This window comes from Brevibacillus borstelensis, assembly GCF_003710865.1.
Classification (GTDB): Bacteria; Bacillota; Bacilli; order Brevibacillales; family Brevibacillaceae; genus Brevibacillus; species Brevibacillus borstelensis.
Map to the genome: position 1 here is coordinate 1 of NZ_RHHO01000015.1, position 55796 is coordinate 55796.

Genomic DNA, 55796 nt, shown 5'->3' on the forward strand with positions numbered 1-55796 from the left:
CAAAAATCTTGACAGACCCAAGTGATCCAGGACAAGAAAGTGACGATCTTCGTGTACACGATGAATACGTTCTTGATCATTTTATTTTATATGCTTTTGCTGGATAGCGCGGAGTATGTATATCCGATCCTGTTGAGCAGTACTCTGCTCATTCTTTATGTAGGCTACGAAGTATACAAATATCATCAATTTGTAAGCGAGATCGAGGACGGAGGGAAGAGTCCGGACTACGCCAAGCATGTCTCGAATCACAAAGACAAGCTTGTTTTTCAGACGCTCTCCAAACTCCATCGTCACTATAACGCAAGGCTTTATGATAACAAAGTCAAACAGAACAATAAAAATGCCTTGTTTTCACAATGGATCCACAACATGAAAACATCGGTTTCCGTCATCCACCTGGCTTGTGAAATCGGACTTGCGGAAAGAGAAAATGATGAGTATTTGGAAGACATCAAGGAAGAGAATGAAGGATTGAAAAAGAACCTGGAGGAAGCTCTGAACTTGCTTAGAATCGAAGAGTTTTCCAGGGATTTTATCGCTCAGCGCATGCCGTTGAAGCAACTCGTCTATCAAGCCTTGAACGAAAGAAGAAGAGAAATCAGGTATAAAGGAATCGAACCGATTGTGGATATACCGGAAGAATTTGAAATCTTGACCGATAAAAAATGGGCACAGTATATGCTTGAGCAAGTCCTGTCAAACGCCATCAAGTATTCCATAGCAGAGCGGAGCGAATCAATCATGATTCGCGCAAGAAAAGAACGGGACAAGGTGATTCTATCGATTATTGATGAGGGGATTGGGATTGACGAAAAGGATCTCCATCGCGTATTTGATCCATTTTTTACGGGAGATGGCGGGAGACGGGACAGAAATGCCACAGGAATCGGGCTTTATATGGTCAAGCTTATTTCGGATCGATTGGGACATCACATTCACATTCAATCACAAAAGAATAAAGGAACGACGGTCGACATCGGTTTTCTTTCAAAACTGTAAGACTTTGAGAGCAAAATCGATATTTTGTTATCCATTCCTCCTATAAACTTCTGCTTAGAACAGAACAAACGTTGCGTATTGGAGGTTTTCTTTCTGATGGAAGTATTAAAAGTAAATGACCTGTCAAAAGTGTACAACTCGTTTAAAGGAGCCAAAGAAGTTACGGCTTTGCATGGAATAAACCTCAGTGTGAGGAGAGGCGATTTTGTTGGCATTATGGGGCCGAGCGGTAGCGGCAAAACCACTTTGCTGAATTTGCTGTCTGGTATCGATCAATGCACGTCGGGAGAAATCTTTATCGAGGACAAAAACATCACAAACCTGTCGAAGGAGGAAATGGCGCTTTTTCGGAGGCACAGTGTAGGCTACGTATTTCAGGACTTTAACTTGCTGGACAGCCTGACGATCTCGGAAAACATCTCCCTTCCCTTGATACTGGACAAGATCGACCCGGCAACAATTAACGGAAAAGTTCAGGAGCTTGCAGCATTTTTCGAAATCGAGCATATCCAAAATAATTATCCTTATCATATATCGGGTGGACAAAAGCAAAGAGCAGCTGTAGCCAGAGCGTTGATCAATGACCCCGCCATCGTATTCGCCGATGAACCGACGGGAAATCTCGATTCAAAATCCTCCAAAAATATTATGAATACGCTGAAAAAGATCAATGAAGAAAGAAACAGCACGGTTTTCATGGTCAGTCATGACCCCTTTGCTGCGTCTTTTTGCAAAAGAATCATTTTTATCAAAGATGGAGCGATCAAGATGGAAATCGCATCGAGTGGCGACAGAAAGGAATTTTTTGACCGCATCCTGGAAGCTGAAAGCATGATTGGGGGAGAGCTCCAATGACGTTTTCCGCGATTGTATATAAAAATTTGAAGTACAACCTCGCCCGTTATATCTCCTTTTATCTCGTAAACAGTTTTATTGTCGCTGTTCTATTTATGTATGGAACCTTGTTTTTTAACGACAGCATCCCGGACAACACGAAAAGTGTGTTCAATTTTTCGTTTGTGGCGATCGTGCTGTTCTGTATCGTTTTTATCTCCTACACGCAAACGTATTTTGTAAAATTCCGAGGAAAAGAATTTGGCGTCTATTTGACATTGGGGATGACTGCCAGAGACCTCAAAAAGATGACGCGACGAGAAAATATCATCATTATCTCCATCTCATTGCTAACCGGAATTACGGCAGGATTGCTTTTTTCGAGGATGTTTTACCTGATTCTGGGCAAATTGCTGAAAACTATCGAATACAGCATCGGCTTTGATTCTTTTTTGCTGACGATCGGTGTCTTTTTGCCGATTTATATCATCAGCACATTTTTTACAGAGAGATATTTGACCAAACTGTCCATCATTGAAGTCATTCAATCCAGCTCGAAAAAAGAAGTAGCCACTGCCAATCCCTTCGTCGGCTTGGTATCTATCCTGTTATTTGGACTAGCCTTGTACCTATTGCCGAAAATTTACACGGATGAAATCTTTGATGGTAGCAAGGCGATGCTTGCGCTTTGTGCAATAGTGGTATTAGCTAGTCCATTCTTCATTTTCGGTACATTGATCAGCACATGCCAATTGTTCATTCGTAAATTTCCGAGGGTGTACAATAACAACTTGCTGGTTCTGTCTAATCTTGCACACCGTTTTTTATCCTACCGGACGATTCTTTACGTGGTTTCCCTCATGGTGTCACTGGGTGTTTTTCTGATCGGAGTCGGTTACACGATCCATAAAAATACCGTTACATTCAATGATTTGGAGAGACCGTATGACTTCATGTTCGTTGAAGATGGTATATACAATCATGTTTCGCCAGATGAGATGCGGGAAGTCATTGAAGATAGCGGCGGAAAGATCGAGAAATATGCGGTCTTGGAGTATCTTTCCTTACCGATTTACAAAATGAAGGATGGCAAAGTGAAAACGGGTGAGCGTACGTATTTCAACGGTGTCCTTGTTAGCGAAAGGAATTACAACAAGCATATGGCTGCAAACAAGGACGTAAAACAAGGCAGCATGCTGGATGTATTTCTTGATGGCGGAGAGATTCAAACGAAACCTGCTGAAGATGTCATGTTTTTGATGAATAAAAAAAGCGTGCAAAGCCCAGGCACATCATTCGATGAGGCGAATATAACAATGAGCTCTTCAGACTTCTTTCGTCAGGTCGACCCTGCCGATGTATTTACCGTCTCGAAAGATCGGATTCAAAGTGATATGGCTCAGTTTGCAAATTTAGAGTATACCAATGCGTATTCAACGTATCACATCTATGTAGTCGATGATGCAGACTATGAAATGATCCGCAGAAAGAGCGGCTATCCCGATACTTCCAAGTATCATTTGATCAACCTCGCCAGCGGTGATAAAAACAAGATATTTGCTGAGATGCTCCGCACTTTGCGGGAAGCGAATCACGCTGATGAGTCCATCTGGAAGGACAAAACCTTTTTGGGTGGACCGAAAAACGAAAGGACCTTGCTGGAAGCATATCGCCCTTTCTCCAAGGCCGAGAAAGTAGAAATAGATGTACAAATAAATGGCGTCTTTTACTTCTCCATGGCGTTTTTGGGAGCGTTGCTCCTGATCTCCTCAAGTATTGTGCTGTTCTATAAAATTGTTACAGATATTGCGGAAGAAACGCAGAGAATCACGATACTGAGAAAAATCGGGATCACCAACCGCGAGATGACGCAAAATCTGACGAAACAGTTGAAATTGATCTTTTCGGTACCAGCCATCTTTGGTGTTGCTATGGCTTTGTACTATATCGCATTGGTGAATACCAACTACTCAAAAATCCATTATACGATGCTGCAGGCGTTGTATGTGGTGGCCGTGTACCTTTTCTTGCAGGTTCTTTTTTACTTCGGGTTAAAGAGAAAGTATCTTTCCAGTCTAAACGACTAGTCAAATTCTGCCGTTCTGGCTGCCTGAAGAAGGCTCTTTCAACTTTCCAGCGTGAATGAAAGTTGAAAGAGTCTCTTGCTTATCTGCACTCTTCCTGTTCCCAAATAGCCAAGAGGGGTTCCTTACATCACCATGATTTGGTATGGGACTGCCTTTTTCCTATAGACAAGTGGAAACGAGAATGGTAGAAAAGAGAGAATAAGCAAGTCCTTTCGTTCAACGGGAGAGGGAAAGAGAAATAAATCCTGAGAAATTATCATAAGATGCAAGATGGCGTGAGCTTGAAGCCGGTTCCTCCTGTAGGGTCATTTACTCGGTCAAGTAGTCCGAATATTCAATTTTGCAGAAAGAAGGTGAAGCTTATGGATACACACGTGATGCCCGTCTTCGGACAATGGATGGCATTCGCACAATCTCCCCCTTATGCGTCCTGAAGAGGACAACCGAAAATAGGGGCTGACCACCCCAACACAACAGGGGGAACCAATCATGATAAAGAAGTTTTTTTCAAGCCCGGTAACGGTTCAGTATGCCGTTTTCATGCTGGGCCTGGCTGTGATGGGCTTTGGAATCGGGATGATGATCGAAGCGAAACTCGGTGTGGCTCCGTGGGATACATTGCACATTGGATTGCAAAAGACATTTGGACTGACCATCGGCAGTTGGTCGCAAATCGTTGGAGCGCTCATCATACTCGCGTCTTACGTAATCGGAAAGATCAGGCCAAACGTGGGCATGTTTTTAAACATGTTTTTCTTCGGGCTGTTCATTGACTTATTCTTGTGGCTGGAATGGATTCCTACCGGAGAAACCTTGACGGAGCGCGTCGTCTTGTTCGCGGGCGGGCTTCTGATCTATACGTTCGGAACAGGGATGTACATTTCGCCGCGAATCGGGGCCGGACCCCGCGACAGCTTTATGCTGGCGCTGCATGAACGAATGGGCTGGGGGATCGGCAAAGTCAGGGTCGGGATCGAATGTACAGTTGCGCTCGTGGGCTTTCTCTTGGGAGGGCCGGTTTCGATCGGTACACTGGTGACGGCAGTAGCGATCGGGCCGTTGATCAAGCAGTTTATCCCGATGTGGGAGCGAATGATGGCCGTCCCGTACGGAAGAGCGCCAAAGAAAACAGCGGTTTAACCTGGCACAAAGCAAAACCACCACGCAAGCATTTCGTTTCCGTGGTGGTTTTTTTAAAAATACGGTTTGATGGTCGAAAGGAGAGATGTACGATGAAAGTGGCAGCACTTTATGACATCCATGGCAATTTGCCAGCCCTACACGCTGTGTTGGATGAGCTTGAAGACGTGAAACCGGACTTGCTTGTCATTGGGGGAGATATCGTCTCTGGGCCAATGCCTGCACAGACGCTCGAGCGTCTTTTCCGGCTGGAAACAAAGGTCCGCTTCATACGTGGCAACTGTGATCGCGAAGTCGTCATGGCTTTTGACGGTGAGCCGCTTCGTCCCGGAATGTCAGCGAAGGGGCGTGAAAAGACGGAATGGGTCGCCAAACAGTTGACACGCGCTCAGCGCGATTTTTTGTCGCAGATGCCGCAACTGTTTGTCCAATATATCGAAGGGATTGGGGAGGTATTGTTCTGTCATGCGACCCCGCATAGCGACGAGGTGATTTTTACACCGCTCACGCAGCAGGAAAGGCTGGACGCTATCTTTCAGGGAGTTGAGCAAGGAACGGTTGTTTGCGGGCACACGCATATTCAGTTTGAACTGCTTGCCGGAAAAACTCGCGTCATCAATGCAGGAAGCGTGGGTATGCCCTATGCCGACCAGCCCGGTGCCTATTGGCTGCTGCTTGGCCCGAACGGATGCGAGTTTCGGCGGACGGCTTACGACGTAGAAGCGGCCGCAAGCGAAATTAGAAGAAGTGACGATCCACAAGCCCATGAGTTCGCAGAGGAGAATGTCGTCCAGGTCCCCACGGCTGCTCAAGCAATGGAAGTGTTTGAGCGTATGTCTGGATAGCCGCTTTTTTAGCGAGGCATGAAAGCGCAAAGGGGTGTGTCCGGCGCTGCACATTGAGCATTTTTTCGATAAGGCATTGATATCGGAATGGGAAGGGCTGCAAAAGCCAGACCCGGCGATTTTTCTTCGGGCGCTTGCAAAGCTTGGCGTTCCGGCAGAAGATGCTCTATTTGTAGGGGATCATCCGGAGAACGATGTCAGAGCCAGCCGGGCTGTCGGAATGAAGGCGGTTTGGAAGAGAAATGAACAGTTTGAAACTGTAGCAGAGGCGGATGCTGTCATTGACGATTTGGGGGAGCTAATCCATATTGTATGGCACGATCATGTTCACCCCTTATTTCCGTATAGATGATCACAAACGCCCAACCCTGCATTTGACATGCTGCCCCCTCCCATCAGGGGAAACCTATTCTTCCTGACGAGGGGGCTGGAGCATGCTTTGCAGCGCTTTTCCAAATAAATCGGGAGGAGCGGCGTTTTCCACAATAGAAGAAAAGATAGCCATGCCATTTTCCAGCGACAATAGAGTCCACGCCATTTCTTCCGCAGATAAAGACGCCTCGCAATGCTCCTTTGCCATCATTTCCTCGATTGTCTTTGAGAGTTGTTCTGCCGATTCCAAGATCATGCTCGACCACTTCTGGCGAACCGATTCCTCTCGCATCGCATATAAAAGAAATTCCATGTTCAGCATGCTCCAGGTCCGGGTTTGCTGTCTGGCTGAATGGAAATAGCGGTTCATCGTCTCATGAAAATGCTCAAGTGAAGGCTGTTGGCTAATAATTTTATGGATAGTGTGCACATGCAATTTCATTTGCTGTTCCAATATAGCAAGAAACAGCTCTTCCTTGGACTGAAAATGGGCGTAAACGGCTCCTTTGCTAAACCCGGCAAACTCCGCGATTTTATCGACAGAGGCCCCGTGAAAACCGAGCTGGGCAAAAGTCTTCGCTGCCGATTCCAGAAGCAATTGCCGTGTTTCCTGCTTGCGCTCCTCTTGGGTCAATCGTCGTCTCGTCACCGCTCGTCCTTCCTTTCTTGACTGCCGTCCCATATACTATTAATATACCGATTAGTATGTAAATTCCAATGAGTATATAAGGAAACATCTGTATTTTTCTACTTTAAATCGTTATTTGCAGCGTCTTTCGGGATAGTCATTTCCCATTTGGCAGGTACTGGTGTGTGCCAATTGTTTGAACTCGCAACATAATGAATGATAAATTGATATACTAGGTAGGAGTAAAAAGAGCTGGTCACATTTCGGGTAGATTAGAAAAGGAAGATAGGGAAAATGCAAAAGGACGAAAAAATCGATACGAACATACAACAAGCCCTCTCAACGGCTCCGAAACAGACATTGTCAAAGATTTTGGCGCAAACCGTGAAGACGGGGATTATCAAGTCGAATTTGATTCCGATGTTTGCGGGATTGACATTGGCCTTATATACGTACAAGATCAGCCCGTTTGAAAAGCTTCCGGAAATCATCTTGGCTTTCGTCGGTTCGAGTCTGGTAATGGGGGCGGCGGGGGCTTTTAATAACCTGTATGACCGCGACATTGACTCTGTGATGGAGAGGACCAAAAACAGACCTACTGTAACAGGGGAAATAGAGCCGAAGACGGTATTGTGGCTGGGGATTGTCATGACGATCCTGGGACTGGCGGCTCTCGCATGGACTACTCCGCTTGCGGCATTGCTGGGGTTTTTGGGACTGTTTTTTTATGTCGTCCCTTATACGATGTGGACGAAACGAAGGACGATCTACAATACAGAGGTGGGAAGCATCTCTGGAGCAGCTCCTCCGCTCATCGGGTGGGCAGCGATTCATCCGGATATCACGCATCCGGCGATCCTGGGCCTCTTTGTGATCATGGTAATTTGGCAAATGCCCCATTTCTATGCAATCGCGATCCGCAAGCACGATGAGTACAAGGCAGCGAAGGTTCCCATGCTGCCTGTAGTCAAGGGCGTCCGCAGAACCTATATCCAAACGAATGTGTATTTGGTCGTATTGATCGCGACCAGCTTTCTGCTTGGCTCGCTTAGCCTCGGACTGATGCTGGTGGCTCTTTTGTTGAGTGTCGCATGGCTGATTTTAAGTGTGTATGGCTATAAAAAAATGGACCCGGAGAAGTGGGCAAAATCGCTGTTCCTGTTTTCACTGCTGCACATGACCGTCTTGTTTTCTACCGTGATTCTCTATTCGCTGGTGGGCGTCTTTCTGGAATTGTAAGCATACCAGTCCGACAAATTCATATGTTGGCGGGTATTCGCAATGGCAAAGGCAGGCTCTGAAAAGGGGCTGTCTTTTTCTATTCCCGGATAAAAATTGAGCTGCCCGATATAAAGAGAAGGACTTAGGCAGCAGAATGGACAAATAGTAAGTATTCCCTGGCGGACTGCAACTATGGAAGGCAGCGGCTGCGCGAGCAACATGCCAGAGGGGATGCAAAAGAGTGGCTGATTCCCCCAGGCCAAATCCGCGCCCTTGATGGTTCGGCACAAGCCGTCGTACCAAAGCTGGGCGGCTTGTGCCTGTAGCCTTTCGTACAAGAGGCTGGATCGCCTATTTCGGCGCTTCTTTTCCCGCATCCTCGGATTCTTTGTCCAGATTGGTCCGAATGCCAATGATTGGACCTTGGGGAGGCGGGGCGATCACGCGGTCGGTCAACTGTTTAAAATCGGGCAAATGGTCCTCGCGGTGTGTGTCGATGGGGAACAATCCTCCTTTCATGTATGGACAATGAATTTGGACTTAGTATATCCAAAGCAAGGCTGTCCATTTAGAACAAAGGGAGAGTAGCTGGATTGTCGGTCTTCTTGTGGGGGCCAGTTAAGTACGGGAGGAAGACAATGAATATAAAAATAGCGGAACTGAAGGACGCTCACGGAGATTACCGCGTGGATAGCATCGATGGCAGCTTCCTCGTTGATTCCGAGCTTGTCCTATCCGTAACCGATGGGCGAATCGGGTATACAGTCAGAGAAGTGCCTGCTTATCAGAAAAGCTATTTGGAAGAGGAAGACGTGGACTATTCCGAATACATCGGCAATCCCGATCAAATCATCTATGTCGCACTGGCAGACGATAAAGTCGCGGGCCTGATTGTGTTGAAGCGGAATTGGAACCATTTCGCTTATATAGAAGACATCAAAGTAGACAAAAGCTGCAGAAGGTTTGGTATCGGCCGCAAATTAATCGAGCAGGCCGTGCTTTGGGCGAAGGCGGGCGGAATGGCCGGCATCATGCTGGAGACGCAAAGCAACAATGTAAACGCATGCAAATTTTACGAGAGCTGCGGCTTTGTCATAGGCGGCTTTGATTTTTTTGTGTATAAAGGCATTCCCGAAAGCAGCGGCGAGACTGCGCTGTACTGGTACCTTCATTTTGATCGGGAGCGAACAAATCGCCATGGAAAGGAATGAGAATATGGCTGTAGTGCCTTATTTTTCGCAATGGGAATCTCGGGAGCTGGTGCCGGATTTTTTGTCCGGGCGCATGCTTCCTGCCGATGACCCCCTGTGGCATCTGTCCGGCGCCTCCAACCGGGAGGAATATGCGACCTGGAGCGCTCACATCTGCGGCATGGCCTGCCTGAAAATGCTGCTCGCCCATCGGCAAAAGCAAATCATTCCAACCATCGAGTTAATGAAACAATGCCGGGAATACGGAGGGTATGTCGAGAACGGGGACGGGACGATCAAAGGCTTGTTCTACCGTCCCTTTGTTTCCTTTGTCGCGGACAAATTCGGGCTTGCAGCCGAGGTCAAGGAGCATACACCGATTGAAGAGATCGGCGAATTGCTCGATCAAGGCCAAGTCTTCTTTGCTTCTGTCCACCCGAGTATCCGCACGCCTGAGGTGACGCCGCCCCGGCAAGGCGGGCATCTGGTGTATGTATTTGGCGGCAATGCTCAAACCCGGGAGGTCGTTTTTCACAATCCATCCGGGGACACGCCCGCCAGTCAGGAAAATGTCCGGTTAAGCCTCGAGGTCTTCGCCCGTTTTTACGCCGGGCGGGGGGTATTGATCAAGCCTTCGCAATAAAGGTAATAGAAATGGATAGAGCTTCAGTTGATGCCTGAAACTCTATCCATTTTTTGTTTGTTTCAGCTAAACTTGTTTACTGCAAAATTCATACGGAGGGACAGTCCGGGATTTGCTCTCCGGCGCCAATGCGTCGGTCGCCTGCGTTTTTATTTCGCCAATTCCAGAGCTATGGCCGCGGAATCCGCTTCGGAGTACACATAGTCTGCGGCGGTCTGGCACTCGGTACCGTCCCAGCCTTTCTCCACAGCGATCCGGTAATAATGCTTGGCGCGCTCCTTCTCGCCGATCCGGTAGAACAGGCAGGCCGCATTCCAATACAGCGAGGCCATGCCGTCCCAGTCCCAGCCTTTGTCAAGGGCCTGGGCGTAGCTCCATGCGGCGCGGGCATAATCCTTTTGAGTGCCCACAGTCCCGTCTCCTTGCATGTAATAATTGCCGTTTACGAGAAAATTGTTCAGCGGATTCGTCCACCCGAACAGGACCGGGTATTCGGCAAGCGGCTTGAATCCGACAGAAAGGGCCGTTCGTCGAGAGGCTGCATTGCTGGACCAGCACTGCCAGCCTGCTCGTGTGAGGCCCCGTTTCCGGGCCAGTGCGAGAGCGCCTGCGGCTGTCTTTTTGGCCCAGCCTTTTTCCCGGTAGCCTTCTGCGGTTTCAACGCCCAGCTCGCACTCGCTGCCGACCACCCAATCTGTCAGGCACCAGCTGACAATGACCGGTCCTCGCTCTGTTTCCTCAATGCCGACGCATCCGAAACCTTTGTCTAGAAATGCCTCCAGCGAAGGCCATTGGTTCGAGATTTCCTCCAAAACGTCGTCCACACCGATGCAATCCTCGCGTGCCAGCAGCTTTTGATCCACAGGGATGACACCGTCGGCAAGCGGTGCATCCGTGTTGCCCAGATCGTGAGAAAAGGTCATTCTGCCGCTTTTCATCGCGTACAGATCTTTCATCACGATATCCATTTTCGCTTCCCACAGCGGGCTTTGCGGGTAATAGACGACATAGTCCAGCACATCGTCGGTGTCAAGCTTGGGAAAAATCTCATGGCGTAACAGGCTGTTCATCTCCCGTAAAAACAGATCATTATCGGGATTGCCGCCCAGATATATTCCTTCTGTGCTTGCCACCATGGCCGTAGCAGAATCATCCGCCATAAAAATTCGGCCGGGTATGAGGCCACGGATCACTCCGTGAATACACAAGTGGTTCTTGCAATCCTGAAAAATGTCCAGGGCCTTTGTATAGTTTTTGCTTTGCAGCTCCATGAAGCAAAACCTCCTTTTGTTTGGGAAAAGCATAAAATCGCATAACGGCTAAAACGCTGTTCCATGACGGCAACTGCCTTGCTTGCGCATCGCCCGGATTTTGATAAAATCGCGGCCTTTTCGTTCCGTAATCTCTGCGTACGCCTGTTTTTGGGCGCAAAAAGACCGCAGACAACGCCTGCGGTCTCTATCGGCCTATTGTTGCCGGGTTTATCTGCAAAGCAAATAAACCCCCTTTTTATAGGAGCCATGAGCAGCGATATCCTTATAAAACTGCAGAGGAAGCACCATCTGCACTATTTAGTTCATCATCATTCCATAAGGAAAATAAGCCCGGCGTTTCATGCCAATCATTCCCTTCAAAAGCGAGATGCCATTAGAATAACGCAAATGGATTGCAGATACAACCTGTATTTTCCAAAAAAGGGTACAGCTTCAGGCTTACAGCAGCAAAGATGGTCTGGAATGAAAATGATCCTTTTTCCCTTGAAGAAAGACAATGCACCGGGCGATTTGTTCGACCCCGCGGCCAATCTGCTCCTCGCTCACCTGGGAGATGCAGAGGCGCAGCATATTTTCCTGGCGATATTCAGGCAAAAACATGCGCACCGCGTCATCGACGTAGACATTTGCCCGGAGCAGCAAATCGGCCATCCGCCCGGCCTTCACATGTTCAGGGAGAGAGACGGCCAGATAAAAACCGGAAGTCGGCCTGGAGATGGAAGCGCCGGGGGGCAAGTGGATGTCGCAGGCTTCTTGAAGCAGCTTCATCTTTCGTTGATAAAGCTTTTTTATTCTTTTGATGTGTCCCTGGAACATGCCGCTCTTCAAATAAATTTCCAAGGCTCCTTGAGAAAGTGCGGAGCTGTTGAAATCTGCACTGAATTTATGGCGCGAAAATGTGTGGATCATGAGCTTGGGCAGGACGACGGCGGCAAGTCTTAGTCCGGGCAGCATGATTTTCGAAAAGCTTTTGAGATAGATCACTCGCCCGGAAGGATCGTAGGAGAACATGGGGTCATGCCTGGGGTTCGGATCAAGATCGCCCAGAAAATCATCCTCAACGATGTACACATCGTATTTTTGCGCCAGCTTCACAATCTGTTTTTTCTCTTCATTTGTATAGCTGTGACCAAGCGGATTGTGAAACCGCGGGACGGTATAAAAAAATTTGATGTCATTGTTTCGGAACATATATTCCAAACGGTCGAGATCAAGTCCTTTCATTGTCCGTTCGATGCCCAATGCCGTGGCGCTCTGAAGCTCCACTGCCTCGATAAACCCGAAGTAGGTTGGCTGTTCCATAAGGATATTCCTTTTGCCGTTGGGAAATGGCATAGACACCAGCAGATGGAGAGCCTGCTGCGCTCCCGACGTGATGAAAAGCCTCTCCGGGTCTGTAAACACCTGCAGATTTTGCAAGTATTTGATGAGCTGGAGGCGCAGGGAATAAAAGCCTTGGCGATCGGAATAACTGAACAGCTCTTCTTTGTAAATGTCGATGGCCTGGTTGATGCAATGCTGAAACTCAATGTAAGGCATCGCTTCCCTGTCCGGACCGGCGGAATAAAAATCAACCTTTTTGTTTGCAAGCTCATCATGCGGCGAGCGGTATTCGTTCACCACATAGTACCCGCTTTTCGGAACGGAATACACCAGATGCTCTTTTTCCAACTCGCTGTAAGCCTGAATGACGGTATTTTTGCTGCAGGAAAATCGGTCGGCCAGCATGCGGACCGAGGGAAGCTTGCTTCCGGGACCGATTGTTCCGTTTGCCACCTGCTGCTTGATTACGCTCATAATCATCTCGTATTTTGCGGCCACAAGGTAAACCTCCCGATTCTGTACCAGGACAGATGAGGAAAAGCGCGATTTCAATCGCTGTCTGTCTCCCCTATAGTGTAATTATTCTGACATGTCTTTGGAAGCAATGTATAAAAATTTGGAGTGGTACAGTTCATTTATTTCGCTTGCAGCTTGGGCAAACGGGGGACAGATGCCTGACCCCCGGCTGCGAGCAAAAAGTGGGGGATTGTCATGCTGGGAGAAAAACAGGAAAAGAAAGAACGGCTAGGGTTGTTGCTCGGTGTAATCGGGGTGTTTTGCTTTAGTTTAACGCTTCCGACCACGCGAATAGCGGTCGAATATTTCGGCCCCACTGTTGTCGGGCTGGGAAGAACGGTGATCGCTTCGGTCCTGGTTGCGATTGTCTTATTGATTCGGAGGGAGAAGCTTCCGTCTGCCAAACAGTTTAAAGGACTGATTGTCGTCGCTCTCGGTGCTGTCCTGGGCTTTCCTTTACTCACATCCTGGGCGATGGAGAGATTGCCTGCTTCTCACGGAGCCGTAGTCGTCGCCTTGTTGCCATTGGCTACTGCAGGCTGCGCCATGCTTCGCGCAAGAGAGCTTCCTTCCTTCAAGTATTGGGTGGCCAGTGTGGTAGGCTTTCTGGCGGTTATCGCGTACGCCTTCCACCTCGGATTCGGCCAATTGCAGTATGCGGATTTCGCGCTGCTTGCGGCAGTCATCCTCCTCGCCTTCAGCTATGCCGAGGGAGGGCTGCTGGCACGGGACTTGGGCGCTTGGCAGGTAATAGCCTGGGCACTAGTCATTGCGGTTCCGTTTATCGTCGTCCCTGTCCTGATGAACGTCACAGGGGAAATACTGCATGCCCCCCTGAAAGCCTGGATCAGTTTTATCTACCTTGCCGTCGTCAGTCAGTTTTTGGCATACGTAGCGTGGTATAGCGGCCTTGCCATGGGGGGAATTTCGCGGGTGAGCCAGATGCAGTATTTGCAGCCCTTTTTGATGATTCTGTTCTCCGCTCTTTTGTTGAACGAATCGATCACGCTTTTCACGATAGCAACCTCTGTCATTGTCGTGCTTTCCGTAATGGTAGGGAAGAATGCGCCCGTGAGAAAGGTTCAGGCCACATCACATTCCAAATCGATGAAATAGTCGGCAGAGGGAGCGGGGCTTGTGCGATTGGTTCAAACAGAAACCGGGCAAAACCCGGGCAAAACCCTGGTAAAACGAAGACCAAATCGCGGAAGCCCCGGTGCATTGCTTGTTATCAGCCGCTTTTTGTGAGCGGCATGATACCTAGCCTATGTGTCTGTTCTATTTTCAGGCCGCGTTTTCTTTTGCTGCAACGGACCTCAGTACACCGCTGCTTGCCCACAAGAGCAGCGAAAGGGCGAAGCATATCGCTGTAAACCTGCTGTGGCAATTCCCATCGCCTTCATGATGTTTTGAGGGGAACAAGCGCGGGGATAGCCGCCCAGACCTGCGGGGTGACGAAAGCGGCAGAAATCCCTGCCAGCGCCCGAAACAGGATCATCGACCAAAAGCCCGTGAATAGGTCAGAAAGGAATAACAATGATGAAGAAACTGTATGTTTACCTTCTTGCATTCGGCGTTTTTTTCACAGCGACTTCTGAACTGGTGGTATCCGGAATCCTGAATGTCATCGCCGAAGAATTGCATATATCCACCGCTCTGGCGGGGCAGCTGATCACCGCTTATTCGCTCGCGTTTGCGATTGGAACCCCGATCATTGTGTCGTTTACGTCCCGTATGGAGCGCAAACAGGTTCTGGTTGGTTCACTTGCTGTGTTTATCCTCGGGTGTCTCGTCTCGTTTGCTAGCGCCCAGTATGCGACCCTGATGGTATCTCGAATGATCCTGGGTGCAAGCTCGGGCGTATATCTTGTCGTCGCACTCGGCTCTGTCGCAAAACTGGTGCCTGCCGATAAAATGGGCGGCGCGATTGGAACGGTCATCCTTGGGTTCAGCAGTGCGATGGTATTGGGAGTGCCGATCGGGATAGCCATTGCCGGCTGGCTTGGCTGGCAAGCCATTTTTCTCATATTGGGCCTCTTCAGTCTGCTTGTCATGGTTGTCATTTTCCGCAGGTTCCCCAAGATTGAGGGAGACGCTCCCGTTTCGTTCAAAGACCAGTTTAAGGTACTGGGGAATCTCGTCATCGTAAGCGGTTTGTTCCTGACTTTTTTCAGGGAATCGGGAAATTCCGTCATGTTTACGTATTTGACGCCGTTTTTGCAGTCCATTTTGCAGATGAAGCTCTCTACGGTCGGTATGCTGATGCTCGTGTTTGGCATATTTGGCGTGATCGGGTCGCAATTGGGCGGATTTGTCGTCGACAAGTGGGGAGTTGTTCGGATGATTTTGATCGGATTGGCTGTTCATGTGGTATCATTGGCGCTCTTGCCTCTGTTTTCCTCATTGCCGGCAATCGGTTGCCTCCTGATAGCCGTCATCGTGCTTGCCATGTTTACGACCGCTCCTGCGATTCAAACGTTCTTTATTCAGCAGGCTCCTCAGTCAGCGAATCTTGTACTTTCCTTGCAAACATCGATCATTCATTTGGGATTGGCGGCTGGAGCGGGAGCAGGGGGAGTCATGGTCAATGCGGCTTCAACCGTCCTTTACAATCCGTGGCTGGCGAGCTTGATTGTAGGGCTCGGATTGGTTGCCGCCCTCGCTTGTGTTTCACTGAGCGGGAGAAATGATGCAAAGCCGGCTCAAAATTAAAAATATAGATGATCAAAACTTCCCTGACCGCCGATGTCAGGGAAGCTGTTTTATGATGGCTACATACTGATGCAGACGATGGGTTTCCGAAAAAGGGAGGAACTATTATGGAAAAGCTTGTATTCAATATGTACGACTACCATGTATGGGCAAATCAAACCATTTTCAATCACTTAAAACAACTGCCCCAAGACGTATACACGATGGAGATGCAAAGCGTCTTTCCTTCCGTTTCAAAAGTAATGTCCCATATTTATATGGTCGATCACTGTTGGTATGACATTCTTTCCGGCAAAAGCATGAATGAAGCGCTGGCATCTGCCAATCAGCTGATAGAACAGGCGGAAGCCAAAAGCATCGAGGAGCTGGACGCGTTGTTTTCAGACTTGTCGGAGCGGTACAAAGCATTTTTCAGCAGGCAGGACAACATGGACCAGACGATCGAGCTTGACAATCCATATGCAGGGTTCCGGAAAACGAGCTATGCCGAAATTGTTTTGCAGGTCGTAAACCATGGCACGTATCATCGCGGCAATATTTCCGCCATGCTGCGGCAAATCGGCCACGCCTCGGTCATGACAGAATTTGCGCTTTTTTGGTACGCGAAGCAGGACGAATAGGTTGATCGAGTTTGGCGGCAGCGTTTAGACGGCTGCGTTTGACTGGTGCATATGACAAGCTCCGGCGTGTTTGCCACTTCCGGCATTTGGGGAGGAAGCGGCCAACAGAAAAATGTAATGCAATTCCTTTGAAGGTCGACCGGATTGTACCGGTTGACCGTTTGCTTTTCTGGAAATGAGCATACAAATTTTGGGTTAGAATATTCTGAATAGTGTGTTGTACGTGCTTTTGAGGAAGCTTATAATAAAATCCTAGCCAACGGAACAAGAACAAATGCTGCTCGATACTGTCGTACAAAAAACGTCGCTATCGATTGATATTCTTCTTTTCCAACTGACAAAAAACTCGCGGAGAGGGGAGGTGCCTGAATGGCAGCAGAGCAGCTACGCAGGCTGGTCGACGAGATTCAGATGGAGGTCATCGAATGGCGCAGGTATTTGCACCGGTATCCAGAGCTGTCCTACCAGGAGGAAAAAACAGCCCAGTTCGTCTGCGACACACTCACCTCATTTGGAGGATTGGAACTGTCCAGGCCGACCCAAACAAGCGTAATGGCCCGTTTGCGCGGAGCACGGCCGGGACCGGTCATCGCCATTCGGGCCGATATGGATGCCCTGCCGATTGCGGAGGAAAACACGTTTGATTTTGTCTCGCAAAATCCTGGCGTCATGCATGCCTGCGGTCATGACGGCCATACGGCAATGCTGCTGGGCACGGCCAAAATACTGTCCGGAAGCAAAAGCTGGCTGAACGGTGAGGTCCGTTTTCTCTTTCAGCACGCGGAAGAGTCGCCGCCGGGCGGGGCAGAAGAGATGGTTCGTGCAGGAGTGCTGGACGGAGTAGACATGATCGTCGGCGCCCATCTATGGTCCCCTTTGGAATACGGCAAAATTGGTATTCTCTACGGTCCGGCTATGGCCGCTGGCGATTCTTTTACGATCAGGATTCATGGAAAAGGCGGCCACGCTGCAATGCCCCATCTGTCCGTTGACAGTATCGCGGTTGCCGCCCAAGTCGTCAGCAACCTCCAGCAGATCGTTTCCCGCAATACCGATCCGTTGGAAACGCTGGTTCTGTCGATTACGAAGTTTCAGGCTGGAACGGCTTTTCATGTCATCCCCGGCACGGTCGAAATTTTGGGGACGGTGCGGTATTTTCAGCCTGAGTTTCGCGAACAAGTCCCTCCGCTGATGGAGCGTATCGTAAAAGGGATCGCGGAAGCCCACGGCGCTTCTTATGAATTCCGCTACGATTTTGGATACCGGGCAGTCATAAACGATGAGGAGGTGACCAGGCAGGCAGAAGCTGCTGTACGAGAGTATTGCGGAGAAAATGCGATCGAACGGATGGCACCGGTTATGGCAGCGGAAGACTTTTCTTCATTCCAGCAGAAAACCCCCGGCTGCTTTCTCTTGATCGGGGCAGGCAACAAAGAGAAGGGCATCACTTTTCCCCATCATCATCCGCGCTTTACGATTGATGAGGATGCCTTGGCCGTAGGGGTCGGCATATTTGCCCGGCTCGTTGAGAGACTGTGCCTTGCTTCCTGACAACTGCCGAATAGGAGGTGGATTCATGCCAATAGTACAGATTCAGGTATTGGAAGGAAGAGACAAACAGCAAATCGCCCGATTGATCGCGAGTGTCACCGAAGCTGTCGTCGAAAGCCTGGAGGTCAGACCTGAACAGGTGCGCGTAATTGTGTCCGAAGTTCCGCCCACGCACTGGGGTGTTGGCGGCGTCACCAAAGAGAAGCAATCTTGAGTTCACATTAGATGCTGCAAACGAAGCATGAAAAGATGAAAGGAGGGCCTTATCGCGAATTCAACGTTACCCGTGACCAAATGCTTTGCCGAAGAGCTCTACGCCCGGAAGATCATGTGCAATGAATTTCGCGAAAAGTTCGGAAATACGTGCAGTGTGGTTGCCTAGCGTTTGGAAAAAGGGGGAGCTGCGATGTCGGAGAAGAACGTTCATTTTCAAGATATTATGGAGCGGGAGAAAGGGCTGCAGCGCGGGTTGACGACCCGCCAGCTCACGATGATTGCCATCGGCGGAGCGATCGGAACCGGGCTCTTTCTCGGAAGCGGGATGGCAATCGGCTTCGCCGGTCCCGGTGTCATCGTCAGCTATCTGATCGGCGCAGTCATTGCTCTGCTATTGATGGGCTGCCTGGCTGAAATGACGGTCGCTCATCCCACCACAGGCTCATTCGGAGCACACGCCGAGCGGTATATCAACCCGTGGGCTGGCTTTACAGTCCGGTATTCGTACTGGTTCAGCCTGGTGTGTGCGGTCGGAACCGAGGTATCAGCGATGTCCGTCTACATGAAATACTGGTTTCCCGCTGTGCCGGGAGTTGTCTGGATTTTGATTTTCTCCGCCGTCCTCATTTATGTAAACGCAACCAGTGTCAATTTGTTCGGTACTGTTGAATACTGGTTCTCTATGATTAAAGTAACGGCTATTATCCTGTTTATCGTATTGGGAGCCTTTGTCGTATTCGGGAGCAGCAGCCATCCGGAAATGGGCATCCAGAATCTCACGGCCAACGGCGGGTTTTTCCCCAATGGATTCTGGGGCATGTGGATTGCCATTTTCATCTCGCTGTTCAGCTACCTCAGCATCGAAATGATCGCGGTCAGCGCCGGGGAAGCAAAGGAACCGGAGAAGGCCGTACCCATCGCATTAAAATCAGCTGTTGTCCGGCTGGTGCTCTTCTACATCCTGACGCTTGCCCTGATGCTGATGATCGTGCCCTGGAACGAGACGGGAAGCGATCGGAGCCCATTTGTAAAGGTGTTCGAGCTCATCCACATTCCGGGCGCAGCAGGAATTATGAACTTCGTCGTCCTGACGGCAGCTCTCTCGGCAATGAACAGCCAGCTGTATATCTCGACCCGGATGGTATTCTCGCTGTCCCGTGGAGGCTTTGCCCCGAAAAAATTGGGCGAACTGAGCAAAAAAGGCGTTCCGGTAAAGGCGCTTGCTTTGTCTACGATCGGGATTGCAATTGCGACGATCGTAGGCATGGTGGTGCCGGACAGCTCCTTTGCCGTCATGATCTCGCTTTCCAGCTTCGGTGCGATGTTCGCCTGGTTCATGGTATTCGTGACGCACCTGTTCTTCCGCCGGAAATGGGAGCAAATGGGGGGGCGAAAGCTGCCCGTGAGGATGATCGGCTATCCGTATTTGAGTGTCCTGGGAGCCGTTTTGCTTGCGTCTGTCGTCTTGTCGACCTGGTTTCAGCCGGAGTTTAAGGACACGCTGAGGCTCGGTTTTCCGTGGCTGATCCTGATCACGATTTGTTACTTTATTTGGAAGAAGGCCAATCCGACAGCCTTTCAGCAACCGACAGATCCAATAGACAAAGAGATCTCGTCGTAGCAGTTGCCCGGATACGCTAGAGCCATCCAGCGCTGCGTGCCATCCAGCGCTGCGTGCCATGAAGGGGGGCGAATCCGCTATGGAGCGTCCTCTTTTTTGGATTGTCTACCTCACAGCAAGCGGCTTTTATATTGCAGAAGGTTCTCTCCAAAGCGAGTGGAATCGTTTCTTCATGGAAATGCTATGACAGATAGTTAGAGTGATCGAATGTGGGGGAGTCGTCATGGAATGGTACGAGCGTTTAAGCGAATATTTTCCTGAGCAGGAGATGAAGGACCCGCGCCAGCTGCAGGCTCTGATCGAGGACAAGGATGTTTACCACAAGGAAGAGACAGAGGACTATCTGCTGTTGTATGCGGAATTTCCGACCTTTCTCTTCATCGATTACCTGCTGATCAACCCGGAGACGAGAGGGAAAGGGATCGGAACCAAGCTGCTCAACCGGCTGAAAGAAAAAGGAAAGACGATCATCCTCGAAGTGGAGCCGATCGACCGGGAAGACGAGGACACGTGGAAACGGGTCAACTTTTATCGGAAAAACGGGTTTGTAAAGGCGGACCGGATCCAGTACCGCCGGGAGGATGACAGCGGCGAGACGTACGAGATGAAGATTTACTACTGGAGTCCGGATCAGGACGAGCCGCAAGAGGTCATTTTGGAAAAAATGGCGAAGGCTTGCCAGGAAATCCACAACTTCCGTGCCAAGCGATATTACGGGCGAGACGTGGCCGATCCGGATGAAGTATTGGATTTGAAGCAATAAATACGGGACTGAACATAACTGAATACGCGAATAAAACGTATAGAGAGATAAAACAGAGGAAAGCGGGTTGCCGATGATTCGGCAGCCTTTTTGCCGTGGCACTGACCAGAAGCCAATCGCTCCCCTTTTCAAAACTGTCAGCCGAGAACTCCATTTTCAAATTTTGGGAAGATTGGTATGATAGCATGTATCGCAAAGGTAACGAAGCAGGAAGGAAGTGATCCCGAATTGATCAAGCGCTTTTTCTCTTATTACCGTCCCTATAAAGGACTTTTTTTGTTGGACTTCTCGTGTGCGGTGATCGCCGGCTTGCTTGAGCTTGGCTTTCCGCTGGCTGTCAATCAGTTCGTCGACAAGCTCTTGCCCGGCAAAGACTGGTCGCTGATTCTTTTGGCATGTTTGGGCCTGCTTGCCATCTATGCGCTGAACACGGTCCTCCAGTATATCGTCACCTATTGGGGACATATGCTCGGGGTCAACATCGAGACAGATATGCGAAGAAAGCTGTTTGAGCATCTCCAGAAGCTGTCGTTTCGTTTTTTCGACAACAACAAAAAAGGGCATTTGATCGGCCGGATCACAAATGATTTGAACGAGATCGGGGAAATTGCCCACCACGGACCCGAAGATATTTTCATCGCGGTCATGACACTGATCGGCTCATTCGGACTGATGGCATACATTCATCTGGAGCTGGCGATTTTAACGTTCCTGGTCGTTCCACTGATGGCTGTCGTTGCGACTGTTTACAGCAAAAAAATGACCAAGACATACCGCCGTTTGTTTGGCGATGTGGGTGAGTTCAACGCGAGGGTGGAGGACAATGTCAGCGGCATTCGCGTGGTTCAGGCATTTGCCAATGAAGCCTACGAAAAAGAGCTGTTTGCCGTCAATAATCAGCAGTTCCGCCAGACAAAGCTGCTCGCATACAAAATCATGGCCAAAAGCTTGTCGATCAGCTACATGATGATGCGTCTCATCTCCCTGTTTGTCATGATCTGCGGTACGTGGTTTGTGATCAGAGGCGAGCTGTCGTATGGAGAGTTTGTCGGGTTCCTGCTGTTGACCAATGTCTTTTTCCGCCCGATCGAGAAAATCAACGCGGTGATTGAGAGCTATCCGAAGGGAATCGCCGGGTTTAAACGCTATGTAGAGATTCTCGACACAGAACCGGATGTGGCAGATGCGCCCGATGCGATTGAAGTGGCAAACCTGAAGGGGGATATTCGCTACAACGGGGTGACATTCGGGTACGAAGAGGGCAGGAGCATTTTGCGAAACATCGACCTGTCCATTCGCGCCGGAGAAACCGTTGCTTTCGTCGGGCCATCGGGTGCGGGTAAGACGACGATCTGCAGTCTTTTGCCGCGGTTCTACGAGGTGAATGAAGGCAGCATTACCATCGACGGAATCGATATCCGCAAGATGACTTTAGCTTCGCTCAGAAAGCAGATCGGGATTGTTCAGCAGGATGTATTCCTGTTCTCGGGGACGATTCGGGAAAATATCGCGTACGGCAAGCTCGATGCCAGTATGGACGAGATTTGGGAAGCAGCGAGACGAGCCCGTCTGGATGACGTGATCCGGAACCTGCCGGAAGGGATGGATACTGTGATCGGAGAGCGGGGCGTGAAGCTTTCCGGCGGACAAAAACAGCGTTTGGCCATCGCCCGCATGTTTTTGAAAAATCCGCCGATCCTTATTTTGGATGAAGCCACCTCGGCGCTGGATACAGAGACGGAGCTGGCGATCCAGCAGTCGCTTTCCGAGCTGTCCCAGGGGCGTACGACCCTCGTCGTGGCGCACCGTTTGACGACGATCAAAAATGCGGACCGAATCGTCGTGGTCAATGAAGACGGTGTTGCTGAGCAGGGACGGCACCAGGAGCTGATCGCTGCGGGCGGCATTTACCACCGGCTGCACCAGGCTCAGTTTGGCGCGGTATACCAGTAAGAAAACGGCAAAAAGGTTTGGGTTGGCTCTGCAAGTCCGAGGGAGTCTGTAGGTGCAACAGAAAGAGCGTTGTCTACAGACTCCCCCAAAGAGAAACAAATAAAGTATAGGTAAACAAAGTAAAGGCAGAAAAAACGAGAAGAACAGCATTTCCCCAGATACCGATGAATCGAAGCACTCCTTTTTCACCGAGGTAGACTCCAACCAACGACAGTCCCAAACCTAAAGGCGGCATCAGGATCGCGTAATAGACGGAGAGTGTGGATTGGGGAAATCCAGCCAGTGCTATCGCAAGCGTAGACAAAAATAACAAGCTGGATATTTTGCTAAACAGCTTTTCGGCAAGCATGCGATCACTCCTGAAACAAGGTGTCTAGTACTATAATAAAAGAGCCTCATCGGAATGTAACGAAATTCCATTTGATCCAATGCGACAAAAGGGGGAGAGGTACATGAAAGCAGTTCTTGTCACAGCTTTTGGCGGAACCGAGGGCATGGTGTATACGGAAGTCGAGATGCCGTCCATACACCCAAAGCAGGTATTGATCCGGGTAGAAAAAACGAGCGTCAATTTTGCGGATATCAAATCGCGCTACGGAAAAAAGGGCGGAGGAAATCTGCCGTTTATTCCCGGTCTCGACGCAGCCGGCGTGATTGAGAGAGTCGGTTCCGAGGTGCAGTCGCTGCATGTGGGCCAGCGGGTCATCGCATTCCCTCATAACGGCTCATATGCGGAGTATATCGTTGCCGACGAGAATCTCGCGTTTGCTATTCCGGATCAGCTCGACTTTGACACCGCAGCGGCTTGCCCGATCGTTTCGTTTACATCCTACAAGCTCCTCGCTGATGTAGCGCGGCTGGAAAAGGGAGAAACCGTCCTGATCCACGCCGCGGCGGGAGGCATTGGTACGACCGCAATCCAGCTAGCGAAGCTGCTGGGGGCAGGGAAGGTCATCGGGACAGTGGGCAGCGAGAGCAAGGCGGCGATCGCGCTGGAGGCCGGTGCCGATCATGTGATTTGTACGGATAGAGAAGACTTTGCCGAAAAGGTAAACGAATGGACGGACGGCGAAGGGGCGAATGTTATTCTGGACTCGATCGCTGGCCGGGTCACGGAAAAGAGCATGGAATGTCTGGCTCCATACGGACGGCTGGTTCACTTTGGAAATGCGAGCGGGGAAGTCGGACAAATCAGAACAATTGATTTGCATGCCAGTTGCCGCTCCGTGCTGGGCTTCAGCCTGGGAACGACCCGCAGCAAACGGCCGCAGCTTTTGCGCGAGACAGCGGAGCGGGTGCTGCCGTATTTGGCGGATGGGCGCCTCAAGATCAAAGTCGGGAGACGCTTTGCTCTCGCCGAGGCGGCCAAGGCCCACGAGTGGGTAGAAAGCAGGCAGAGTACGGGAAAAGTGTTGCTGGATGTACGCTGAGAGGGGGGAGCCCTCTCTTTTTTTTTGCCTACACTTGCTGCATTGATCTATCGGGATATAAAGATATAATAAAGGGCATGGATCCCCTTCTCATTTTCAAGGCTTTATCTAATGAAACGCGTTTGCAAATTCTGGACTGGCTGAAGGAACCGGAGAAACACTTCCCCCCGCAAGAAGGAGGAGATTGCCGAAAAATCGGGGTATGTGTAAGCCACATTCAGGAAAAGGCTGGCTTATCGCAATCGACCGTTTCCCAGTACCTTTTGACACTTCAGCGGGCAGGCCTATTGGAAGTATACCGATACGGCCAGTGGACCTACTACAAGCGAAATGAGCAGAAGTTGAAAGAGTTGGCTGCGTTTATCCAACACGACTTGTAGCTGCCTGTCCAGACAGCCGAAATGTACATGGATGTGTTTCCCGCGTTGCTGCGAGACCCAGCCATGTATGCGGATGTTCTATCATCTATAAATCTAGATATTCAGATATGTAATTTTGTAAGAATGATCAGGGGAACGATCTTCTCATAGCAAAGGATGAAAACAATGGCCAAGCAGACTGAAAGAAACAAACAGCTTCGCGACATCCCGCTTTCCGTACTGGATCTCGTGCCTGTCCTGGAGGGAGGGACACCGGCCGATTCCTTCCGAAACACGCTGGATCTGGCCCGGCATGCGGAAAAGTGGGGGTACAACCGCTACTGGCTGGCTGAGCACCACAATATGCCGGGAATCGCCAGCTCCGCGACGTCCGTGGTGATTGGATATGTGGCGGCAGGCACCTCGACGATCCGGGTCGGTTCCGGCGGCATCATGCTGCCCAACCATGCCCCGCTCGTCGTCGCCGAGCAGTTCGGCACACTGGAGTCCATGTTTCCGGGCCGCATCGATCTTGGACTGGGGCGAGCGCCGGGTACGGATCACCTCACGGCCCGCGCGCTTCGCCGAGACAGCAAGAGCGGCGGTGAAGACTTCCCGGAACAGCTAGCGGAGCTGCGGGAATATTTGAACCCGACTTCCACAGAGGGTTCGGATGGGCCGCGCGTTCGGGCTGTTCCCGGCGAAGGCATGAACATCCCGATCTGGCTCTTGGGCTCCAGTCTGTATAATGCCCAGTTGGCGGGTCTTTTGGGCTTGCCCTTCGCTTTCGCGGGCCAGTTTTCGCCGGACAATATCTTGCCGGCGCTCCGGCTGTACAGGAGTGCCTTCCGCCCATCCGAAGTGCTGGAGGAGCCGTATGCGATGGTCGGGGTAAACGTGATCGCAGCGGATGACGATGAAACGGCGAAACGTCTGGCAACCTCGCAGCAACTCAATTTCCTCAGCCTGGTAAGAGGCCGTCCGCAAAAATTTCAGCCGCCGGTCGAGAGCATGGAGGGAATTTGGGCCGATTATGAGAAAGCGAGCATAGATGCCCAACTGCGGGCGTCGATTATCGGCAGTCCCGCGGTCGTCAAAGAAAAGCTGCAGGAGCTGCTGGATGCCACGCAAGCCGACGAGATCATCATCAACGGCGCGATTTACGATCATCAGGCTCGCCTGCGCTCCTTTGAGATCGTAAAACAGGTTGCAGCGGAGTAAAGGCTGGATCCCAGGCAAGAATATGATGGGGAGACTCGGGCGGACCTGGAGGGACGAGATACGCGAGCAGTGATTGGAGAGCAAAAGCCAAATTGGACACAATAGCGAAATATGTTGGGAGTGTACGGTACATGAAAGAAAAATATACGCCTTTGTTTGAACCCTTTACTTTTCGCAGCGGAATCACATTGAAAAACCGGATCGTCATGGCTCCGCTGACCAATTATTCTTCGAATGACGACGGGACCGTTTCCGATGCGGAACTTCGCTACTATTCCCGTCGCGCTACCGGCGTGGGCATGGTGATTACCGCCTGCATCTATGTGACAGAGAACGGCAAGGGCTTCCCCGGCGAATTTTCTGGAACCAGTGACGAAATGATCCCGAGCATGCGCCGATTGGCTTCGACCATTAAGGAAAAGGGAGCGCAGGCAGTCCTGCAAATATTTCATGCCGGACGAATGGCTCCGCCGGAGCTTGTTCCCGGAGGAGAGATCGTCAGCGCAAGTGAAGTCGCTGATGACAATGCGCCCATTCCCCGTGCGCTGACGGATGAAGAGGTTCAGGAGATCATTCGCGCATACGGAGAAACGACCCGCCGCGCCATCGAAGCCGGCTTTGACGGTGTAGAAATTCACGGCGCCAACTTCTACCTGGTCCAGCAATTCTTCTCCGGCCATACGAACCGCCGTACGGACCGCTGGGGAGGCAGCCTGGAAAAACGCCTTGCCTTTCCGCTCGCCGTCGTAGACGAGGTAAAGCGAGTGGTGGCCAAACACGCAGACCGCCCGTTCCTCGTAGGATATCGCTTTTCACCGGAAGAGCCATATGAAAAGGGAATTACGATGGACGACACGTTCGTTTTGGTGGACGCTCTCGCAGATAAGGAACTCGACTATCTACATGTGTCGCTGCAGGATTTTTGGTCCAAGCCGAGACGGGGCGGCGATTCGGCCCGCACGCGAATCGAGCAGATACGAGAGCGGATCGGTGATCGCACGGCGGTAATCGGCGTCGGTTCCTTGTATACGGCAGACGATGTGCTGGCCGCCAGACAGACGGGAGTGCCGCTGATCGCGCTGGGACGCGGAATCATTATCGAACCGGAATGGGTGGAAAAAGTGATGGACGGCAAAGAGGACGAAATCGCCACCACGGTGGGTCCAAACGACCAGGAGAAACTGGAAATTCCCGATCCGCTGTGGGAGCGCATCATGACCGTCGAAGGCTGGTTTCCGGTGAAAAAAGAAACGCCTGTCAAGTAAGCCGGCTGTCACTGATCGCGGGCAGCTGATCTGCGCTTTGTATTCGCCAGCTTTTTGACCGTTTCCGCCAGGCGGCAAATTCCTTGGTCAATATCCTCGTCCTTTGTGTTCGACACATTGATCTTCAGGAGATTTTCTTTTGGATAGGCAGTCAAATAATGCTTGTCGATCGGCTCGATTACGACGCCTTTCTTTTTCAGAAGGGAAATGACTCTCGGGACGGAAATGCTCCGATCCAACGCAACATGGGTATGAATCATCGGCTGGCTGGCATCGCAGATAGCGGAAATGTCGCTCAATGGCCCGAAATGATGTTTGATCGACGCTGCCAATACGTTCGACCTCCTGGCGTAGGACGCGCGAATTTTGTGCCGGTGCCGCTCAAACATCCCGCTTTTGATGTAGATCTCAAGCGCTGCTTGGGACAGCATCGAGGTATCGATGTCCAGTAATCGCTTGTACCGCTGAAAGACATCGACCAACTGGTCCGGGACAACGGCGACTCCCACCCGCAGGCCGGGCAGAAGGATTTTCGAATAGCTTTTCAAATAAATGACGCGGGCGGACCTGTCGTAGGCAAACAAAGGGTCCGCCTTGCTGTCTTGTTCAAAATCGGCCATGTGGTCGTCTTCTACGACAAACACGTCGTATTTCTCGGCCAATTCGATGATGGCGAGCTTTTCCCGTTTTGTATAAGACGTACCCAAGGGAGAGTGGAATCTCGGCATCGCATAGAAAAATTTGACGTCCCCTCCGCGAAAAATTCTCTCCAGCTCCTCCAGGTCCAGTCCTTTTGCGGTTCGCCCTACACCTACGACCGGGATGTTGTGCGTCTCAAGGTATTCAATCAACAAGTGATAGCCGGGCTGCTCGAGGACGACCTTTGACTTTCGGTTGGGAAAAGGCATCCCAGCGAGAACGGCCAAGGCTTGTTGAACGCCCGAGGTAATAAAGATCTGTTTCGGGCTGGCAAAAACCTGATAATCGGCAAATTGCTTTTGGACAACCTGGATCAGGGTATCCAGTCCTTGCGGTGTCCCGTACACGAACAGGTCGCCGCTGTAAGTGTCGATGGCCTTGTTGATGCAGTGCTGAAAATCGAGATAGGGAAAGACGCTGCGATCCGGAGCGGAAGTAGCGAAGTCGATGACGCCAGTACCTTCCTTGGGTGAGGCAAGCGCCCCCTTCACTACATAGTAGCCGCTTTTCGGGACCGAATAGATGACGTGGCGCCTCTCCAGTTCATTCAGAGCGCGGATAACTGTACTTTGGCTGCATCCATACCTGTCTGCAAGGACCCTGATGGAGGGAAGCTTATTTCCATCTGTCCATTGGCGGCTTTCGATTTTTGATTCCAGCTCGCTTAGCAACTGCAAATATTTGTGCATCATCTCACTCCAGAACAAATCTGTACCGATACAGATTTGTTTTTTTTGAATTGTAGCACACGTGCCTGCCATTTACGATAGAGCCATGACCGGTCATGAAATCACAGTTACGCCATGCATGAGGAGGCAATCATATGACACAAAAGACAATTCAAAAAGCGTATCTGGCGGCGGTGTTGAACGCTCTTATCGTCGGATTGTCGTTTTTGTTCGTGAAGGTGGCGCTTGCGATCAGCGATCCGCTGGATACGTTGGCTCACCGGTTTACCCTGTCGTTTCTGGCGGCTTCGATTCCCGTTCTGCTGGGCTGGGTCAGGCTGCGGACCACGCTGCGGGACATCGTTTCATTTTTGCCTGTGGCACTGTTCTATCCCGTCATCTTCTTTGCTCTGCAGGCGTTTGGCCTGGTCTATACGTCGTCATCGGAGGCAGGGATTATTCAGGCTACCGTACCGATCTTCACCATGATCCTGGCCGCTTATTTCCTAAAGGAGTATACGAATGGGATGCAAAAGGTGTTTACGTTGTTGTCCGTAGCGGGAGTGGTTTACATCTTCGCCTCCAAAGGGGTCGACCCGCAATCCGCCAATCTGACGGGAACCGTTTTGGTGTTTTTGTCCGCTCTTTCCTTGTCCGCTTATGGCGTGATGGCCCGCAAGGTTGTGAAGAAACACCACTACATGGATGTCACGTATGCAATGACCGTGTTCGGCTTCCTGTTTTTCAACGGCATGTCCGTTGTCAGCCATATCTCGGCGGGGACGCTCGCCGCTTTCTTTCAGCCTTTGGCGAATCCGTCCTTTCTGGTCAGCGTCCTGTACCTGGGCGTGCTGTCGTCGCTCGTTACCTCCTTTTTGTCCAATTATGCCTTGTCGCATATCGAAGCCTCCAAGATGAGTGTATGCAATCAAATATCGACGCTGGTAACGATAATTGCGGGTGTGATCTGGTTAAACGAGAGAGTGGAGATTTTCCATGTCGTTGGCGGCGCTTTGATCCTCATCGGGGTTGTCGGGGCGAATGTGTTCTCGTCCGGCAGAAAGAGTGCGCTTTCAGGTGATAAAGCTTTGGACCAATGAATGGTTTGGGTTCATACCATCCGACCCTTGTGAAGGAGCTCATCATTTTTTGGTTGATTTATAAACTAAATGATTGAAATAGTATAGTAAGTTGCCTATACTGTATGTATAGCAAAGTTTGATCCAGGCTGTTTTCTGTTTGCATAGAAGGCGCATTCCTCTCTGGTACGTCCACTTGTCTCCCAGAAGGGCCTTTTCATGGGGAAAACAGCCGTCTTCTTTTTCTGCATCACCTATTCCATCGGCAGCCTTTTGCCGAAAGGGGCGCTAGCGCATGAAACTAACAGTTACACAGTCGGCACTTGCCTGGTTCGAGGAGGAGTGCGGCTTTCAATCGGGGGACTACGTTCGTTTTTTTGCCCGCTATGGCGGCAGCAGCACGATTCAGGACTCCTTTTCCATGGGATTCACCAAAGAAGAGCCGGACAATATCGGTCTCTCCACTGAAGTGAACGGCATTACCTTTTACATCGTAGAGGATGAAATCTGGTATCTGGACGGCAAGGACATGCTGGTGGATTACCGGAAGGACCGGGATGAGATTGTATACTTGTACGCTTGATTCGCTATTGGCTTTTTTGTTTAAAAGCGATGAGTGGAATTTTTTGTTTCGTCGATGATCGGATACGCTGGAAGATTTGACGGGATTTGACGGGATTTGACGGGATTTGACGGGATTTGACGGGGAGAGTTTAGTGAAGGCGCATAAAAGCGCCTTCACTTTAAATAGCAGTACGGATATAATTGTTAGAAATATCGGACATTTTGAGCGCTGAAAACGAGGAAAGGTATCAGAAGCTGCCAAAGGCAAGGCAGTTTAGCTGGAGTAGACATCTGGAGCAATGTAATGACAGTAAAGGAGTTACTACATAAGTAAAAGTGAGGAAAAATCGTGAAGCGCAATCTTAAACTGCTTTGGTTTCCAGATGCTTCGTCTATTTTCGGCACATCGGTCTATACGCTTGCACTGACACTGCTGTCCCTGCAATACAGCGACAGTGCACTGGGAGCGGGAGCGGTGCTGTTTGTCTCCGTAGATTCCTTATTTTTTTCTCGGAATCATAGGCGGTGTCATTGTCGATCGAGTAGACCGCAAAGCGATCATGCTGTTTTGCGGTTGGACACGGGGATTGCTTACCTTGTCCATTCCCATTGCTCATGCTGCCGATGTGTTGACATTGGAGCACATCATGATCGTCAGCTTTGTCATGACCTGCCTGCGGGCCTTTTTCTTTCCGGCCATTCAAGCGAGCATCCCGTTGCTGGCTGTTGACAAAAAGGATTTAAACATTTCTATCGGCGTTGATCCAAGGCTTTGGAAATACGATATCCGGCACGACATTGACGACTGTTCTGCAGTTGAGGACCCCCAACGAAATGTTGGGAAAGGTGATGGCCCTCCGCTCCAGCGTCGGCAATGTGTCTGATGCCTTTGCCTGCCTGTTGATTGGCGGTCTTTTGTCCGCATTCTCACTGCCTCTCGCTTTTACGGCAGTGACCGTGTATGTGTTTGGGACAACGGCAATGTTTTACGGCCTGCGGTTGCGGCATGCAAGGCAGCAAACCCGAATGGAGACAACGGGACAATCTGTTGGAAAGTAAGGCGGGAGCTGACTTGCGGTATCTGAGCATCAATAAGAGAGGAGAATGATCTGATGCGAATTTTGCTCATATCGGGAAGTGTAGCGGAGCCTGCGCATACAACGGCTTTGATTGAGGAGATCGCCGCACGGCTGCGGGAAAAAGGCTGTGAAGCGAATGTCTGGGATTTGCGGGTACGTCCGCTGCCTATCGCCGATCCGAAATATCACTATGAACCGGAAAAGCACCCCGATGAAACCGCTCGCGAGCTGATCCGGCTGGCCGGGCAAGCAGATGCATTTGTACTCGGGTCGCCCAATTACCACAATTCGTATTCGGGTGTCCTGAAAAATGCGTTGGATATTCTCAATATGGATATGTTCCGGGACAAACCGGTGGGGCTCGTAGGCAATGGGGGCGGCATCCGCAGTACGCAGCCGATCGATCATCTGCGCATTGTCGTGAGGGGACTGTTGGGCGTGGCGATCCCCATGCAGGTGGCGTCTTGCAAAAGCGATTTTATACTTGAGAATGGACGGTACGCCGTTACAGCCGAGGATTTGAAGCAAAGGCTGGACGCATTTGCTGCCCAGTTGGTTGCGTACACCGAAAAGCTGAGATAGGAAGATGTAAAAGGATAAAGCCCGGGGCGCCGCTCCGGGTTTTTTATAATGGACGCATCAAGAGCACATCCGCCACTGAGAATTCTAATCATTCTCATTGACTGTATGTAAATGAATGGGTATAATACTCAATGTAATCAGATGATAATGAATATCATTATTGGATGCCGGAAGTACATATTCTTGTTCTTCATAGGCATTTTGACTGAGAATCTTACCTGACCACAAAGGAAAGAGCCAATGAAAATCGGATATTTGTTTCTTGCACTGCTTCTATTCTCATTCGGGTCTGTCTTTATCGGTGTAAAGGACATTTCCCCGCTGGATGTATTCCAGCTGACAGACGACCAGGTCGAAATACTGCTCGTGAGCAGGCTTCCCCGTCTGATCAGCATTATTATTGCAGGCGTCAGCATGAGTATTTGCGGTCTGATCATGCAGCAGCTGAGCCGGAATAAATTTGTTTCTCCCACGACAGCAGGGACGCTAGATTCCGCCAGATTGGGGATTCTCGTATCGCTGATGCTGTTTACCACGGCAAGTCCGTTGGTCAAGATGCTGATTTCTTTCGTCTTTGCCTTGCTGGGCACTTTTGTGTTCATGAGAATCCTGGAGAAGATCAAGTACAAGGATACGATCTTCATCCCGCTCGTCGGACTGATGTTCGGGAACATCATCAGCTCCTTCGCTACCTTTATCGCGTATAAGTACGACCTGATCCAGAACATGTCGGCATGGCTGCAGGGCGATTTTTCCATGATCATGAAAGGGCGCTACGAGCTGATGTACATCAGCATTCCGCTGCTTGTTATCGCATACCTGTACGCCAACAAATTTACGATAGCCGGGATGGGCGAGGACTTTTCCAAGAATTTGGGCCTGAATTACAGGCGGGTGGTCAACATCGGATTGGTGATTGTTGCCCTGGTCACCGCGTCCGTCGTGTTGACTGTGGGGATGATTCCGTTTCTGGGCCTGATCATCCCGAACATCGTTTCGATCTATCGTGGCGACAACCTGAAAAACAGCCTTTCTCATACCGCTTTATTGGGAGCCGTATTCGTACTCTTCTGCGACATCCTTGGCCGGGTCATCATCTACCCATACGAAATTTCCATCAGCCTGACCGTCGGGGTGCTCGGAAGTGGTATCTTTGCTTATTTACTGATGAGGAGAAAGGCATATGGCATATAAAAAGAAAATGGTCTGGTTGGCAGCGGCGGCCCTCGTTTTGATCGCCATTTTTATGACAATCAAAGCAGGGGGCAACTGGGATTACATCCTTCCCCGGCGGAGCTTGAAGGTACTGGCGATTATTCTGACGGGAACAGCCATCGCCTACTCGACACTGGTGTTTCAGACGATTACGAACAACCGAATCCTGACACCGAGCATCATGGGCCTGGATTCGCTTTATATGCTGATCCAAACCTTCGTCATTTACGTATTCGGCTCCAAGTCGCTCACCATGGTAGACAACAATTTGAACTTTCTGTTGTGCGTGGGCCTGATGGTTCTGTTCTCGGCTGTTTTGTACAAGATCCTGTTTAAACGGGATCAGCAAAATATTTACTATCTGCTGCTGATCGGCATCATCTTCGGGACATTGTTCCAGAGCATGGCGACGTTCATGCAGGTGCTGGTCGATCCGAACGAGTTTCAGGTCATCCAGGACAAGAGTTTCGCCAGCTTCAACAACATCAACAACAATCTGATCGGCATCGCCGGTATCCTGATGGTGCTTGTATTCGCTTATTTTTGGCGGTTCAATAAATACCTCAATGTCCTGTCATTGGGGAGAGATCAAGCCATAAACCTGGGGGTTGATTACGACTATGTAGTCAAAAGGCTGCTGGTCGCCGTAGCGATTCTGATCTCGATCTCGACTGCTTTGGTCGGGCCGATCACCTTCCTGGGACTGCTTGTGGTCAACGTCACGTACGAATTCATGAGAACCTACAACCACAAGTATTTGATTCTCGGTTCCATCTTCATCAGCGTGATTGCACTCGTCGGAGGGCAGCTCATCGTAGAGAGGGTGTTTACCTTCTCGACAACCCTTAGCGTCATCATCAACTTTGTCGGCGGCGTGTATTTTATCTATCTACTATTGAAGGAGAATAAATCATGGTAGAGGTAAGAAGCGTGTCCAAAAAATACGGACAGAAAAAAGTAGTGGAAAACGTCTCTGTAAAAATCCCCAAAGGGAAAATCACCTCCTTTATCGGTCCAAACGGGGCAGGCAAAAGCACATTGCTGTCGATGATCAGCCGCTTGATCGCCATGGACGAAGGGGATATCTACATTGACGGTCAGGAAGTCGGCAAGTGCAAAAGCAACGACCTGGCCAAAAAGATTTCCATTCTGAAGCAGTCCAATCACATCAATCTGCGGCTGACGGTCCGCGAGCTGGTTTCCTTTGGACGCTTCCCCTATTCGCAGGGACGGCTGACAGAGGAGGATTGGAAGCATGTCGACGAAGCGATCCGCTATATGGAGCTTCATGACATGCAGGACAAATATTTGGACCAGCTCAGCGGGGGACAGAAGCAGCGCGCCTATATCGCGATGGTCATTGCTCAGGACACCGAATACATCCTGCTGGATGAGCCGCTCAACAATCTCGACATGAAGCATTCCGTACAGATCATGAAGATTGTCCGCAGACTGGTGGATGAGCTGGGGAAAACAGTGGTGATCGTCATCCATGACATCAATTTCGCCTCCTGTTACTCCGATTACATCGTGGCGCTCAAGGACGGAAAGATCGTCCGGGAGGGAACGATCGAGGAGATTATCACGTCTCCCGTGTTGAAAGAGGTCTATGACATGGACATTCCGATCCAGCACATCGATGACAATAAAATCTGTATTTACTTCTCTTGATGAAAATCTATTGTGTCAGGCATCATTTCGATGGTGTCTGAAAAAGAGAAATCCCGTTTTTAAATGGGCTGGCAGCAAGCCAGACTCTTTTCCAGACAATCATCGATGCAATATAAAAAATCCCTTTTAGAGGTGACGACATGAAGAAGGTAGCACTATATCTCATGATTGCCGTACTGGCAGTCTTCGCAGTAGCATGCGGTTCGGGCGGTTCCAGCACGACCGGCAGCACCAATGGCACGGCGGAGCAGCCGCAAGCACAAGGAGCGCAAGGAACTCCGGCAACGGAAGCGCAAAGTGAAGAGTTGACGATCAAACACCAACTGGGCGAAACCAAAGTGAAGAAAAACCCGAAAAAAGTAGTTGTCTTTGACTTCGGTACGCTGGATACGCTGGATAAGCTGGGCGTTGAAGTAGCGGCGCTGCCAAAAACAAGCATTCCTACTTACCTCGAAAAATACAAGGATGACAAGTATGTGAATGTAGGAAGCCTGAAAGAGCCTGATTTTGAGAAAATCAACGAAGTGAAGCCTGACCTGATCATCATCTCCGGACGCCAACAGGCTATGTATGAAGAATTCAAAGCGATCGCACCAACGATCTACCAGGGCGTGGACACCTCCCGCTATATGGAGTCCTTTACCGAGAACGCAAAAACGATTGGCCAAATTTTTGGCAAAGAAGCAGCCGTTGAAGAAGAGCTGGCGAAAATCAATGAATCGATCAAAAAACTGAACGCAGAAGCAACAGCCAGCGGCAAAAACGCGCTGATCATTCTGGCCAACGACGGCAAAGTAAGCGCGTATGGAGCAGGCTCCCGTTTCGGTATTATTCACGACGTGTTTGGCTTTACACCGGCAGATAAGAACATCGAGGTATCCACTCACGGTCAAAGCATCTCTTTTGAATACATCGTGGAGAAAGACCCGGACTTCTTGTTCGTCATCGACCGCACCGCTGCAGTTGGGGGAGAATCCTCCGCGAAGGGTGTAGTTGAAAACGAACTGGTGAAGAAAACGAAAGCCTTTAAAGAAGGGCACATCGTTTATCTCAAACCGGACTTCTGGTATCTGTCCGGCGGCGGACTCGTCTCCGTCGACGCAATGGTAAAAGAAGTAGAGGGCGCTTTGAAATAATAGCGTCAGGCTATGAGTACTGATAGTAGAGGCGCTATGCCTTTGGCGCAATACAAAAGAATAGTGGGAAAAACAGCGGGGCCTTCTTTATGAAGGCCCTTTCTCAGTGAGTTACAAGCCGACAGAAATCCTGTATAATGCCCATAAGGAGGGGAACAGCGGAATGGAAAAGCTCCTGTTGGAAATCGCGGAAGGCATGAAGCGGATGGGAGAAAGGTTCGATCAGTTGGAGGGACGATTCGACCAGTTGGAGGGACGATTCGACCAGTTGGAAGGGCGGTTCGACCGGCTTGAGGAGAAGGTAGATCGACAAGAGGAACGTTTTGATCGGCTGGAGGCAAAGGTGGACCAGTTGGAAGGGCGGTTCGAGCGACTTGAGGAGAAAGTAGATCGACAAGAAGAACGTTTTGATCGGCTAGAGGCAAAGGTAGACCATTTGGAGGAACGTTTTGACCGACTGGATACAAAGGTAGACGAAATAAAAGTCGCGCTTCACTCCCAGCACATCGCCAATATTAATAGCGATAATTTGGTACTGTCCGAGATTCGCGACATGAAAGAGAAAGTACGGTATGTAAACCGAAGGGTTGCAGACGTGGAACTGGATATGATCGGAAAGCATGCGAAGGACCCGAACTGACGTGGTCTTTTTTTTTTTGTCTCTTGAGGTACGAGAACGAAAGTGTTTCCGTTAAAGGCGTCCGATGGCTGTTGGTTGGGGAAAGTGGCTTATCGCTCATCCTCGGCCTGTAGCGGATTCAAGGCTGCAGCATCAAACGGCTGATTGCTTTTATTACAACTGCTTTTTCATTCCTTGATAGGATTCCCCATAGGCTCTTCTATGTCTTCCACATGGTTTTTCGGCCTGATTCTAACAGATAGGAAATAGACGTCCTCGCTTTCTGTATCGAATACATGTATTACATAGCGCAAAGTTCCATACCGATAAGAAGGAATATCCGTTTTTATCTGTTCGATGGGAACATTGTATTTGTTATGAATGTAGGCAATGGCTTGTTGTCGTACTTTGACTCTGTCTGGTATGGTCCCAAAGAATTCAGAACAGCCTGCCACAAAAAGGATGACGAAGCCAATTGTTACAATAAACCATAGGATTCGCTTTATCATGAGCGACACCTCCCTGTTTTTTAGGGGGACGAGACGTGCCTCAGAATAGGGTTCCGATCATTTCTATGGGACTACATCGGCAATGGAAAGCATCATTCCCAAAATAACGGAGAACGGGAACGATGCTTTTTAGCATGAACGAATGGAACAAGCCAGCAGGTTTATGGTGCCTTCATGGATAATTGTATATCAATTCCACATGAAAAAAGAGAACCGGATCTTAATGCGGTGAACAGAAATAACGATAACCTCGCCAACAGGAAAGGAGCACTTCATAACATGTCAAAAGCCGACAACATGCTTTCCATCTTGTGGCTCTTGAAAACAGGGAGACGGATGACGGCCAAGAAGCTGGCAGAGACGCTGGAGATTCATATCCGGACCGTCTACCGTTACATCGATGCCTTGTGCGCGAGCGGCGTGCCGATCATCGCCGATTCCGGTCACAATGGCGGATATACCCTGCCCGATCACTTCATCGAGGCTCCTTTGTTTTTCGACCTGGACGAGCAGAAGGCGCTGATTCATGCAGCCATTTTTGCGAAAGAGGCCGGTTATCCTTTTGGCGAGGCGTTGGACAGTGCCGTGTCCAAGCTGAAGAGGTACACCAATCAGGAGCAGTTGCATCATATTCAGCGGAATGAACGCGGTTTCGATGTGATTAACCCGCCACCGAATCCTGCGATAGAGTCAGTTTTGCAAGAGCTGCAGCGAGCGGTAGCGGATGGGTATACGCTGTCCATGGCCTATCAAAAGGGCCGTGATCCGTCTCCGCAGGTCCGCGATGTCGATCCATACGGGCTGGTTTACTGGAAGAACAAGTGGTACGTCGTCGGCTATTGCCATCTGCGATGCGAGATCCGCAGCTTTCGCGTAGACAGAATTCATCACGTATCCCGGACTGATGCTTTGTTCCAACCACCCGACGATTTTTCCGCAAGGCAGTTTTTCATGCAAAACTTGCTGCCCGATGCGGAGAGGAAAAAGCTCATTGCCGTTCGGATCAAGGGAAAACCCCATGCCATACGCGACCTTTGCGAACATTGGCTGTTCGGACACGCTCTGGTGGAGCGGTCGGAGGGTGAGGCCCGCTTTCAACTGGATGAAGAATCGATCTCGGGTTACGTACCGTACTTTCTGCTGCCGTACGGTGGAGCGATTCAAGTGCTGGAGCCGAAGCTGCTTCGGGAAAGAATGGTGAGTGTCACGAAGGCATTGCTTGTGCATTACGAAACGTATTCATCTTGACTGACTGTATTTGTCAGTGAATCTCGGTTATGCTGTGGACATGAAAAGGTTAGGCGAATGGAGGCGTATCTGAAATGAAGCACCACGCAGTACAATTGTACGAATACCACATATGGGCCAATGAGAGGATTTTTCAACAACTGAAGGAATTGCCCGAAGAAGCCTGCCGTCAAGAGATTCAGAGCATTTTTTCTTCTGTTTACAGTGCACTGGTTCATATCTATACGGCAGATCATATTTGGCTGTACGCGATGGCTGGCGAAAGCTTTGAGAAGATAAGAGAGGCGATCGGGGGCATCACCGAGGAGACGAATGGCAAAAGCGCAGAGGAACTCCAGCAGCTGTTCCGCACTGCCTCCGAGAGGTACAAGGAGTTTTTGGCGGGTTTGCCAGATCTGGACGCGACGACTCAATACCGCCATCCTACTTACGGGGTGCTGGAGGCCAGGTATTCTGATATCGTGCAGCACGTCGTCAACCATGGCACATACCATCGCGGGAATATTGCGGCGATGCTCAGACAGCAGGGGTACGCAGGCGTGCCGACGGACTACGTGTTTTATTTGTATGAGCTTTCTCAGCAAGCACAAGCATAAGAACAGAAAAACGGACTTTGCCCAAGTCCGTTTTTTTGTTCAAAAAACGCTCTTAATGATAGGCGGCAGGAGTAAACTGGACCGGCAGCTCCTTTACGCCGTAAACAAAAGTGCTGGGGATCGCCTCCAGCTTCGTTCCCTCGGGCAGCCTCATGTCGTGGAAATGAGCGAGGATGAGCGGCAGGGCGATCAATGCCTCCAGTCTGGCGAGCGGGGCGCCCAGGCAAAAATGGATGCCCTGTCCGAAAGCGAGATGGGCATTGGGCGTGCGGTCGACGATAAAACGGTCGGCGTCCGGGAATTTTTCCTCATCCCGGTTGGCGGAACCGATCCAGGTCACGACGAGGTCGCCCTTTTTCACCTGCTTCCCGCCGATTTCCACATCCTTTGTCGCATAGCGGTTCATCGCCAGAATGGGCGAGTAGTAGCGCAGAACCTCTTCGATCGCCCCCTTCATCAGCTCCGGCTGCTGCCTCAGCTTTTCCTGGAGACTCGGCTCTTCCATAAAGATGCGAACAGCATTCGTAATCAGGTTGGTCGTCGTCTCGTTGCCGGCACCCAAAAGCAGAATGCAGAACTCCATGATTTCCTCGTCCGTCAGTTTCTCCCCGTCTACTTCTGCTTGCACCAGCTTGGTGATCAAATCATCCTCGGGCTGTTTTCTCCGCTCCAGCGTTACTTTCATGAAATAATCGTCAAGCTCGCGGCGTACCTTTTCTTTATCAGCGAGAAATTTTTGGATGGCTGCTTCGGAGTCGTCCTCGACCGACTCGGCGATTCGATCCGACCAGTCCTTGAACAGCTGGCGATCTGCCGCAGGAACGCCGAGAAGCTCGGCGATCACGATGACAGGCAGCGGGATCGAAATGCTTTGGAGCAGATCGATCTCGGTTTTCCCTTCTGTTTGTGCGATCAGCTCACCCATGATCTCTGTAATGCGTGGCTCCAGTTCAGCGATTGAACGGGGTGTAAACGCTTTGCTCACGATATTTCTCATCTGATGGTGCTTCGGTGGGTCCATCCCCAAAATACTTCCCAACAAAACAGGGCCCTGCTGCGGCCTCACCGATGAAAAGGCAGCGGGGTCCTTGAGAACGGCCAGAATATCGTCGTAGCGGAAGAGGTCCCAGGAGTTTCGCTTGGCATCAAAGGAAACAGGGAATTCCTTCCGCATTTTTTGAAACCAGGCAAAAGGCTGCAACCGCTCTTCCGGGGACTTCAATCCTTCCACCGGTATGACAAAACCAGAGACTTTTGATTGGGAGGACAGGTCCATAAGTAATCTCCTTGGGCTAGTTTTTTGCTTATTTTCCCGTTTTCCTCCAGTTCTTATGTACAGGTATTCCCATTGAATCCATCAGGATATGCGACAATGCTTAGAAAAAACACCCAATTTTTTTCATAAAAAATGGTGTTCTTTTCTTACTTTTTGCAACCAATCTTTGGGTTTTTCGGTCTATAGAGGAAATGTATTGAAACGATGGCAATGTCATAGCAGGAGGAACTCATATGTTTGCGAAAGTGGGCTGGCGTATTTTCTTTATTTTAGTGAGTGCAGGAGCTATCGCATATTCCGTGTACGAATATTTGGATTCGTTGCGCCAAACGACGGTGGTCATTGTCGCGGCCAAGGAAATTCCGGCACACACGCTCATTACCGAAGACATGGTAAAGCCCGTCGAGGTAGCGGCTGACTCGGCACGATTGCTGATTACCAAGCCCGTTACCGTCAAGGAAGATGTCGTAGGCGGCATCACCCTGCAAAAAATCGAAGCGGGCAAACCGATGGAACTGGACCCCAAAGCGCTCATCTTTCCTGAACAGCGAAGCATGTATTTGCGCAAGGACGGCAGCGTGGATATGACCTACTTCATTCCAAAAGAAAAGCGCTTGATAGCCGTCGCGCTGCCACCGGCTTCCGTGGTGGACAACAGACTGAGCAAAGGGGATTGGGTCGACGTGATCTACACCTCCAAATCAGACTCGAAAGCGATAGGAGAATCTGTTTCCCACATGATTCTGCAGCAGGTCGAGGTGTTTGACATCGAGCGTGTGAATGTGAAGGGCGAAGGAAGGGAGAGCGTCATGCAGCACGTCACGCTTCTCGTTTCTCCGCAGGAAGCCGTCAAACTCTCGCTCGCCAAGCACAAGGGTGATATCGATCTGATCCTGAACCCTTGGAACGGAGACCGGGAGAGGGTTGCTCCGGTAACAGATTCGCTGCTGCTGAAATAAGGATCGCAAAAGAAGGTGAAAAGAGATGGAGTACGACAACACGACTGCAAGCGCAACCTCGTTTATCCGAGTGGCTGTAGCGGATACGGATCGTGAGCATACACAGGACATTCAACACTATTTTGAACAAAATCACCCGACCATTCGCGTGGTTGCGCAAGTCCGTTCCCTGGCAGAGCTGTATGCCTACTGCGGGGCCCATGATGTAGATGTGGTATTGATCAACCTGGATTTGATGCCGAACCCGCAAGAGGAGATCATTCAGATCAGGAATCGCCGGGTAGCCAAGATCATGATTTGGACGGACCAGATGGAAAAGCTGCGGAAGCTGCAGGTGGATCTCCACGGCGGAACCGTAGAGTTCGTCTATAAATACATCCCGTACGATTTGCTGGCTCCCCGGATCTATTCTTTTACGCCGGGACATACGCAGCCTGTCCAAAGCAAGGCGGCGGTGAACGAGTTTCTGGGCAATCAGGAAACGCGAAAAGTATTGTTCTTTTCTCCGAAGGGAGGGGTAGGGAAGACGACGCTGGCGATCAACACGGCCTGCCAGCTGGCACTAAAAGATAAGAAGGTGCTGCTTGTCGACTTCGCTACCTTCGGACAAATATCTGCCTATCTGTATTTGCCCCGGACCCGGGGATTGACAGATGCGATCAGGATGATCGAGCAGGGAATCGGACAAAAGGATGACCTCGTGGCGACTCTCAAAGAGTCGGTTCACCAGGTCGAGGTAGAGGGGAAAAAGCTGCATGTTCTGAGTGCGGCTACGCATTTCAAGATGAGCAACATGACGCTGGACATGACCGACAAAATATTGGAGGGATTGGAGGCGCTCGACTACGAGGTAATCGTCATGGATACATCGACCGACCTCTCCCCGAAAAATATCGCTCTGCTGAGCGCAGCGACCGATCTGTTCTACGTGACGACGACGGATGTGGTCGCCAACTGGTCGCTCTTGTCCACCTTTGATATCGTCGAAAAGCTGAACCGGCCGCTCCAATCCCGTTATTTGGTGCTCAATCGCTACCATTCGTCGATCGGGTTCCCGACCTCGGAGCTGGAGGAGATCCTCTCCATGCCAATCGCGGAAACCATCCCGGATATGTATCAGCAGATACAAGGCTTTACGAACCGGGGAATCTCGCTCGTCGAGAGACCCCATCTGAAGATCAACAGGTACTACCGGCGTATTGCACACTTCATCTGTCCGGTTTTTACAAAAAGAGAGCTGGGCAAGGGCTTCAGCTTGCGGGGGGTGTTTACACGTGCGGGTAGAAGAGGCCATTAGGCAAAAGAAGGCGGGTGCGACCGGCGAGGGCCCGGCAGAAGGGCGTGCGCAGGAAACCGTCCAGCTTCCCGAGCTGAAACAGGCTGTCCGCGAGCGAATCATCGAGCAGAACGAAAAGGATCAACAGCTGCTGAGCCAGCCGGAGCTGCTTCGCCAGGTGATCTGGAAAGTGCTTGAAGAGGAGAGCGAGTCCCGCTTCGGCCATGCCCTTCTCACCTTGGAAGAAAAGCGGACAATGGTCGAAGAAATTGTCCAGCAGCTGGTCGGCTACGGAATTATTGATCCGTTGGTGAAGAACGAGCAGATCACAGAGATCATGATCAACGGAATTGAACGGATTTTCATTGAGGAAAAAGGGAGAATGCGCCGGGCGATGACGGAAAAAGGCGCCCCGCTGCAGTTCGAGTCCGAGTCGGAGCTGCTGCACCTGATCGAAAAAATCGTGGCCCCGATCAACCGCAAAGTGGATGAAAGCGATCCGATCGTGGATGCCCGGCTCGCCGACGGTTCGCGCGTAAACGTAGTCATCCGTCCGATCTCGCTGTCCGGGCCGATCGTAACGATTCGGAAGTTTCCTGAAAATCCTTACACCATGCAGGAGCTGGTGGAGCTGGGGGCCCTTTCCCCTCAAATAGCAGAGTGGCTCGAAAAGCTGATTTGTGCCCGGTACAACATCGTGGTTTCCGGGGGAACCGGCTCGGGGAAGACCACGTTTCTCAATGCGCTCAGCATGTTCATTCCGCAGACGGAGCGGGTGATTACGGTAGAGGATGCGGCCGAGCTGAAGGTCACTCATATTGAAAACCTTGTCCGCCTGGAGACGCGGCCGCCCAACGTAGAAGGGAAAGGCGCCATCGCCATTCGCGACCTGGTACGGACAGCGCTCCGGATGCGTCCTGACCGGATTGTCGTCGGGGAGGTCCGCGGAGGAGAGGCCGTTGACATGCTGCAGGCGATGAATACGGGCCACGACGGCTCGCTGACGACGGGCCACGCCAACTCGGCGCGCGACATGCTGTCTCGTCTCGAGACGATGGTACTGATGTCGGGACTGGAACTGCCTCTCCCCGCCATCCGCAGGCAGATTGCCTCTGCGGTAGAGATTATCGTTCACCTGGGCCGCCTTCGCGACGGCTCCCGCAAGGTCCTGCAAATCTCGGAAATCCGTGATTACGTCGATGGCGAAATCGAGTGCGTCGACCTGTTTCGCTGGAGGATGGAAGGCATGGATGAGGACGGTCGGCTGCGGGGGGCTCTCGTTCCGACCGGCGAGCCGGTCATGCAGATGGAGAAATGGCTGTCCAGGGGATACGGAGAAACCATGTTTGAAGCGGAGGAGTTGAGATGCTAGGGACATATGTAGCGGTCATGGTCTCTTTGTACGTATTGCTCCGTTCCTTCATCGAGCTTTTGTACGTGCTGATTTACGGGGAATTTCCGCAAAAAAAGTGGCTGACCCGGCAGTTTGACCGCTTGCGTCATATTGAAACAAAGAAGGAGCGGGCCGGGCTGTCGCGATGGCTGCAACTGGGATCGTCGTCGGATACGAAGCTGCTTGACTATCTCTTGATCGCCGTTTCGGTCGTGTCGCTGTTTTTCTTTGGCATGCTGCTGTTCCAAAACGAGTTTTACGCAGCCTTGTTTGGCGTACTTGGGCTTTTCGTTCCGCGGGCCATAAAGAAAAGAAGGCAGGAAAAACTGCGTCAGATCATGGTTCTCCAGTTTCGCGAGGCGATTTTGTCCATCGCAAGCTCGCTGAAGGCAGGTTCCTCCCTGCAGGTCGCGCTCCTGCGCAGTCAGCAAGACTTGGCGAAGCAGCTCGGCCATAAAAAGGATCGCCCCATGCTGGATGAACTGGAAAAGCTCAATCGGGACATCCATTTTGGCGTATCGCTGGAGGAAGCGCTGCAAAAATTCCGCGATGCGGTCAATCAGGAGGACGTCACGCAATTCGTCAACGCGGCCCTCATCACGAAATCGCGCGGCGGCAACCTGGCCGAGGTCATTCAAAATACGACGATGATGATCACCGACAAGATTACGGTCCAGCAGGAAATCATGGTGGCGACAGCTCAAAAGCGAATGGAGGCAAAAATGCTCACATTCATGCCCCTCGGTATTGTGCTGGCGATCATGGCGCTCAATCCGGGCTATATGCAGCCGATGTACGATTCCTGGGTCGGGTCGTCATTGATGTTCCTAGCCGCTCTGATGCTGGTCGCCAACTACTTCCTCGGCCGCGCCATCACGAAGATCAATATATAGTGGGTGAATGTTTATGCCGACGCTGATTGCCTGCTTCACATTCGTACTGGTCGTCATGCTCTTTTTGCCGACCAAATGGCTGCAGGTGCAAAAAGTAAAAAAGGGCTTTGTCTTTATGTCATCCTACGTGACTTCTTCCACCACTCGAAAAACCGGTCTCGTACACCTCATCACTCCTTTCGTGATGAGCATGATGGCTGCTTTGCGGCTTCGCATCCGTCCGAAACAGCGCAAGGATATCCAAACCAAGCTGATTCACGCAGGGTTGGCCGAGAACTGGACCGTGGAGAATTTCGTAAGCGTCCAGGCGGGATCGGCTGTACTGGCCGGCTTGTACTTTCTGTTTCTGGGCTGGGCAAACGGGAATTCCGACTATTACCTCATCGCCATAGGAGCCGTACTGATTGGATACTTCCTGCCGCAGCAATGGATCAGGCAAAAGATCAAAAGCAGGCAGGAATCGATACGCCGTGAGCTTCCGCATCTGCTAAACGCTGTCGCTATCATGTGCGAGGCGGGACTTCATCTCTTTCCCGCTCTCCGCGAAGTAGCGACTCGCCAAAAGGGAGTGCTCGCCCGGGAGCTGTTGACGGTCGTCAATGATGTGGCCTACGGCGTGGGACAAATCGAGGCTTTGGAGCGGATGGCCGATCGCTGTCAGGTAGAAGAGGTAAGCCGGTTTGTCTCGGCCCTGTCGCAGACGATCGAGCGGGGGGCTTCCGGGATCACCGGCGTGCTTCGCCAGCAAGCCTCGGAGGTGTGGGAGGACCGCAAGAAAAAAGCGCAAAGACTGGGTGCGGAAGCTTCTTTGAAGCTGTTCCTGCCTTTGCTGCTGCTTGCCTTTCCGGCGATGACCATATTTATGCTGGGACCTGTGTTTATTGAGTTGGCTCGGTTTGTCATGAATTAAGCGATTTGTCCATGTACGAACAAGGAGGACTGACAATGAAATTGCTATGGATCATGTCGCCGGCAAAGGGTGTTTTCAAAACAGCGCTGTCCCCGTTTAAGCGCGGCTTGCAGCAGATATACATGAGCTCGGAGATGGTTGTGGACGGCGAAGCTTATCGTCTGGTGGGCATCTATCCAATGTCTGTGCTGCTTCGGATGGAAACGAATTTTGAGAAATTCGCCATCGTGGATCAAACAGGCCGGTTGGTCCCAGACCAGAACGTGACGCAGCGCTGTCTGCGAATGTACCAGTTGATCGTGACACTCGACAACAACGCCGGTTATCTCAAAAAAAATTTGGCTGTCGATCCTCAGTCGTTTGTGCCGATCATCCGGCACGTGGAGGAATTGGGAAAGAAGGTGCTGGATCGTCTCGGGGAGGAGCAGGGGAGAGCGGCACAGGCTCACCTGGATGGCTACAAGCAGTACCTGAAACAAGGAGCACAGCTCGGTGAGCGCATTAACTCATCGGGAAGAGAGGTTTTGTGGCGGCTCGAGCCGATCAAGGCGGGCCAGCCGCTGAGGGAGCAAGAGGTGGCTCAGCTTGACAAAGCGATGCTGGATTTCATGGATGACTCGCGGAAAAGAGTGCTGGTCCTTCTGGAGTCGCATACAGCCCGCACGGAAACAAAGCGACTGCTCTCTGAAGCGCTGGCCCAGAAATGGCTTGGTGCTGGTGAGGAGAAGCTAGCTCAGAACATCGTCGCTTTACTGGAGAATTCCTTTCAGGTGGAGCGGGTCTCAATAGCGGAGCGCGGTGCGCAAACACTTGAGCAGGCAATCTGGACAGCCAAGAACGAAACAAGGGATTTTATCGGCAAGCATACCGCTGATTTGCTGAGGCAAAAATGGCTCCTCGGAGCGGAAGGAAGCAGCATACAGGCATGACTGACCATCCGAGAGGAGCGCGTAGAAAGGGGGGGGGTAGCTGCGATAACAAATACAAAATCTGTTGGAGGAGGTGGATCTCTCCCTATACGACCGCATAAAAACCTTCCGGCAAAGCGCTATTCATTCATCCTTGCAAAGTCTTCGATGGAGGTTTTTTTACTAAGCAGGAAGGAAGGTAGATCATGTACAGGTGGTTCAGGAAAAAACAGAGTAGGCGTCTGATCGCCGGTGTGTCTGTTTTCCTCATCGTGCTGCTCAACTTGCTATGGTTTGCCGTGCCTTCAGAGATGGTGTCGGCAAACGAGAAACCCACTCCCAACATGATCAAGGCAGATGAAAAGAACGACGTAAAGCCGGGATCTGGAGCAAACGGGGCAGCACCCGGAGCCTTGCCGGATGGAAAGGGACAGGACGACACTGCCTACAAGGCCGGAAAGACATTCAATAATACATTTACGTATGTACTGGAGGTCGCCAAGGCAGTAGAGAGCATCAGCAGCTCCCCGAGCGGAGGCAACATCATTGTGGGAACCCTCGGCGTCGTAGCCTCCGGGTCAAAGATTTTCAACGAAGCAGGAGATACCCACTGGAGCGTGCAGCTGATCGAGAAAGGGATAGACCCTGCTCTCAAGGCTGTGGAATTCCGGGCAGCTTTCAACTATCAAACCGTGTTTACAGGCGCAGTCAATACCGCCGCGAATGTAAGCTGGTGGACGAAGCTGAAAAACGAGTTCGCCTGGACGACGCTGCAAAACGGGCCAGCCAGCGTTTTTCTGGCCAAAGTCGGGGCGCCGTTCGCCGCGATTTCCGCTGGATTCGGTGTGTATGATGTCGTTCAGGGAGCGAAGAACAACGACGGCTGGAAAATCGCAGAGGGCTCCGTCGATATCATCGGAGGTCTTGCCGGAGTGGCGTTGCCGTTCCTGCTTGCGACGCCTGCTGCACCGATCGTGGCGGGGATTGCACTTGGAGCGGCAGTCGTGTCCACAGCTCTGAAGTATCGGAAAGAAATTGCCGCAGCCGCCAAATGGGTGTGGAACAAAGGCAAAGAATTGGGCCGATACGCATGGAACGCGACGAAAAACTTTGCCGCAAATACGTGGTCCGCAATAAAGAAGACAGCGAGCCAGGCTTGGAGTGCAACAAAGCAGGCTGCAAGCAGGGCGTGGGCCGCGACGAAGAAGACAGCTAGTCGTGCTTGGGCCGCGACGAAGAAGACAGCTAGCCGTGCTTGGGCCGCAACGAAGAAAACAGCGAGCCGTGCTTGGGCCGCGACGAAGAAGACAGCGAGCCGTGCTTGGTCTGCAACGAAGAAAACAGCGAGCCGCGCATGGTCCGCAACGAAGAAGACAGCGAGCCGCGCATGGTCCGCAACGAAGAAGACAGCAAGCCGTGCTTGGTCCTCGACAAAGAAGACAGCAAGCCGTGCATGGTCTGCAACGAAGAAGACAGCAAGCCGTGCTTGGTCTGCAACGAAGAAGACAGCGAGCCATGCTTGGTCTTCGACGAAGAAGACGGCGAACCGCGCATGGTCTTCGACGAAGAAGACAGCAAGCCGGGCGTGGAGCTCGACACGCAAGGCAGCCAGCTCTGCACGAAACGCAATCGGAGGCTTCTTCAGCAATGTACGAAAGTCATTTGGTTGAGTCGACCGGATGATGGAAAGGACGTTACCATGCAACTGAAAAAGATAAGCAGCATCATGATGGCGACGTGCCTGCTCCTCTTTCTCGCCGCTTGCGGCGGGGAGAGCAGCACGTCCGCCCCTGCTACCGGACCGGAGAACGGAGCTGACCGGAAGCTTCAGTATCGCGCTGAACAACTGGCGAATCTGCAGCAAGAAGATCTGGAGGAGCGGATAAAGCAGTTGGAAGCGGTAAAGGATCAGCTAAAAGCAAAAAGGGATGAAATCATCGGCCAAGGCGGAAAGTGGGTCGAATCGAAGCTTTCCGTATTGGAGCATCAAGAACCATTTCGAACAGAGGAAATGAAAAAATATTTGACGACACTGATGGATCTCTATCTGCCGCTGGCTGAAGGCAGCGTGGATGTCGTTCCAGTGACGGCAGCCTACCAGGAGGACGGCTCGCTTCTCGCGGTGATGCTGCTGAGAAATGGCGTACCAGGGAAAACACTGACGTCTGCCGACCTTTCGAAAGCTGTGCTGACGATTTACCAAGCAGATGGACAAAAGGTAGTCGAGGTTCCGTTTGCTCCGAATGCTCAGGACATTGGCAGTCTTTCGACAGGGGAAGCACGTCCGCTCAGCATCGTCGTTGACAAGAAGGACGTTCTGAACAGCAATTATTCATTTCAGCAGGAAGGGTATGTTTTTACACTGCAAGGCTTCTAAATCAATCAACCATTCAATGGAGGGATTCGCAATGAAACAAGCACTGGTGAAATTTTGGAAAGAAGAAGAAGGACAGGCGCTCAGCGAGTACGGCTTGATTCTCGGCATCATCGCGATTGCCGCCATCGCTGGCCTGGTCGCCATGAAGGATAAGATTGTCAAAGTATTTAAAGATATTGCTGACGGTCTTGGCAAGGGCAGCTGAGTTTGGAAATGTTCACATACGGCCTTTGCCTGTTCGGTCTGACGATCGCGCTTATCTTTGACGTGTGGAAATATCGAATCCCCAACCTGTTGACGGTATCGCTCGCGCTGGCCGGACTGGCAAACGGTACCATTCTGTACGGCTGGTCCGGCTTCGTGGAGCATCTTTTGGGCTTGCTGGCCGGACTTGGAATATTTCTTGTCCCTTACCTGATGGGAGCCTTTGGCGCAGGTGATGTAAAAATGATGGGCAGCATCGGTGCGGTCATGGGTCTTCCCTTTATCGTCACCAACAGTTTTGTCGTGATCGCAGTCGGCGGAGTCATCGCAGCCGGGATCGTTGTCGCTGCGCGAGGCTTTAAAGGGACATGCGAGTTGCTCTATCTCTTTATTGTCTATTTGTGTAGCGGAAAGCTGAAGGACTTTTTACATGTGCTGAAAGATCGCTCCCAGCCGGTATTTCCGTACGGCATCGCAATATTTATCGGAACGGTGGTGACCATGTATTGGGGATCCGCAATCGTCTGAGACAACTTGTCAAAAGAGAAGAAGGGCAGGCCATCACGGAATTTGCGATTGTCCTGCCTGTCATGATCCTGCTGATCACGGGCATCCTCGTTTTTGGACATATGATGTACGCCAAAACCCTCGTGGTCTTGTCTGCCAGCCAGGGAGCGCGGGTGGGCGGCGCTGTCTGGGATGATGAGGGGGCAGGAGCCGCGCGGGCCAAAATCCGCAACACCGCCCTGTCCATTCTAACGAACGGCCTGAGCGGGTCTCACGATGTCCAGATCCGGGAAACGGGAAATGACATCAGCGTGACAGTCACTTATGACTACCCGGTGACGATCCCGATCATCAGCGCGTTTTTCTCCAATCCTGTTGTAAAGCTTGAGCATACGGCTGTCTATAAAGTGCTATAGCGGTGGGACAAAAATCCTGAGCAGGAAAGAATGAGGTCAGATGAAAATACCAGCGAAGTGGAAAAAGGAATGGAAACGAAAGTGGGGCCGGTGGAAACGGGACGAAAAGGGCGGCGCCCTGGTGCTGTTCGCCGCTTTTCTTCCTGTCCTTGTGGCTGTGGCCGGGCTGGTCATTGACACCGGGGTGATCGCCTATCATCAGGCGAAGCTGTCCGAGGCCACTGACGCTGCTGCCTGGGCGGGACTGGATTCGTATGACCGCGATCTCTGGAATGTAGAGCCGCCCGAAGAACCGCGGGTCGTGCTTGTACCGGGCGAAGCACGGTCGCTAGCAGCCAGCTACCTGGCGATCAATTATCCCCAGGCTCAACTTACCGGTGTAGAGGTGAGCGGTGGCACCATAGTCGTGAAAGCGGAAGCGGAGTGCCAGTTTTTCTTCATGAAAATGTTTGGCATCCAGGGGACCACCTTGTCCGCATCTGCGGAGGCGAGGATGGAAGAGTAAAGGACGGCCACCCGCGACCGTCCGTACAAGATACGGTATTACATTCTGCTGCTCTCCTCTTGGTATACGTCGAAATCGAATGCTTCTTTTCTTGTGCGAAGCTCCAGGTACAGCAGGTAGTAGGCGGCGCCCTCAAACGGCAATATCAGCATTTCGCGTATGAGGAAGAGCAGGAAGGCTATCGCCGGCTGACTGGCAATTGCCGGAAACAAAAAGCCGGGCAAGTATTGCAGGACTGCTCTCACGACGGCAAAGATCAGGATGATGCCCAGGACGCGAAGTGTGGAGCCCTTTACCAAAAAGAGACTTCGCTTCAGTGCCGCGATCGCCCCCATCCCTTCAAAGGCGATCACCTGAGGAAAGACGGTAAACCAGATCATGAGCAAAATGCCCGGAATAATCAGCAGTAGCGTACCTAATGCCACCCCTGCAAATTCAAGCAGGCTGGCAAGGATAACGACGGGCACCAGGCTGCCAAAGGCCGTCAGCGCCTGAAGCTGCTGATCCCATTGTGTTCCCAAATGAGATCGTTTCAAAACGATTCCCATGTAGACGAAATAGAGGGACAGCAGAATGCCGTTGACCGGCGTCATGATCAGCGGGCTGAACGCTTCCTTCAACTGCTGGGACTGTGCCCATCCTGTCAGCGCTTGCTCTGACCAAAAGAGAAGGGAAACGATCAGGAACAGGAAGGGAAACTGGCTGAGCCAGATCCGTTTCCCCGTTTTCAGACTATGGCCCAGAAGAACTGAAATGGGCTGAGGTTGGATATTCGATGGCTGAATGATCATGGTCACGATTCCTTTCGTTAGCTTGTAATTTCCAGTCGATCGCCTATTTCAGTCTGCGTGTTGCGGATCGTATGGGCAGGCAGTTCGATAACATAGGCCGCCCTTTTTATAAACGGAGTATACCGCCATGGTTGCAGCTCCTCCATGAGATGGACGATCTCGCCGTGTTGATCGACAAACAGACAGTCAATGGAAAAACGCATAAACCAGGTATGGACAGCCTTGCACGGGTTTATGATCAATGCCTGTCCCTCCGGGAGCGTGCTTCTCCCGAGCAAGCCGAGCATCCTTGTGACCGACGTGTCGGCACATTTGGCCTGCTGTGCGATCATTCTGTTTTTCGTTGCATTCCAAATCTTCATAAACGCCCCTCCGGGCTGGATATTTTGCCCAATCTGGCATTTGTTCTACATCATAACAATTCTGGATTTTTCTATCAAGCCCATTGAGACGAGGCGGGATGACGAAAGGAAACGATTCAGACATGGCATGGAAAAAGTGGATGCGCATTCTCTTTCCGGAGCTTCAACTGCTTGACCATATACGGGAGCGAGGGTTTTCGGGGAAAAAGGCAGAGCGTCAGCAACAGCCCGAAACATCGCCATTTCGGCAGAGCGGGATGGCCGGGCAAAGCCAATCGCTAGCCTCGTCTGCGGGAAAAGAGACCTTTGGCCCTTTGGCCAGCGGAAGAGAGGCAGTGGCAGATACCGTCCGGGGGTGGAACAAGCATGCCTGGGTCCGGTCCCGGGCCGAGCTGGAGGATCTTTTCCCGGCCATCATCGAAGAGGTTAACGGGCAAATCAACCGGCAGGAGCCGTTCGTCTACGAAGTGGCGATCGCCTACAAAAAAAGCTTTTTGCTTCGGGAAAGCGGAAAAGTCCAGCACAGGCTCCTGCTGGCCGGACCCGAAGGGACGGGCAAGCTGCGAACATTATCTTTGCTGCTCGATCAGTTTTGCCGAAAGCGGCTGTTGCCGTACGGCCACGTCACGACGGTCGATTTGGACAGATATGGTGAGCGGGAGGCACATACGCTGTTTCTCCTCGACTGTGCAAATGCCTTTCGGGACGGAATCGGGACGGTTTGCTTCAGAGGCATTGAGCGGGCTGGCCCGGAAATCGTCCAGTACGTTACGAAGCTGTTTGCAGATGGCTTGATCCGGACTCCGGAGGGGGGACAGATAGAGGCCTCCGACTACTTCCTGGTCCTCCATGTGGACCAGCCGTCTCCCAAAAGCGAAACAGCAGGAGCCGCTGAACAAATGGAGCGAAGGACGCTGGAGAAAATGATTTCGCCAGCCGTTCCGCAAGCCCTGGTAAAAAGTCTGGATACGTGCGCGTTCACTGCTGCCCCCGGCCTTGATACTCTGGCGAAGCTGCTGGGAGAAAGGTGTCTGGCGCAAGCAGAAAGGCTCGAAGCGGATATCCGGCTGACCCTTTCTTTTGAAGAGTCCGTTTTTCAAGAGCTCGCCAAACAGGTAGAACAGACAAAACGGTACGAGAAGGCGATTGAGGAATGGGTCACACATGTATTTACCCCGCAATTGCTGGACTGGAGAGCGAGAGGAGTGCTTCGTTCCGATCAGGAGGCGCTGGTGGCTTTCCGGGAGGGAGAGCTCGTTCTCGTCAGCGGAGCGGTCAGCTTGCCGCTGCCGGGTTTGGCGAGAGGGCAGGAGCAGGAGCTTTCAGAAGCTTTGCTGGAGCTGGAGCAGTTGACCGGATTGGACGCCGTTAAGAAATTCGTTCGAGAATGCCTGGATGTCGTGACGGCTGAAAAAAAGCGAAGCCTGGCAGGCCAAACGAAGCTTCCCATGTCGATGCACATGGTGTTCTCAGGCAATCCGGGTACGGGAAAAACAACCGTAGCCAGGCTCGTGGCCCGCATCTGGAAAAGCATGGGGCTGCTGTCGGGCGGTCAGTTGGTCGAGGTGACCAGACAGGATCTCGTAGGCGAATATATCGGCTCCACAGCCGTCAAAACCGCAGAAAGGATAAAGGAGGCGATTGGCGGCGTGCTGTTTATTGATGAGGCATACACACTGTCCCGGGACCCTGCCGATCTGTACGGCCGGGAAGCCATCGATACACTGGTCAAAGCGATGGAGGACCACCGGGACCAGATGATCGTTATCCTGGCCGGCTATACACGGGAGATGGACGCCTTTCTGAAAGTGAATCCCGGTCTTCGCTCCCGCTTTCCGCTGCAGATCGAATTCCCCGACTACACGCCGGAAGAGATGGCGGAGCTTCTGGAGAGAATGGTAATCGGCCGCGGGTACGAAATCCATCCCGATGCCCGTCAGCATTTGCTCGGAATGATTGAAGGCAAGCAGGTAAGGGGCCGAAGCGATACCGGAAACGGGCGTCTGGTTCGCAACCTGTTTGAGGAAGCTGTGAGGAGGCAATCAGCTCGTCTGGCCCAGTTGGAAGCGGGGGCGGAAGAGTGGAGGTGGCTGCGAGCTGAAGACTGGGGCATCGGTGATAAGGAGCGCGGTACTGCAGAGAACATAATGGCCGAGCTGGAGGAGGAACTGGCTGCCGTCGTGGGATTGGAGCCGGTCAAATACATGGTCAGGTCTTTGGCGGCACAAATCCAGATCGCACAGCGGCGGAAAGCGGCCGGAATACCCGATGCGGCGGGACAGACGCTGCACATGATTTTCCAAGGGAATCCCGGAACAGGCAAGACGACGGTGGCCCGGATCATTGCGCGGCAGTTGTATCGATTGGGCGTAATCAAGCGGGATGAGCTGATTGAAACGGATCGCTCCGGGCTCGTCGCCGGTTATGTGGGGCAAACGGCACTCAAAACGCGGGAAGTCATCGAGCGTGCGCTGGGGGGTGTGCTCTTTATCGATGAAGCATACGCACTGGCGGGGGCCGAAGGTGACTTTGGCCGGGAAGCGATCGACACGCTGGTCAAGGCGATGGATGATTTTCGCGACAGTCTCGTCGTCATTCTGGCAGGCTACGGCGAGGATATGACCGGGTTTTTGGCAAGCAATCCCGGCTTGCGTTCACGGTTTCCGACGATCATTGAGTTTCCGGATTATACACCTGATGAATTGCTGCAAATCACCCGGCAATTGTTGGCGCAGCGAGGCTATGAGGCTTCTGCTGCGGCAGAGCGAGCCATGCGGCAGCAGTTTGTTCAGACGCAAGGGGACAAGATGGCGGGGAACGGACGCTTTGCCAGGAATCTGTGTGAACGGGCAATACGCTCGCACGCCATGCGCCTGAGCCGAAACAAACACGCAACCATACAAGAGCTGACCATGTTGGAAGAATGCGATGTGGTGGAGGAGGCTATCTATGAAAGCAGCTAAGGCGATGTTCGCGGTCTGTTTCTATCTGCTCCTGCTCCCCTGTGTACTGATCCTGGTCACCATGCCGCTGTTCTCTATCCTCGACATGATCGAGGTAGCCAATTACGAGGCTCCCCGTCTGGGGTATCCCCTGATTGTGCTGGGAGTGATCGGCGGACTGCTGTTCGCATCCGTCCGGGTGGGAGCCTTACGAACCTTGTACCGAAAATACCCGGTTTTGCTGCCTTTCCTGCATATCGCTTACTTTATGGCGATTGGAACATCTGCAGGTCTGGAAGTGATGAACCAGTGGGCAGACAGCTTGTTGTTTCCGAAGTGGCTGGCGATAGGAGGAGCGGTCGTGATTGTTCTGGTGACCCGGGTCTTCTTGTCTTACTGGTACTGCAAATATCCGATTAGTCTCACCGTGAGAAAGCAGGGGTGATGCAAGTGGAAGAGTCGCGCCGCATGTCAAGCAAGTCGGAGACGAGGGGAGATGCGCCTCGGTCATACGCTCCGGACAGCAGAAGCAAACCCGAGCCCCATGATGCGGTTCCCGGCGAAAAAGGAATCGGAAAATCATTTTTGCTGGCAACCATTTTGATTGCCGCGGCCGTCTTCTTTACGGGGGGACAACTGCCGGAGGGGGATGCCGCTCAGATCGTCAATAGCCGGGTCAGCACGTCCGTCGCAGCCGGTGAACAGTTGTTTGCCGAAGAGAATACGGCCGGTTTGGAAGCGAAGGATTTTGTCGTAGAGAGCCCTGCCGACGAAGCGGGGGAGGCAACCATGCTGATTTGGGATTTCAACGCCGAAGACGGAGATCAGATCGAGATCCTTGTCAATGGAAAGTCGGTATACCCCGTACTTACTTTGACGAATCAGCCGGCAGCGATCAGCGTTCCCGTCCCGAGCGTAGTGACGGTAAAAGGCCTAAAAGATGCCGGAGGAGGCATTTCGTACGCTGTGAAGCTTCCTCAGTCCGGTCTTGCTTACTTTAACGCCGTTTCTGTTCAAGGTGTAAATACCTATACGATAAACCTGAAGAATTAGGGGGTGCCACCATGTCCATACAATCGAATACCGGGGAGCCTACTACCCATTACATCAAAGTCGTACCGGCTGAATTGGAGCTGCATCCCGGTCAAACCGCACAGTTGAAGGCGTACCTCGTCTGGATGGATGGACGGGAGGAGGACATTACTGAGCAAGTACGCTGGAGCACAGATCAGCCACAGATTGGCACAGTAACCAAGGCAGGTGCTGTAACTGTAGGTGTGGTCGGAAACATGGTCGTCCTGGCCCAGTATGAGGGGCAGCGGACGGAAACGCACATCCAGGTGACGGCCGCCGCCGGACCAGTCAAAAAAAAGAAGAGCTGGGGCAATCGCAAAAGCCTGATCATCGGAGGAGCGATCGTGGCAGTCACGCTGATTATTAACGGCGTCGCACTGTCCCAGATGAGCGGCGGAAAAGGCGATTCGGCAAGTGCCCAGCCAGAACCCGCTCCGGCCAGCCAGACCTCCGAGAGCAAAGAACTGCCAGCAGAGGAGACGGAGGAGCCCAATGGGTCCAGCCCCGCAAGTGACGGAGATAGAAAAGATATGCGCTCGTCCCTGTTTGGAT

General features: G+C 51.5%; 59 protein-coding genes and 1 pseudogene (1 of these 60 running past the window's edge). 49 read left to right on the forward strand and 11 right to left on the reverse strand.

Going from position 1 to position 55796, the window contains the following annotated elements:
- The first annotated feature begins 72 nt into the window (after positions 1 to 72).
- The 6 genes from EDM54_RS07695 (at position 73) to EDM54_RS07720 (ending at position 6260) form a co-directional block, all read left to right on the forward strand.
- On the forward strand, positions 73 to 1002 hold the full coding sequence (locus tag EDM54_RS07695; RefSeq protein WP_221175477.1) for a sensor histidine kinase: 930 nt from the start codon (positions 73 to 75) through the stop codon (positions 1000 to 1002).
- Positions 1003 to 1098: 96 nt separating this feature from the next.
- Positions 1099 to 1857, forward strand: coding sequence for an ABC transporter ATP-binding protein (locus EDM54_RS07700; RefSeq protein WP_024984229.1), 759 nt, complete (start codon positions 1099 to 1101; stop codon positions 1855 to 1857).
- 95 nt (positions 1858 to 1952) lie between these two features.
- A complete protein-coding gene (locus EDM54_RS07705) occupies positions 1953 to 3923 on the forward strand; it encodes an ABC transporter permease (RefSeq protein ID WP_311135372.1) in 1971 nt (656 codons plus the stop codon).
- A 489-nt stretch (positions 3924 to 4412) separates the two neighbouring features.
- The gene (locus tag EDM54_RS07710; RefSeq protein ID WP_039071345.1) at positions 4413 to 5063 is read left to right on the forward strand and encodes a YczE/YyaS/YitT family protein; all 651 of its coding nucleotides are present in this window, start codon (positions 4413 to 4415) and stop codon (positions 5061 to 5063) included.
- 92 nt (positions 5064 to 5155) lie between these two features.
- On the forward strand, positions 5156 to 5908 hold the full coding sequence (locus EDM54_RS07715; RefSeq protein ID WP_039071344.1) for a metallophosphoesterase family protein: 753 nt from the start codon (positions 5156 to 5158) through the stop codon (positions 5906 to 5908).
- Between the two features lie 34 nt (positions 5909 to 5942).
- Positions 5943 to 6260, forward strand: a complete 318-nt coding sequence (locus EDM54_RS07720; protein ID WP_081924473.1) for an HAD family hydrolase — start codon at positions 5943 to 5945, stop codon at positions 6258 to 6260.
- A gap of 54 nt (positions 6261 to 6314) precedes the next feature.
- Here the strand turns inward: EDM54_RS07720 and EDM54_RS07725 are convergent, their stop codons facing one another.
- A complete protein-coding gene (locus EDM54_RS07725) occupies positions 6315 to 6929 on the reverse strand; it encodes a TetR/AcrR family transcriptional regulator (protein ID WP_003392858.1) in 615 nt (204 codons plus the stop codon).
- A gap of 273 nt (positions 6930 to 7202) precedes the next feature.
- Between EDM54_RS07725 and cyoE the strand changes: the two genes are divergently transcribed.
- Positions 7203 to 8147, forward strand: a complete 945-nt coding sequence (gene cyoE / locus EDM54_RS07730; RefSeq protein ID WP_003392856.1) for a heme o synthase — start codon at positions 7203 to 7205, stop codon at positions 8145 to 8147.
- A gap of 333 nt (positions 8148 to 8480) precedes the next feature.
- On the opposite strand, the gene EDM54_RS26405 is transcribed toward cyoE, so the two are convergent.
- On the reverse strand, positions 8481 to 8636 hold the full coding sequence (locus EDM54_RS26405; RefSeq protein WP_003392854.1) for a hypothetical protein: 156 nt from the start codon (positions 8634 to 8636) through the stop codon (positions 8481 to 8483).
- A gap of 131 nt (positions 8637 to 8767) precedes the next feature.
- Here EDM54_RS26405 and EDM54_RS07735 point away from each other — a divergent pair, with 131 nt between their 5' ends.
- Positions 8768 to 9340: a GNAT family N-acetyltransferase gene (locus tag EDM54_RS07735; RefSeq protein ID WP_003392852.1), complete on the forward strand. Its 573-nt coding sequence runs from the start codon at positions 8768 to 8770 to the stop codon at positions 9338 to 9340.
- Positions 9327 to 9962 (forward strand): C39 family peptidase, encoded by a 636-nt coding sequence (locus EDM54_RS07740; RefSeq protein ID WP_122958022.1) that lies wholly within the window; start codon positions 9327 to 9329, stop codon positions 9960 to 9962. Before EDM54_RS07735 ends, EDM54_RS07740 begins: the two co-directional genes overlap by 14 nt.
- A gap of 149 nt (positions 9963 to 10111) precedes the next feature.
- On the opposite strand, the gene EDM54_RS07745 is transcribed toward EDM54_RS07740, so the two are convergent.
- Both EDM54_RS07745 and EDM54_RS07750 read right to left on the reverse strand, forming a co-directional pair.
- Positions 10112 to 11233, reverse strand: a complete 1122-nt coding sequence (locus EDM54_RS07745) for a GNAT family N-acetyltransferase (RefSeq protein ID WP_122958023.1) — start codon at positions 11231 to 11233, stop codon at positions 10112 to 10114.
- 441 nt (positions 11234 to 11674) lie between these two features.
- Entirely contained in the window at positions 11675 to 13057 is a 1383-nt protein-coding gene (locus tag EDM54_RS07750) for an aminotransferase-like domain-containing protein (RefSeq protein ID WP_122958024.1), read from the reverse strand.
- Between the two features lie 213 nt (positions 13058 to 13270).
- On the opposite strand from EDM54_RS07750, the gene EDM54_RS07755 reads away from it, so the two are divergent.
- On the forward strand, positions 13271 to 14191 hold the full coding sequence (locus EDM54_RS07755; protein WP_024984223.1) for a DMT family transporter: 921 nt from the start codon (positions 13271 to 13273) through the stop codon (positions 14189 to 14191).
- Positions 14192 to 14445: 254 nt separating this feature from the next.
- On the opposite strand, the pseudogene EDM54_RS27330 reads toward EDM54_RS07755, so the two are convergent.
- Positions 14446 to 14594, reverse strand: a pseudogene (locus EDM54_RS27330) (MFS transporter); the annotation flags it as partial.
- A 20-nt stretch (positions 14595 to 14614) separates the two neighbouring features.
- Here EDM54_RS27330 and EDM54_RS07760 point away from each other — a divergent pair.
- The 7 genes from EDM54_RS07760 to EDM54_RS07790 all read left to right on the forward strand — a co-directional run bounded on the left by EDM54_RS07760 (position 14615) and on the right by EDM54_RS07790 (position 22511).
- Positions 14615 to 15787, forward strand: coding sequence for an MFS transporter (locus EDM54_RS07760; protein WP_122958025.1), 1173 nt, complete (start codon positions 14615 to 14617; stop codon positions 15785 to 15787).
- A 107-nt stretch (positions 15788 to 15894) separates the two neighbouring features.
- Positions 15895 to 16407 carry a DinB family protein gene (locus EDM54_RS07765; protein WP_003392842.1) on the forward strand — a complete coding sequence of 171 codons (513 nt, stop codon included), beginning with the start codon at positions 15895 to 15897 and terminating at the stop codon, positions 16405 to 16407.
- 369 nt (positions 16408 to 16776) lie between these two features.
- Positions 16777 to 17958, forward strand: coding sequence for a M20 family metallopeptidase (locus tag EDM54_RS07770; protein WP_003392840.1), 1182 nt, complete (start codon positions 16777 to 16779; stop codon positions 17956 to 17958).
- Positions 17959 to 17983: 25 nt separating this feature from the next.
- Complete coding sequence (locus tag EDM54_RS07775) at positions 17984 to 18172, forward strand: 4-oxalocrotonate tautomerase (RefSeq protein WP_003392838.1); 189 nt, start codon at positions 17984 to 17986, stop codon at positions 18170 to 18172.
- A gap of 192 nt (positions 18173 to 18364) precedes the next feature.
- Positions 18365 to 19795, forward strand: coding sequence for an amino acid permease (locus EDM54_RS07780; RefSeq protein WP_003392836.1), 1431 nt, complete (start codon positions 18365 to 18367; stop codon positions 19793 to 19795).
- A gap of 223 nt (positions 19796 to 20018) precedes the next feature.
- Positions 20019 to 20558 carry a GNAT family N-acetyltransferase gene (locus EDM54_RS07785; protein WP_003392834.1) on the forward strand — a complete coding sequence of 180 codons (540 nt, stop codon included), beginning with the start codon at positions 20019 to 20021 and terminating at the stop codon, positions 20556 to 20558.
- Positions 20559 to 20735: 177 nt separating this feature from the next.
- A complete protein-coding gene (locus EDM54_RS07790; RefSeq protein ID WP_232425961.1) occupies positions 20736 to 22511 on the forward strand; it encodes an ABC transporter ATP-binding protein in 1776 nt (591 codons plus the stop codon).
- A 73-nt stretch (positions 22512 to 22584) separates the two neighbouring features.
- On the opposite strand, the gene EDM54_RS07795 is transcribed toward EDM54_RS07790, so the two are convergent.
- On the reverse strand, positions 22585 to 22860 hold the full coding sequence (locus EDM54_RS07795) for a hypothetical protein (RefSeq protein ID WP_003392831.1): 276 nt from the start codon (positions 22858 to 22860) through the stop codon (positions 22585 to 22587).
- Between the two features lie 103 nt (positions 22861 to 22963).
- On the opposite strand from EDM54_RS07795, the gene EDM54_RS07800 reads away from it, so the two are divergent.
- The 4 genes from EDM54_RS07800 (at position 22964) to EDM54_RS07815 (ending at position 26786) form a co-directional block, all read left to right on the forward strand.
- A complete protein-coding gene (locus EDM54_RS07800) occupies positions 22964 to 23941 on the forward strand; it encodes a quinone oxidoreductase family protein (RefSeq protein WP_031933379.1) in 978 nt (325 codons plus the stop codon).
- A 77-nt stretch (positions 23942 to 24018) separates the two neighbouring features.
- Entirely contained in the window at positions 24019 to 24321 is a 303-nt protein-coding gene (locus EDM54_RS07805) for an ArsR/SmtB family transcription factor (RefSeq protein WP_003392827.1), read from the forward strand.
- 165 nt (positions 24322 to 24486) lie between these two features.
- Positions 24487 to 25521 carry an LLM class flavin-dependent oxidoreductase gene (locus tag EDM54_RS07810; RefSeq protein ID WP_003392825.1) on the forward strand — a complete coding sequence of 345 codons (1035 nt, stop codon included), beginning with the start codon at positions 24487 to 24489 and terminating at the stop codon, positions 25519 to 25521.
- Positions 25522 to 25652: 131 nt separating this feature from the next.
- Positions 25653 to 26786 (forward strand): NADH-dependent flavin oxidoreductase, encoded by a 1134-nt coding sequence (locus EDM54_RS07815; RefSeq protein ID WP_122958026.1) that lies wholly within the window; start codon positions 25653 to 25655, stop codon positions 26784 to 26786.
- An 8-nt stretch (positions 26787 to 26794) separates the two neighbouring features.
- Here EDM54_RS07815 and EDM54_RS07820 read toward each other — a convergent pair whose 3' ends face one another.
- Positions 26795 to 28174, reverse strand: coding sequence for an aminotransferase-like domain-containing protein (locus tag EDM54_RS07820; protein ID WP_122958027.1), 1380 nt, complete (start codon positions 28172 to 28174; stop codon positions 26795 to 26797).
- Positions 28175 to 28308: 134 nt separating this feature from the next.
- Between EDM54_RS07820 and EDM54_RS07825 the strand changes: the two genes are divergently transcribed.
- The 10 genes from EDM54_RS07825 (at position 28309) to EDM54_RS07865 (ending at position 36119) form a co-directional block, all read left to right on the forward strand.
- Positions 28309 to 29253, forward strand: a complete 945-nt coding sequence (locus EDM54_RS07825; protein WP_122958028.1) for a DMT family transporter — start codon at positions 28309 to 28311, stop codon at positions 29251 to 29253.
- Positions 29254 to 29527: 274 nt separating this feature from the next.
- Positions 29528 to 29815 carry a HesB/YadR/YfhF family protein gene (locus EDM54_RS07830; protein WP_003392817.1) on the forward strand — a complete coding sequence of 96 codons (288 nt, stop codon included), beginning with the start codon at positions 29528 to 29530 and terminating at the stop codon, positions 29813 to 29815.
- Between the two features lie 475 nt (positions 29816 to 30290).
- Positions 30291 to 30680 (forward strand): MFS transporter, encoded by a 390-nt coding sequence (locus EDM54_RS27335; RefSeq protein WP_122958029.1) that lies wholly within the window; start codon positions 30291 to 30293, stop codon positions 30678 to 30680.
- Entirely contained in the window at positions 30631 to 30855 is a 225-nt protein-coding gene (locus tag EDM54_RS26210) for a hypothetical protein (RefSeq protein WP_141334213.1), read from the forward strand. Before EDM54_RS27335 ends, EDM54_RS26210 begins: the two co-directional genes overlap by 50 nt.
- Positions 30856 to 30908: 53 nt before the next feature.
- On the forward strand, positions 30909 to 31457 hold the full coding sequence (locus EDM54_RS07840; protein ID WP_003392811.1) for an NADPH-dependent FMN reductase: 549 nt from the start codon (positions 30909 to 30911) through the stop codon (positions 31455 to 31457).
- A 240-nt stretch (positions 31458 to 31697) separates the two neighbouring features.
- A complete protein-coding gene (locus tag EDM54_RS07845; RefSeq protein ID WP_003392809.1) occupies positions 31698 to 32651 on the forward strand; it encodes an ABC transporter permease in 954 nt (317 codons plus the stop codon).
- Positions 32641 to 33591, forward strand: coding sequence for an iron chelate uptake ABC transporter family permease subunit (locus tag EDM54_RS07850; RefSeq protein ID WP_003392805.1), 951 nt, complete (start codon positions 32641 to 32643; stop codon positions 33589 to 33591). The genes EDM54_RS07845 and EDM54_RS07850 overlap by 11 nt, the downstream gene beginning before the upstream one ends.
- Positions 33585 to 34343 (forward strand): iron ABC transporter ATP-binding protein, encoded by a 759-nt coding sequence (locus EDM54_RS07855; protein WP_003392803.1) that lies wholly within the window; start codon positions 33585 to 33587, stop codon positions 34341 to 34343. The genes EDM54_RS07850 and EDM54_RS07855 overlap by 7 nt, the downstream gene beginning before the upstream one ends.
- Positions 34344 to 34483: 140 nt before the next feature.
- A complete protein-coding gene (locus EDM54_RS07860) occupies positions 34484 to 35479 on the forward strand; it encodes a siderophore ABC transporter substrate-binding protein (protein ID WP_031933372.1) in 996 nt (331 codons plus the stop codon).
- Between the two features lie 163 nt (positions 35480 to 35642).
- Positions 35643 to 36119: a hypothetical protein gene (locus tag EDM54_RS07865; protein WP_122958030.1), complete on the forward strand. Its 477-nt coding sequence runs from the start codon at positions 35643 to 35645 to the stop codon at positions 36117 to 36119.
- A gap of 167 nt (positions 36120 to 36286) precedes the next feature.
- Here EDM54_RS07865 and EDM54_RS07870 read toward each other — a convergent pair whose 3' ends face one another.
- Positions 36287 to 36607, reverse strand: coding sequence for a hypothetical protein (locus EDM54_RS07870; RefSeq protein ID WP_024984293.1), 321 nt, complete (start codon positions 36605 to 36607; stop codon positions 36287 to 36289).
- Between the two features lie 279 nt (positions 36608 to 36886).
- Between EDM54_RS07870 and EDM54_RS07875 the strand changes: the two genes are divergently transcribed.
- Both EDM54_RS07875 and EDM54_RS07880 read left to right on the forward strand, forming a co-directional pair.
- A complete protein-coding gene (locus tag EDM54_RS07875; RefSeq protein WP_024984294.1) occupies positions 36887 to 37855 on the forward strand; it encodes a helix-turn-helix transcriptional regulator in 969 nt (322 codons plus the stop codon).
- A gap of 74 nt (positions 37856 to 37929) precedes the next feature.
- On the forward strand, positions 37930 to 38451 hold the full coding sequence (locus EDM54_RS07880; RefSeq protein ID WP_039071337.1) for a DinB family protein: 522 nt from the start codon (positions 37930 to 37932) through the stop codon (positions 38449 to 38451).
- Positions 38452 to 38503: 52 nt separating this feature from the next.
- Here the strand turns inward: EDM54_RS07880 and EDM54_RS07885 are convergent, their stop codons facing one another.
- Positions 38504 to 39727: a cytochrome P450 gene (locus EDM54_RS07885; protein WP_122958031.1), complete on the reverse strand. Its 1224-nt coding sequence runs from the start codon at positions 39725 to 39727 to the stop codon at positions 38504 to 38506.
- Positions 39728 to 39960: 233 nt separating this feature from the next.
- Between EDM54_RS07885 and cpaB the strand changes: the two genes are divergently transcribed.
- The 12 genes from cpaB to EDM54_RS07945 all read left to right on the forward strand — a co-directional run bounded on the left by cpaB (position 39961) and on the right by EDM54_RS07945 (position 50075).
- Entirely contained in the window at positions 39961 to 40686 is a 726-nt protein-coding gene (gene cpaB, locus EDM54_RS07890) for a Flp pilus assembly protein CpaB (protein ID WP_122958032.1), read from the forward strand.
- A 25-nt stretch (positions 40687 to 40711) separates the two neighbouring features.
- The gene (locus EDM54_RS07895; RefSeq protein ID WP_003392786.1) at positions 40712 to 41983 is read left to right on the forward strand and encodes a CpaE/TadZ family protein; all 1272 of its coding nucleotides are present in this window, start codon (positions 40712 to 40714) and stop codon (positions 41981 to 41983) included.
- Positions 41961 to 43334 (forward strand): TadA family conjugal transfer-associated ATPase, encoded by a 1374-nt coding sequence (locus EDM54_RS07900; RefSeq protein WP_122958033.1) that lies wholly within the window; start codon positions 41961 to 41963, stop codon positions 43332 to 43334. Before EDM54_RS07895 ends, EDM54_RS07900 begins: the two co-directional genes overlap by 23 nt.
- The gene (locus EDM54_RS07905; protein WP_003392784.1) at positions 43328 to 44248 is read left to right on the forward strand and encodes a type II secretion system F family protein; all 921 of its coding nucleotides are present in this window, start codon (positions 43328 to 43330) and stop codon (positions 44246 to 44248) included. Before EDM54_RS07900 ends, EDM54_RS07905 begins: the two co-directional genes overlap by 7 nt.
- Before the next feature lie 13 nt (positions 44249 to 44261).
- The gene (locus tag EDM54_RS07910) at positions 44262 to 45158 is read left to right on the forward strand and encodes a type II secretion system F family protein (RefSeq protein WP_003392782.1); all 897 of its coding nucleotides are present in this window, start codon (positions 44262 to 44264) and stop codon (positions 45156 to 45158) included.
- A gap of 35 nt (positions 45159 to 45193) precedes the next feature.
- Positions 45194 to 46087, forward strand: coding sequence for a hypothetical protein (locus tag EDM54_RS07915; RefSeq protein ID WP_122958034.1), 894 nt, complete (start codon positions 45194 to 45196; stop codon positions 46085 to 46087).
- Positions 46088 to 46272: 185 nt separating this feature from the next.
- A complete protein-coding gene (locus EDM54_RS26410; RefSeq protein ID WP_183189151.1) occupies positions 46273 to 47736 on the forward strand; it encodes a hypothetical protein in 1464 nt (487 codons plus the stop codon).
- 29 nt (positions 47737 to 47765) lie between these two features.
- Positions 47766 to 48443, forward strand: coding sequence for an SLAP domain-containing protein (locus tag EDM54_RS07925; RefSeq protein WP_171506023.1), 678 nt, complete (start codon positions 47766 to 47768; stop codon positions 48441 to 48443).
- Between the two features lie 31 nt (positions 48444 to 48474).
- Complete coding sequence (locus tag EDM54_RS07930) at positions 48475 to 48648, forward strand: Flp family type IVb pilin (RefSeq protein WP_003393138.1); 174 nt, start codon at positions 48475 to 48477, stop codon at positions 48646 to 48648.
- 8 nt (positions 48649 to 48656) lie between these two features.
- Positions 48657 to 49175: an A24 family peptidase gene (locus tag EDM54_RS07935; RefSeq protein WP_024984299.1), complete on the forward strand. Its 519-nt coding sequence runs from the start codon at positions 48657 to 48659 to the stop codon at positions 49173 to 49175.
- Complete coding sequence (locus EDM54_RS07940; protein WP_003393141.1) at positions 49154 to 49570, forward strand: TadE/TadG family type IV pilus assembly protein; 417 nt, start codon at positions 49154 to 49156, stop codon at positions 49568 to 49570. Before EDM54_RS07935 ends, EDM54_RS07940 begins: the two co-directional genes overlap by 22 nt.
- Before the next feature lie 40 nt (positions 49571 to 49610).
- Positions 49611 to 50075 (forward strand): TadE/TadG family type IV pilus assembly protein, encoded by a 465-nt coding sequence (locus EDM54_RS07945; protein WP_003393143.1) that lies wholly within the window; start codon positions 49611 to 49613, stop codon positions 50073 to 50075.
- Between the two features lie 38 nt (positions 50076 to 50113).
- On the opposite strand, the gene EDM54_RS07950 is transcribed toward EDM54_RS07945, so the two are convergent.
- Positions 50114 to 50866, reverse strand: a complete 753-nt coding sequence (locus EDM54_RS07950) for a DUF7847 domain-containing protein (protein WP_003393144.1) — start codon at positions 50864 to 50866, stop codon at positions 50114 to 50116.
- A 17-nt stretch (positions 50867 to 50883) separates the two neighbouring features.
- On the reverse strand, positions 50884 to 51228 hold the full coding sequence (locus EDM54_RS07955) for a DUF192 domain-containing protein (protein WP_003393146.1): 345 nt from the start codon (positions 51226 to 51228) through the stop codon (positions 50884 to 50886).
- Between the two features lie 122 nt (positions 51229 to 51350).
- Between EDM54_RS07955 and EDM54_RS07960 the strand changes: the two genes are divergently transcribed.
- The 4 genes in view from EDM54_RS07960 to EDM54_RS07975 are tightly spaced (at most 23 nt apart) and all read left to right on the forward strand, a layout consistent with a single transcriptional unit that may run on beyond the window.
- Entirely contained in the window at positions 51351 to 54191 is a 2841-nt protein-coding gene (locus EDM54_RS07960) for an AAA family ATPase (RefSeq protein ID WP_170208382.1), read from the forward strand.
- Positions 54178 to 54615: a hypothetical protein gene (locus EDM54_RS07965; RefSeq protein ID WP_122958037.1), complete on the forward strand. Its 438-nt coding sequence runs from the start codon at positions 54178 to 54180 to the stop codon at positions 54613 to 54615. Before EDM54_RS07960 ends, EDM54_RS07965 begins: the two co-directional genes overlap by 14 nt.
- Before the next feature lie 23 nt (positions 54616 to 54638).
- Positions 54639 to 55223, forward strand: a complete 585-nt coding sequence (locus EDM54_RS07970) for a hypothetical protein (protein WP_172920226.1) — start codon at positions 54639 to 54641, stop codon at positions 55221 to 55223.
- Between the two features lie 11 nt (positions 55224 to 55234).
- On the forward strand, positions 55235 to 55796 hold the start of the coding sequence (locus EDM54_RS07975) for a WG repeat-containing protein (protein ID WP_003393156.1). 647 nt of this gene lie beyond the right edge of the window; only the first 562 of its 1209 coding nucleotides appear in the window; its start codon is at positions 55235 to 55237; its stop codon lies off the right edge, out of view.

What these genes read in the sequence shown, in the direction of transcription:
- EDM54_RS07775 (WP_003392838.1), top strand. Translation starts at nt 17,984, where the DNA reads ATGCCAATAGTACAGATTCAGGTATTGGAAGGAAGAGACAAACAGCAA.
- EDM54_RS07910 (WP_003392782.1), top strand. Translation starts at nt 44,262, where the DNA reads ATGCCGACGCTGATTGCCTGCTTCACATTCGTACTGGTCGTCATGCTC.
- EDM54_RS07905 (WP_003392784.1), top strand. Translation starts at nt 43,328, where the DNA reads ATGCTAGGGACATATGTAGCGGTCATGGTCTCTTTGTACGTATTGCTC.
- EDM54_RS07785 (WP_003392834.1), top strand. Translation starts at nt 20,019, where the DNA reads ATGGAATGGTACGAGCGTTTAAGCGAATATTTTCCTGAGCAGGAGATG.
- EDM54_RS07735 (WP_003392852.1), top strand. Translation starts at nt 8,768, where the DNA reads ATGAATATAAAAATAGCGGAACTGAAGGACGCTCACGGAGATTACCGC.
- EDM54_RS07710 (WP_039071345.1), top strand. Translation starts at nt 4,413, where the DNA reads ATGATAAAGAAGTTTTTTTCAAGCCCGGTAACGGTTCAGTATGCCGTT.
- EDM54_RS07790 (WP_232425961.1), top strand. Translation starts at nt 20,736, where the DNA reads ATGATAGCATGTATCGCAAAGGTAACGAAGCAGGAAGGAAGTGATCCC.
- EDM54_RS07895 (WP_003392786.1), top strand. Translation starts at nt 40,712, where the DNA reads ATGGAGTACGACAACACGACTGCAAGCGCAACCTCGTTTATCCGAGTG.
- EDM54_RS07870 (WP_024984293.1), bottom strand. Translation starts at nt 36,607, where the DNA reads ATGATAAAGCGAATCCTATGGTTTATTGTAACAATTGGCTTCGTCATC.
- EDM54_RS07880 (WP_039071337.1), top strand. Translation starts at nt 37,930, where the DNA reads ATGAAGCACCACGCAGTACAATTGTACGAATACCACATATGGGCCAAT.
- EDM54_RS07840 (WP_003392811.1), top strand. Translation starts at nt 30,909, where the DNA reads ATGCGAATTTTGCTCATATCGGGAAGTGTAGCGGAGCCTGCGCATACA.
- EDM54_RS07825 (WP_122958028.1), top strand. Translation starts at nt 28,309, where the DNA reads ATGACACAAAAGACAATTCAAAAAGCGTATCTGGCGGCGGTGTTGAAC.
- EDM54_RS26210 (WP_141334213.1), top strand. Translation starts at nt 30,631, where the DNA reads ATGTTGGGAAAGGTGATGGCCCTCCGCTCCAGCGTCGGCAATGTGTCT.
- EDM54_RS07885 (WP_122958031.1), bottom strand. Translation starts at nt 39,727, where the DNA reads ATGGACCTGTCCTCCCAATCAAAAGTCTCTGGTTTTGTCATACCGGTG.
- EDM54_RS07925 (WP_171506023.1), top strand. Translation starts at nt 47,766, where the DNA reads ATGCAACTGAAAAAGATAAGCAGCATCATGATGGCGACGTGCCTGCTC.
- EDM54_RS07930 (WP_003393138.1), top strand. Translation starts at nt 48,475, where the DNA reads ATGAAACAAGCACTGGTGAAATTTTGGAAAGAAGAAGAAGGACAGGCG.
- EDM54_RS07780 (WP_003392836.1), top strand. Translation starts at nt 18,365, where the DNA reads ATGTCGGAGAAGAACGTTCATTTTCAAGATATTATGGAGCGGGAGAAA.
- EDM54_RS07765 (WP_003392842.1), top strand. Translation starts at nt 15,895, where the DNA reads ATGGAAAAGCTTGTATTCAATATGTACGACTACCATGTATGGGCAAAT.
- EDM54_RS07865 (WP_122958030.1), top strand. Translation starts at nt 35,643, where the DNA reads ATGGAAAAGCTCCTGTTGGAAATCGCGGAAGGCATGAAGCGGATGGGA.
- EDM54_RS07860 (WP_031933372.1), top strand. Translation starts at nt 34,484, where the DNA reads ATGAAGAAGGTAGCACTATATCTCATGATTGCCGTACTGGCAGTCTTC.
- EDM54_RS07800 (WP_031933379.1), top strand. Translation starts at nt 22,964, where the DNA reads ATGAAAGCAGTTCTTGTCACAGCTTTTGGCGGAACCGAGGGCATGGTG.
- EDM54_RS07935 (WP_024984299.1), top strand. Translation starts at nt 48,657, where the DNA reads ATGTTCACATACGGCCTTTGCCTGTTCGGTCTGACGATCGCGCTTATC.
- EDM54_RS07945 (WP_003393143.1), top strand. Translation starts at nt 49,611, where the DNA reads ATGAAAATACCAGCGAAGTGGAAAAAGGAATGGAAACGAAAGTGGGGC.
- EDM54_RS07955 (WP_003393146.1), bottom strand. Translation starts at nt 51,228, where the DNA reads ATGAAGATTTGGAATGCAACGAAAAACAGAATGATCGCACAGCAGGCC.
- EDM54_RS07805 (WP_003392827.1), top strand. Translation starts at nt 24,019, where the DNA reads ATGGATCCCCTTCTCATTTTCAAGGCTTTATCTAATGAAACGCGTTTG.
- EDM54_RS07795 (WP_003392831.1), bottom strand. Translation starts at nt 22,860, where the DNA reads ATGCTTGCCGAAAAGCTGTTTAGCAAAATATCCAGCTTGTTATTTTTG.
- EDM54_RS07770 (WP_003392840.1), top strand. Translation starts at nt 16,777, where the DNA reads ATGGCAGCAGAGCAGCTACGCAGGCTGGTCGACGAGATTCAGATGGAG.
- EDM54_RS07700 (WP_024984229.1), top strand. Translation starts at nt 1,099, where the DNA reads ATGGAAGTATTAAAAGTAAATGACCTGTCAAAAGTGTACAACTCGTTT.
- EDM54_RS07960 (WP_170208382.1), top strand. Translation starts at nt 51,351, where the DNA reads ATGGCATGGAAAAAGTGGATGCGCATTCTCTTTCCGGAGCTTCAACTG.
- EDM54_RS07740 (WP_122958022.1), top strand. Translation starts at nt 9,327, where the DNA reads ATGGAAAGGAATGAGAATATGGCTGTAGTGCCTTATTTTTCGCAATGG.
- EDM54_RS07855 (WP_003392803.1), top strand. Translation starts at nt 33,585, where the DNA reads ATGGTAGAGGTAAGAAGCGTGTCCAAAAAATACGGACAGAAAAAAGTA.
- EDM54_RS07965 (WP_122958037.1), top strand. Translation starts at nt 54,178, where the DNA reads ATGAAAGCAGCTAAGGCGATGTTCGCGGTCTGTTTCTATCTGCTCCTG.
- EDM54_RS07875 (WP_024984294.1), top strand. Translation starts at nt 36,887, where the DNA reads ATGTCAAAAGCCGACAACATGCTTTCCATCTTGTGGCTCTTGAAAACA.
- EDM54_RS07830 (WP_003392817.1), top strand. Translation starts at nt 29,528, where the DNA reads ATGAAACTAACAGTTACACAGTCGGCACTTGCCTGGTTCGAGGAGGAG.
- EDM54_RS07845 (WP_003392809.1), top strand. Translation starts at nt 31,698, where the DNA reads ATGAAAATCGGATATTTGTTTCTTGCACTGCTTCTATTCTCATTCGGG.
- EDM54_RS07745 (WP_122958023.1), bottom strand. Translation starts at nt 11,233, where the DNA reads ATGGAGCTGCAAAGCAAAAACTATACAAAGGCCCTGGACATTTTTCAG.
- EDM54_RS07970 (WP_172920226.1), top strand. Translation starts at nt 54,639, where the DNA reads ATGTCAAGCAAGTCGGAGACGAGGGGAGATGCGCCTCGGTCATACGCT.
- EDM54_RS07810 (WP_003392825.1), top strand. Translation starts at nt 24,487, where the DNA reads ATGGCCAAGCAGACTGAAAGAAACAAACAGCTTCGCGACATCCCGCTT.
- EDM54_RS07815 (WP_122958026.1), top strand. Translation starts at nt 25,653, where the DNA reads ATGAAAGAAAAATATACGCCTTTGTTTGAACCCTTTACTTTTCGCAGC.
- EDM54_RS07715 (WP_039071344.1), top strand. Translation starts at nt 5,156, where the DNA reads ATGAAAGTGGCAGCACTTTATGACATCCATGGCAATTTGCCAGCCCTA.
- cpaB (WP_122958032.1), top strand. Translation starts at nt 39,961, where the DNA reads ATGTTTGCGAAAGTGGGCTGGCGTATTTTCTTTATTTTAGTGAGTGCA.
- EDM54_RS07950 (WP_003393144.1), bottom strand. Translation starts at nt 50,866, where the DNA reads ATGATCATTCAGCCATCGAATATCCAACCTCAGCCCATTTCAGTTCTT.
- EDM54_RS07705 (WP_311135372.1), top strand. Translation starts at nt 1,953, where the DNA reads ATGTATGGAACCTTGTTTTTTAACGACAGCATCCCGGACAACACGAAA.
- EDM54_RS26410 (WP_183189151.1), top strand. Translation starts at nt 46,273, where the DNA reads ATGTACAGGTGGTTCAGGAAAAAACAGAGTAGGCGTCTGATCGCCGGT.
- EDM54_RS07915 (WP_122958034.1), top strand. Translation starts at nt 45,194, where the DNA reads ATGAAATTGCTATGGATCATGTCGCCGGCAAAGGGTGTTTTCAAAACA.
- EDM54_RS07820 (WP_122958027.1), bottom strand. Translation starts at nt 28,174, where the DNA reads ATGCACAAATATTTGCAGTTGCTAAGCGAGCTGGAATCAAAAATCGAA.
- EDM54_RS07760 (WP_122958025.1), top strand. Translation starts at nt 14,615, where the DNA reads ATGAAGAAACTGTATGTTTACCTTCTTGCATTCGGCGTTTTTTTCACA.
- EDM54_RS07850 (WP_003392805.1), top strand. Translation starts at nt 32,641, where the DNA reads ATGGCATATAAAAAGAAAATGGTCTGGTTGGCAGCGGCGGCCCTCGTT.
- cyoE (WP_003392856.1), top strand. Translation starts at nt 7,203, where the DNA reads ATGCAAAAGGACGAAAAAATCGATACGAACATACAACAAGCCCTCTCA.
- EDM54_RS07755 (WP_024984223.1), top strand. Translation starts at nt 13,271, where the DNA reads ATGCTGGGAGAAAAACAGGAAAAGAAAGAACGGCTAGGGTTGTTGCTC.